77 protein-coding genes and 1 tRNA gene are annotated in these 49,192 nt (G+C 63.4%); 27 read left to right on the top strand and 51 right to left on the bottom strand.

Translation table 11 applies throughout. The annotated features are described in order from the left end of the window. Positions 1-85: 85 nt before the first annotated feature. The 29 genes from AA309_RS20275 to AA309_RS20145 form a co-directional block, all read right to left on the bottom strand. Positions 86-451: a hypothetical protein gene (locus AA309_RS20275; protein ID WP_047190833.1), complete on the bottom strand. Its 366-nt coding sequence runs from the start codon at positions 449-451 to the stop codon at positions 86-88. Positions 452-453: 2 nt separating this feature from the next. Continuing rightward, positions 454-993 (bottom strand): hypothetical protein, encoded by a 540-nt coding sequence (locus tag AA309_RS32285; protein WP_052954878.1) that lies wholly within the window; start codon positions 991-993, stop codon positions 454-456. After that, positions 993-1,679, bottom strand: a complete 687-nt coding sequence (locus AA309_RS20265) for a lysozyme family protein (protein WP_047190832.1) — start codon at positions 1,677-1,679, stop codon at positions 993-995. The genes AA309_RS32285 and AA309_RS20265 overlap by 1 nt, the downstream gene beginning before the upstream one ends. Positions 1,680-1,784: 105 nt before the next feature. Beyond that, positions 1,785-2,603: a hypothetical protein gene (locus AA309_RS20260; protein WP_047190831.1), complete on the bottom strand. Its 819-nt coding sequence runs from the start codon at positions 2,601-2,603 to the stop codon at positions 1,785-1,787. A 67-nt stretch (positions 2,604-2,670) separates the two neighbouring features. Continuing rightward, entirely contained in the window at positions 2,671-2,847 is a 177-nt protein-coding gene (locus AA309_RS35370) for a hypothetical protein (protein WP_160310512.1), read from the bottom strand. A 14-nt stretch (positions 2,848-2,861) separates the two neighbouring features. Beyond that, complete coding sequence (locus tag AA309_RS20255; protein WP_047190830.1) at positions 2,862-4,700, bottom strand: SPRY domain-containing protein; 1,839 nt, start codon at positions 4,698-4,700, stop codon at positions 2,862-2,864. Then, a complete protein-coding gene (locus AA309_RS20250) occupies positions 4,700-5,410 on the bottom strand; it encodes a hypothetical protein (RefSeq protein ID WP_047190829.1) in 711 nt (236 codons plus the stop codon). Before AA309_RS20250 ends, AA309_RS20255 begins: the two co-directional genes overlap by 1 nt. Before the next feature lie 15 nt (positions 5,411-5,425). Then, entirely contained in the window at positions 5,426-6,163 is a 738-nt protein-coding gene (locus tag AA309_RS20245) for a hypothetical protein (RefSeq protein ID WP_047190828.1), read from the bottom strand. Then, entirely contained in the window at positions 6,156-6,665 is a 510-nt protein-coding gene (locus AA309_RS20240; protein WP_047190827.1) for a hypothetical protein, read from the bottom strand. The genes AA309_RS20245 and AA309_RS20240 overlap by 8 nt, the downstream gene beginning before the upstream one ends. Beyond that, entirely contained in the window at positions 6,666-8,321 is a 1,656-nt protein-coding gene (locus AA309_RS20235) for a hypothetical protein (RefSeq protein WP_047190826.1), read from the bottom strand. Next, complete coding sequence (locus AA309_RS20230) at positions 8,321-8,749, bottom strand: hypothetical protein (protein WP_047190825.1); 429 nt, start codon at positions 8,747-8,749, stop codon at positions 8,321-8,323. Before AA309_RS20230 ends, AA309_RS20235 begins: the two co-directional genes overlap by 1 nt. 54 nt (positions 8,750-8,803) lie before the next feature. Next, positions 8,804-11,242, bottom strand: coding sequence for a phage tail tape measure protein (locus tag AA309_RS20225; protein ID WP_047190824.1), 2,439 nt, complete (start codon positions 11,240-11,242; stop codon positions 8,804-8,806). 3 nt (positions 11,243-11,245) lie between these two features. After that, entirely contained in the window at positions 11,246-11,920 is a 675-nt protein-coding gene (locus AA309_RS32280; RefSeq protein ID WP_052954877.1) for a DUF6441 family protein, read from the bottom strand. Next, a complete protein-coding gene (locus AA309_RS35365; protein ID WP_160310511.1) occupies positions 11,917-12,078 on the bottom strand; it encodes a hypothetical protein in 162 nt (53 codons plus the stop codon). The genes AA309_RS32280 and AA309_RS35365 overlap by 4 nt, the downstream gene beginning before the upstream one ends. 23 nt (positions 12,079-12,101) lie before the next feature. After that, a complete protein-coding gene (locus AA309_RS20215; protein WP_047190823.1) occupies positions 12,102-12,530 on the bottom strand; it encodes a phage pre-tape measure protein in 429 nt (142 codons plus the stop codon). Between the two features lie 67 nt (positions 12,531-12,597). Next, on the bottom strand, positions 12,598-13,134 hold the full coding sequence (locus AA309_RS20210) for a phage tail tube protein (RefSeq protein WP_047190822.1): 537 nt from the start codon (positions 13,132-13,134) through the stop codon (positions 12,598-12,600). Between the two features lie 86 nt (positions 13,135-13,220). Beyond that, positions 13,221-13,604, bottom strand: a complete 384-nt coding sequence (locus AA309_RS20205; RefSeq protein WP_047190821.1) for a hypothetical protein — start codon at positions 13,602-13,604, stop codon at positions 13,221-13,223. Positions 13,605-13,701: 97 nt separating this feature from the next. Continuing rightward, positions 13,702-14,178 (bottom strand): hypothetical protein, encoded by a 477-nt coding sequence (locus AA309_RS20200; RefSeq protein WP_047190820.1) that lies wholly within the window; start codon positions 14,176-14,178, stop codon positions 13,702-13,704. 3 nt (positions 14,179-14,181) lie between these two features. Further along, positions 14,182-14,532, bottom strand: coding sequence for a hypothetical protein (locus tag AA309_RS20195; RefSeq protein WP_047190819.1), 351 nt, complete (start codon positions 14,530-14,532; stop codon positions 14,182-14,184). A 4-nt stretch (positions 14,533-14,536) separates the two neighbouring features. Continuing rightward, a complete protein-coding gene (locus tag AA309_RS20190; protein ID WP_047190818.1) occupies positions 14,537-14,851 on the bottom strand; it encodes a hypothetical protein in 315 nt (104 codons plus the stop codon). 77 nt (positions 14,852-14,928) lie between these two features. After that, positions 14,929-15,924 carry a major capsid protein gene (locus AA309_RS20185; protein WP_047190817.1) on the bottom strand — a complete coding sequence of 332 codons (996 nt, stop codon included), beginning with the start codon at positions 15,922-15,924 and terminating at the stop codon, positions 14,929-14,931. A gap of 112 nt (positions 15,925-16,036) precedes the next feature. Beyond that, positions 16,037-16,690: a head decoration protein gene (locus AA309_RS20180; RefSeq protein WP_047190816.1), complete on the bottom strand. Its 654-nt coding sequence runs from the start codon at positions 16,688-16,690 to the stop codon at positions 16,037-16,039. Positions 16,691-16,724: 34 nt separating this feature from the next. Continuing rightward, on the bottom strand, positions 16,725-17,855 hold the full coding sequence (locus tag AA309_RS20175; RefSeq protein ID WP_052954876.1) for a head maturation protease, ClpP-related: 1,131 nt from the start codon (positions 17,853-17,855) through the stop codon (positions 16,725-16,727). A gap of 1 nt (position 17,856) precedes the next feature. Next, positions 17,857-19,398 (bottom strand): phage portal protein, encoded by a 1,542-nt coding sequence (locus AA309_RS20170; protein WP_052954875.1) that lies wholly within the window; start codon positions 19,396-19,398, stop codon positions 17,857-17,859. Then, positions 19,398-19,619, bottom strand: coding sequence for a phage head-tail joining protein (locus tag AA309_RS20165; RefSeq protein WP_047190815.1), 222 nt, complete (start codon positions 19,617-19,619; stop codon positions 19,398-19,400). The genes AA309_RS20170 and AA309_RS20165 overlap by 1 nt, the downstream gene beginning before the upstream one ends. A 16-nt stretch (positions 19,620-19,635) precedes the next feature. Beyond that, a complete protein-coding gene (locus tag AA309_RS20160) occupies positions 19,636-21,678 on the bottom strand; it encodes a phage terminase large subunit family protein (RefSeq protein ID WP_084731442.1) in 2,043 nt (680 codons plus the stop codon). Beyond that, the gene (locus AA309_RS32275) at positions 21,647-22,198 is read right to left on the bottom strand and encodes a terminase small subunit (protein WP_052954873.1); all 552 of its coding nucleotides are present in this window, start codon (positions 22,196-22,198) and stop codon (positions 21,647-21,649) included. The genes AA309_RS20160 and AA309_RS32275 overlap by 32 nt, the downstream gene beginning before the upstream one ends. Positions 22,199-22,702: 504 nt before the next feature. Further along, positions 22,703-22,906, bottom strand: coding sequence for a hypothetical protein (locus tag AA309_RS34495; RefSeq protein WP_150117665.1), 204 nt, complete (start codon positions 22,904-22,906; stop codon positions 22,703-22,705). A gap of 15 nt (positions 22,907-22,921) precedes the next feature. Beyond that, positions 22,922-23,137 (bottom strand): hypothetical protein, encoded by a 216-nt coding sequence (locus AA309_RS20145; RefSeq protein ID WP_047190813.1) that lies wholly within the window; start codon positions 23,135-23,137, stop codon positions 22,922-22,924. A 316-nt stretch (positions 23,138-23,453) separates the two neighbouring features. On the opposite strand from AA309_RS20145, the gene AA309_RS20140 reads away from it, so the two are divergent. The 3 genes from AA309_RS20140 to AA309_RS20130 are packed head-to-tail and all read left to right on the top strand — an operon-like array spanning position 23,454 to position 24,317. Beyond that, complete coding sequence (locus tag AA309_RS20140; protein WP_047190812.1) at positions 23,454-23,726, top strand: BrnT family toxin; 273 nt, start codon at positions 23,454-23,456, stop codon at positions 23,724-23,726. Next, positions 23,686-23,949, top strand: a complete 264-nt coding sequence (locus AA309_RS20135) for a BrnA antitoxin family protein (protein WP_047190811.1) — start codon at positions 23,686-23,688, stop codon at positions 23,947-23,949. The genes AA309_RS20140 and AA309_RS20135 overlap by 41 nt, the downstream gene beginning before the upstream one ends. Before the next feature lie 11 nt (positions 23,950-23,960). Continuing rightward, positions 23,961-24,317 (top strand): GapR family DNA-binding domain-containing protein, encoded by a 357-nt coding sequence (locus AA309_RS20130; RefSeq protein ID WP_047190810.1) that lies wholly within the window; start codon positions 23,961-23,963, stop codon positions 24,315-24,317. Here the strand turns inward: AA309_RS20130 and AA309_RS20125 are convergent. The 20 genes from AA309_RS20125 to AA309_RS20035 form a co-directional block, all read right to left on the bottom strand. Further along, entirely contained in the window at positions 24,311-24,517 is a 207-nt protein-coding gene (locus AA309_RS20125) for a hypothetical protein (RefSeq protein WP_047190809.1), read from the bottom strand. The genes AA309_RS20130 and AA309_RS20125 overlap by 7 nt on opposite strands. Further along, the gene (locus AA309_RS20120; RefSeq protein ID WP_052954872.1) at positions 24,514-24,801 is read right to left on the bottom strand and encodes a hypothetical protein; all 288 of its coding nucleotides are present in this window, start codon (positions 24,799-24,801) and stop codon (positions 24,514-24,516) included. Before AA309_RS20120 ends, AA309_RS20125 begins: the two co-directional genes overlap by 4 nt. 75 nt (positions 24,802-24,876) lie before the next feature. Then, positions 24,877-25,113, bottom strand: coding sequence for a hypothetical protein (locus AA309_RS20115; protein ID WP_052954871.1), 237 nt, complete (start codon positions 25,111-25,113; stop codon positions 24,877-24,879). Between the two features lie 503 nt (positions 25,114-25,616). Beyond that, positions 25,617-25,763, bottom strand: coding sequence for a hypothetical protein (locus tag AA309_RS35360; protein ID WP_160310510.1), 147 nt, complete (start codon positions 25,761-25,763; stop codon positions 25,617-25,619). 199 nt (positions 25,764-25,962) lie between these two features. Then, a complete protein-coding gene (locus tag AA309_RS20105; RefSeq protein WP_047190807.1) occupies positions 25,963-26,166 on the bottom strand; it encodes a hypothetical protein in 204 nt (67 codons plus the stop codon). Between the two features lie 15 nt (positions 26,167-26,181). Next, on the bottom strand, positions 26,182-26,895 hold the full coding sequence (locus AA309_RS20100) for a hypothetical protein (RefSeq protein ID WP_047190806.1): 714 nt from the start codon (positions 26,893-26,895) through the stop codon (positions 26,182-26,184). Next, the gene (locus AA309_RS20095; protein WP_047190805.1) at positions 26,895-27,380 is read right to left on the bottom strand and encodes a sigma-70 family RNA polymerase sigma factor; all 486 of its coding nucleotides are present in this window, start codon (positions 27,378-27,380) and stop codon (positions 26,895-26,897) included. Before AA309_RS20095 ends, AA309_RS20100 begins: the two co-directional genes overlap by 1 nt. Continuing rightward, complete coding sequence (locus tag AA309_RS35355) at positions 27,380-27,541, bottom strand: hypothetical protein (RefSeq protein ID WP_160310509.1); 162 nt, start codon at positions 27,539-27,541, stop codon at positions 27,380-27,382. Before AA309_RS35355 ends, AA309_RS20095 begins: the two co-directional genes overlap by 1 nt. A 1-nt stretch (position 27,542) precedes the next feature. Further along, a complete protein-coding gene (locus AA309_RS20090; protein ID WP_047190804.1) occupies positions 27,543-27,926 on the bottom strand; it encodes a hypothetical protein in 384 nt (127 codons plus the stop codon). A 100-nt stretch (positions 27,927-28,026) separates the two neighbouring features. Then, positions 28,027-28,524, bottom strand: coding sequence for a single-stranded DNA-binding protein (gene ssb, locus AA309_RS20085; RefSeq protein ID WP_047190803.1), 498 nt, complete (start codon positions 28,522-28,524; stop codon positions 28,027-28,029). 23 nt (positions 28,525-28,547) lie between these two features. Beyond that, a complete protein-coding gene (locus AA309_RS32270) occupies positions 28,548-29,540 on the bottom strand; it encodes a hypothetical protein (RefSeq protein WP_052954870.1) in 993 nt (330 codons plus the stop codon). After that, positions 29,537-30,772: a phosphoadenosine phosphosulfate reductase domain-containing protein gene (locus tag AA309_RS20075; RefSeq protein ID WP_047190802.1), complete on the bottom strand. Its 1,236-nt coding sequence runs from the start codon at positions 30,770-30,772 to the stop codon at positions 29,537-29,539. The genes AA309_RS32270 and AA309_RS20075 overlap by 4 nt, the downstream gene beginning before the upstream one ends. Next, positions 30,769-31,593 (bottom strand): hypothetical protein, encoded by an 825-nt coding sequence (locus tag AA309_RS20070; RefSeq protein ID WP_047190801.1) that lies wholly within the window; start codon positions 31,591-31,593, stop codon positions 30,769-30,771. Before AA309_RS20070 ends, AA309_RS20075 begins: the two co-directional genes overlap by 4 nt. Beyond that, positions 31,590-32,204 (bottom strand): MT-A70 family methyltransferase, encoded by a 615-nt coding sequence (locus AA309_RS20065; RefSeq protein WP_047190800.1) that lies wholly within the window; start codon positions 32,202-32,204, stop codon positions 31,590-31,592. Before AA309_RS20065 ends, AA309_RS20070 begins: the two co-directional genes overlap by 4 nt. Next, the gene (locus AA309_RS20060; protein ID WP_047190799.1) at positions 32,201-32,566 is read right to left on the bottom strand and encodes a VRR-NUC domain-containing protein; all 366 of its coding nucleotides are present in this window, start codon (positions 32,564-32,566) and stop codon (positions 32,201-32,203) included. Before AA309_RS20060 ends, AA309_RS20065 begins: the two co-directional genes overlap by 4 nt. Beyond that, positions 32,563-32,814, bottom strand: coding sequence for a LexA family protein (locus tag AA309_RS20055; RefSeq protein WP_047190868.1), 252 nt, complete (start codon positions 32,812-32,814; stop codon positions 32,563-32,565). The genes AA309_RS20060 and AA309_RS20055 overlap by 4 nt, the downstream gene beginning before the upstream one ends. Further along, the gene (locus AA309_RS20050) at positions 32,811-33,638 is read right to left on the bottom strand and encodes a helix-turn-helix domain-containing protein (protein ID WP_047190798.1); all 828 of its coding nucleotides are present in this window, start codon (positions 33,636-33,638) and stop codon (positions 32,811-32,813) included. The genes AA309_RS20055 and AA309_RS20050 overlap by 4 nt, the downstream gene beginning before the upstream one ends. 2 nt (positions 33,639-33,640) lie before the next feature. After that, positions 33,641-34,000: a hypothetical protein gene (locus tag AA309_RS20045; protein ID WP_047190797.1), complete on the bottom strand. Its 360-nt coding sequence runs from the start codon at positions 33,998-34,000 to the stop codon at positions 33,641-33,643. After that, positions 34,000-34,581, bottom strand: a complete 582-nt coding sequence (locus AA309_RS20040) for a GIY-YIG nuclease family protein (protein WP_047190796.1) — start codon at positions 34,579-34,581, stop codon at positions 34,000-34,002. Before AA309_RS20040 ends, AA309_RS20045 begins: the two co-directional genes overlap by 1 nt. Further along, positions 34,578-35,075 (bottom strand): hypothetical protein, encoded by a 498-nt coding sequence (locus tag AA309_RS20035; RefSeq protein ID WP_047190795.1) that lies wholly within the window; start codon positions 35,073-35,075, stop codon positions 34,578-34,580. Before AA309_RS20035 ends, AA309_RS20040 begins: the two co-directional genes overlap by 4 nt. 92 nt (positions 35,076-35,167) lie before the next feature. On the opposite strand from AA309_RS20035, the gene AA309_RS20030 reads away from it, so the two are divergent. Next, positions 35,168-35,350, top strand: coding sequence for a hypothetical protein (locus AA309_RS20030; protein WP_047190794.1), 183 nt, complete (start codon positions 35,168-35,170; stop codon positions 35,348-35,350). A gap of 282 nt (positions 35,351-35,632) precedes the next feature. On the opposite strand, the gene AA309_RS35350 is transcribed toward AA309_RS20030, so the two are convergent. Then, complete coding sequence (locus tag AA309_RS35350) at positions 35,633-35,905, bottom strand: hypothetical protein (protein ID WP_047190793.1); 273 nt, start codon at positions 35,903-35,905, stop codon at positions 35,633-35,635. Between AA309_RS35350 and AA309_RS34490 the strand changes: the two genes are divergently transcribed. Next, positions 35,891-36,715: an XRE family transcriptional regulator gene (locus AA309_RS34490; RefSeq protein WP_160310508.1), complete on the top strand. Its 825-nt coding sequence runs from the start codon at positions 35,891-35,893 to the stop codon at positions 36,713-36,715. The genes AA309_RS35350 and AA309_RS34490 overlap by 15 nt on opposite strands. Here the strand turns inward: AA309_RS34490 and AA309_RS20015 are convergent. Continuing rightward, positions 36,709-36,969, bottom strand: a complete 261-nt coding sequence (locus AA309_RS20015) for a hypothetical protein (RefSeq protein WP_047190791.1) — start codon at positions 36,967-36,969, stop codon at positions 36,709-36,711. The genes AA309_RS34490 and AA309_RS20015 overlap by 7 nt on opposite strands. Before the next feature lie 339 nt (positions 36,970-37,308). On the opposite strand from AA309_RS20015, the gene AA309_RS35345 reads away from it, so the two are divergent. The 22 genes from AA309_RS35345 to AA309_RS19905 all read left to right on the top strand — a co-directional run bounded on the left by AA309_RS35345 (position 37,309) and on the right by AA309_RS19905 (position 49,062). Next, on the top strand, positions 37,309-37,788 hold the full coding sequence (locus tag AA309_RS35345; protein ID WP_047190790.1) for a hypothetical protein: 480 nt from the start codon (positions 37,309-37,311) through the stop codon (positions 37,786-37,788). Beyond that, complete coding sequence (locus AA309_RS20005) at positions 37,772-38,641, top strand: ParB N-terminal domain-containing protein (protein WP_160310507.1); 870 nt, start codon at positions 37,772-37,774, stop codon at positions 38,639-38,641. Before AA309_RS35345 ends, AA309_RS20005 begins: the two co-directional genes overlap by 17 nt. After that, positions 38,641-38,907 (top strand): hypothetical protein, encoded by a 267-nt coding sequence (locus AA309_RS20000; protein ID WP_047190788.1) that lies wholly within the window; start codon positions 38,641-38,643, stop codon positions 38,905-38,907. The genes AA309_RS20005 and AA309_RS20000 overlap by 1 nt, the downstream gene beginning before the upstream one ends. Beyond that, a complete protein-coding gene (locus AA309_RS19995) occupies positions 38,904-39,455 on the top strand; it encodes a phosphohydrolase (RefSeq protein ID WP_047190787.1) in 552 nt (183 codons plus the stop codon). Before AA309_RS20000 ends, AA309_RS19995 begins: the two co-directional genes overlap by 4 nt. Positions 39,456-39,564: 109 nt before the next feature. Continuing rightward, positions 39,565-40,032, top strand: coding sequence for a hypothetical protein (locus AA309_RS19990; protein ID WP_047190786.1), 468 nt, complete (start codon positions 39,565-39,567; stop codon positions 40,030-40,032). Beyond that, on the top strand, positions 40,032-40,205 hold the full coding sequence (locus AA309_RS19985; protein WP_160310506.1) for a hypothetical protein: 174 nt from the start codon (positions 40,032-40,034) through the stop codon (positions 40,203-40,205). Before AA309_RS19990 ends, AA309_RS19985 begins: the two co-directional genes overlap by 1 nt. Before the next feature lie 2 nt (positions 40,206-40,207). Then, positions 40,208-40,618 (top strand): hypothetical protein, encoded by a 411-nt coding sequence (locus AA309_RS19980; protein WP_047190784.1) that lies wholly within the window; start codon positions 40,208-40,210, stop codon positions 40,616-40,618. Positions 40,619-40,626: 8 nt separating this feature from the next. Further along, positions 40,627-41,784, top strand: coding sequence for a DNA polymerase III subunit beta (gene dnaN, locus AA309_RS19975; protein ID WP_047190783.1), 1,158 nt, complete (start codon positions 40,627-40,629; stop codon positions 41,782-41,784). 3 nt (positions 41,785-41,787) lie between these two features. Continuing rightward, positions 41,788-41,952, top strand: coding sequence for a hypothetical protein (locus tag AA309_RS35340; RefSeq protein WP_160310505.1), 165 nt, complete (start codon positions 41,788-41,790; stop codon positions 41,950-41,952). Next, positions 41,952-42,341 (top strand): hypothetical protein, encoded by a 390-nt coding sequence (locus AA309_RS19970; RefSeq protein ID WP_047190782.1) that lies wholly within the window; start codon positions 41,952-41,954, stop codon positions 42,339-42,341. The genes AA309_RS35340 and AA309_RS19970 overlap by 1 nt, the downstream gene beginning before the upstream one ends. Then, the gene (locus AA309_RS19965) at positions 42,338-42,553 is read left to right on the top strand and encodes a hypothetical protein (RefSeq protein ID WP_047190781.1); all 216 of its coding nucleotides are present in this window, start codon (positions 42,338-42,340) and stop codon (positions 42,551-42,553) included. The genes AA309_RS19970 and AA309_RS19965 overlap by 4 nt, the downstream gene beginning before the upstream one ends. Continuing rightward, positions 42,550-43,569 (top strand): hypothetical protein, encoded by a 1,020-nt coding sequence (locus AA309_RS19960; protein ID WP_047190780.1) that lies wholly within the window; start codon positions 42,550-42,552, stop codon positions 43,567-43,569. Before AA309_RS19965 ends, AA309_RS19960 begins: the two co-directional genes overlap by 4 nt. Before the next feature lie 35 nt (positions 43,570-43,604). Then, positions 43,605-44,018 carry a hypothetical protein gene (locus AA309_RS19955; protein ID WP_047190779.1) on the top strand — a complete coding sequence of 138 codons (414 nt, stop codon included), beginning with the start codon at positions 43,605-43,607 and terminating at the stop codon, positions 44,016-44,018. After that, positions 44,015-44,515 (top strand): DUF1643 domain-containing protein, encoded by a 501-nt coding sequence (locus AA309_RS19950; RefSeq protein WP_047190778.1) that lies wholly within the window; start codon positions 44,015-44,017, stop codon positions 44,513-44,515. Before AA309_RS19955 ends, AA309_RS19950 begins: the two co-directional genes overlap by 4 nt. Then, positions 44,508-45,440, top strand: a complete 933-nt coding sequence (locus AA309_RS19945; RefSeq protein WP_047190777.1) for a hypothetical protein — start codon at positions 44,508-44,510, stop codon at positions 45,438-45,440. The genes AA309_RS19950 and AA309_RS19945 overlap by 8 nt, the downstream gene beginning before the upstream one ends. Beyond that, positions 45,437-45,676, top strand: a complete 240-nt coding sequence (locus tag AA309_RS19940) for a hypothetical protein (protein WP_047190776.1) — start codon at positions 45,437-45,439, stop codon at positions 45,674-45,676. The genes AA309_RS19945 and AA309_RS19940 overlap by 4 nt, the downstream gene beginning before the upstream one ends. After that, a complete protein-coding gene (locus tag AA309_RS19935) occupies positions 45,673-46,086 on the top strand; it encodes a hypothetical protein (RefSeq protein WP_047190775.1) in 414 nt (137 codons plus the stop codon). The genes AA309_RS19940 and AA309_RS19935 overlap by 4 nt, the downstream gene beginning before the upstream one ends. Next, the gene (locus AA309_RS19930; protein WP_047190774.1) at positions 46,083-46,397 is read left to right on the top strand and encodes a hypothetical protein; all 315 of its coding nucleotides are present in this window, start codon (positions 46,083-46,085) and stop codon (positions 46,395-46,397) included. Before AA309_RS19935 ends, AA309_RS19930 begins: the two co-directional genes overlap by 4 nt. Then, on the top strand, positions 46,394-47,140 hold the full coding sequence (locus AA309_RS19925) for a hypothetical protein (protein WP_047190773.1): 747 nt from the start codon (positions 46,394-46,396) through the stop codon (positions 47,138-47,140). The genes AA309_RS19930 and AA309_RS19925 overlap by 4 nt, the downstream gene beginning before the upstream one ends. Next, complete coding sequence (locus AA309_RS19920) at positions 47,137-47,370, top strand: hypothetical protein (protein WP_047190772.1); 234 nt, start codon at positions 47,137-47,139, stop codon at positions 47,368-47,370. The genes AA309_RS19925 and AA309_RS19920 overlap by 4 nt, the downstream gene beginning before the upstream one ends. 318 nt (positions 47,371-47,688) lie before the next feature. After that, positions 47,689-48,864 carry a hypothetical protein gene (locus tag AA309_RS19910; RefSeq protein ID WP_047190770.1) on the top strand — a complete coding sequence of 392 codons (1,176 nt, stop codon included), beginning with the start codon at positions 47,689-47,691 and terminating at the stop codon, positions 48,862-48,864. A gap of 124 nt (positions 48,865-48,988) precedes the next feature. Next, positions 48,989-49,062, top strand: a tRNA-Gln gene (locus AA309_RS19905). Positions 49,063-49,192: the final 130 nt, after the last annotated feature.

Here is a 49,192-nt window from a genome sequence, read left to right as displayed (position 1 = left end):
AATCAACAGATAGGTGAGATATAGTTACCCGTTACCGCAATGGCGGGAACCGTGTCCACAAACCTTGGCGGTAACGTGGCAAGGCTTATGACCGCGCCCTCCCCGCCTCAATGATGGTCTTCATGAGAGTCTCGCGGATATCGCTCAACTCTGCCCGCATGCTTTTGAATCCCTCCTCCAGGCGGTCTTCCAGCCGGATCACCGCATCGTTGCTGACGAAGCTCTTCGACGCCTGAACCTTGAACTCGTTCAGGTCCTTCTCGAGCATCTCCACCCTGATCTTCAGGGCAGCATGCTCGATCTTCAGCGGCTCGCAGATGGAGACGGCCTCGGCCCGGATCTTCATGTCAAGCCAGTCCCGGCCCTTGAAGATCGACCAGACGATGCCGGCCACAAGCAGCAGGCCACCGAACGTCAGGGAGGTTTCCTGCAGGGATGGAGTGTCCGCCATGCTTAGGCTCCCTTTCGGGTCGGCAGGACGGTCTCGGCAATTGCTCTGACAGCATCCCCGCTGCGCTTAGAGCCCGCCGACGAGCCGAGCCAGTATTGAACGACCGTGCCAAAGGCCGGGATGAGCGCGCCGAAGAGCACGTTGAGGAGTTGCGCCTGCTGCGGCGGGAGATCGATGGGCTGGACGAAGAGCAGCCCCATCACGACGAAGAAGCCGACCACCACAATGACCGAGACGACCGGAGCGCCCCAGGAGATGGCTGAACCCTGCTTGGCGAGTTCCAGCGTCTGAAGACGAGCGCTCTGAACGTCTTGGATCGCGAGGCGAACTTCCTCGAGCTGGATCTTGGCCTGTTCCACGAAGGCTTGAGCCAGATGCGGGTTTGCCTGGATCTGGACCTGTGCCTTCTGTGGGTCATCGGTGCCGAAGACCACCTTCGCGGCATCTGCCACCCTCCCGGCTGCCGTGCCAGTCTTGTCGCCGGCGAAGAGCCCGATCAGTTCAGGGGCATACTGCAAGAGCAATCCGATGATGGGAGGCATCACGCTTTCCTTCCGAACAGGGCCTCAAGGACGCTCTTGAGGGCGGCATAGAAAAACCCGCCTGAAGAGGCGGGCTGGGGAGCGGGAGCCGGTGTGGGCTCGATATCCGGTGGCGGTAGGATCGGAGCCTCGGCCACGGGAGCGGGTTCGATGTCCTGCTGGGCCCGTGCCATAACGAGAGTCTTCTCCACGTCTTCCGCTGACACGAGAGCCTTGTTCAGCCCGTCACCGGCATAGAAGCTCTGGCCGCGGTTGACCCTCCGGCTGCCGCCCTTGACCGTGAATGGCACCGGGAAACTCGCCCACTCCTTGGCTAGGTTCAGCATGAACTCTGCATCGGAGAGCGTTCCCTTGATCCACCTGTCATAGCCCCGGCGCCTGAGCAGATACAGGCCAAGCCGATCCTGATAGTCAGAGGTGAACTTGTCCTCGGCCTTCAGATCAAGCTCTTCGGCCAAGTCCCGGAGCGTGGCGTCCATGAACTGGTAGCGGCCGCAAGCAGAAGAGCCAAAGGTCTTCGTCCGCCATTTCCCCTGATCCAGGATCTCCTTCATCGTCATGGAGGTCAGGGGCTTGGGCATCCGGTCCATGCGGTTGGCATAGACGGTGTCATAGCCCTTCGGGGCTTCCTTGCTGCCGATGAAGTCAAGCAGCATCGCCGCCGGTTTAGGGACGGTCTTATCCATGGGGACCTCTTGTGGGCTGGGGGCATGAAAAAGGCCCGCCGAGGAGCGGGCCTTACTGCAGGGGATGAGGGCTAGGCGGCAGCTCGAGGGCCGCCGCCGGCGTTGTTAGGTCTTGGTGTATTCGAGGATGATGAAGCCGGAATAGCCCGACCGATCGGCGCCGGTGCGAATATTGATGTTGGTCGCATCCAGCCACAGGCCGATCGAGGCGCCGGCCGCGGAATCGCCCAAGGGAAGGTTGAGGGCGGTGCCATCGGCCGCCTGCGCATGGCCTCGGTGGCTCAGCCACTTGGAAACGCCGGTCACGCCATGCGCCACTGTCTTGGTTGTGGTGTTCGGCAGCGCGCCCACATCGACCACCTTGCGGTAGATGGCCTTTCCATCAATCCACGTCTGGCCGGTCGCCTGCTCGGTGGTCGAATGCCCGCCGCTGACTCCGCCCCCGCCGGTCTGCTGCGCAGCGTCCCAGATCTCGAAGCTGAAGTACAGCGGGTCGTAGGCGACGCCGGCCGCGGTGCTGCCGCCGTTGCCTGACGTGACGTTGATGTCAACATGGGTCGTGGCGAGCCCGTACCCAGCATGACGGTCGATGCCGATGATCGTCGTCCAGTTGTCGTTAAAATCGCCCAGCCTGGCGCTGCCGCTGAAACCATAGTTGATGCTGTCCAGCGGCGTCGCGAACGTGACGCGAAAACGACCCGCTGCGGTGCGGACCACAGACGCGACGTTGAGCCCCGCCGCCACGCTCGGTGTCGTGCCCGAGAGCGTCACAACGGCCGAGGCCTTGATGCGGCCGGCGCTCGAGGGCGCCAGGCCTGAAAGGTCAAACCGGCCGTTGCTGCCATCCGCGCGCTTAACGGGAACGAAGTCGCCGGACGCGAGGGCCGAAACGAGGGCGAGCTGGGAAATCTTGCTGTCAGCCATGAATGCAGATCCTTGAAAAGAAAAGGCCCGCACGAAGCGGGCCGGGAAGGTTCAGGAGGCGAGAGGCTTATTGCTGCTCAAGCAGGATGCGGCCGCCGTCCTCGAGCAGCAGATATCCGCTGCCATCCTCTTTGAGCAGCGCGGAACCGGCCGGTGGATCGCCGCCGCCCTCACGCGCCAGGCGGCGCGCAATCACGCGCGCCGGCGGTTTGACGCGCGGCCGGGGTCGTGGTCTTCGTGCCATTGCAGTTCTCCGGATTAGGCGCCCAGCGCCGTGCGGTAGGTGTTCAGGCGGTTGTAAATCGCCAGGGCTTCGGCAGCTGTGAGCGCCTGGCCATAGTGCGCAGCCACCAGCTCATTGATGCCGTTTGGCGTGATGGCGGCCGCATTGACCGCGCCAATCGTGATCGAGCCCGAGGGACCCGCTGAGGTTCTGGTGATGGTCTTGGCCAGGGCGCCATCACGATAGAGCTCCGCCTGGGACGAGCCGCCGCGCGTCCACACGTTATGGCCGATGAACGAAACATCAGCATAAGTGTCAGCAGCGCCCGCATTGGCACGGGCGATGGTTCCGCCGGCTAGGTTGTTGGCCAGATAGGCATTGCCCGCGCCCAGCTCATGCCGGGTGTTCGTGCCATCGGCCTGCTCGGTTCGGCTGATGAGGCCCAAATGAGCATCATTCTGCGCCAGCTCGGTGCTGGCGGCAGAGCTGGCCGTCAGATAGCCCCCGCCGCCGCCGTTCTTGTAGTAGCGATCGGCCAGCCAGGTGGCATAACCCTCATCGGGAACCGGCGGTGTGGAACTGCTGCCCCACTCGGCGCGCTGCAGCTTCTTCCAATCATAAACGCCATGACCGAAGTCGGCGGCCGCGAGCAGATAGAGGCTCTTGAGCTTCGTCCACACGCCATCAGCCTTGAGCCCGCTGATGAGGTCATCGACAAGGGTCATGCGCGCGGCGCTGGGGGCGGGCCCCATGTGCCAAAGCTGCCAGAGGCGCCGCGCCTCGGCATTGGTGAGCGTTGGCATGGCGCCATTGTTCGCCAGATTGTCCCAGCCATTGAACCCGGTTGGCGCTGCGCGCAGCTGCTCGCCCACGTTGCAGAACAGGCTCAGGGCAAAGTTTGGGGTATCCGATGCGCTCGCCGAGAACAGGGCCGGGTGCATCGCCTTGGGGGTGCCGCTGGCCTTTTGGTTCTGCAGCAGATGGCCGCCCACGGCGGTCGTCGGATCGGCGCTGCCGTTGTTATTCCAGGTCACGCCATCGGCCGTAAACCACACCAGCACCCCGTTGGGGTCAGTGTCGAAATCGGCCGCCATGCCGATCGTTTCGGAATAGCGCCAGTTGGGGCCAACCTTGCTGCTGCTGGTGACCTGGCCTCGGTCATCATAGGTATAGAGCCAGCCATCGCTTTTGAGGCCGAGCTGCCACTGATGGTCGCCGAGCATTCCGGCATTCGCAAAACCGGCATCAATGGCGCTGAGGCCAAATCGGAAATGTGAGCCGGGAGCATCGTGGCTCAGGAACTCGCAATACCACTTGCCGGCCGAGCGGCCCTTGTTGCCGATGCCCTGCCGGGAAACGGCGCCGTTCGTGGTGAAGAAGCGCCGACCGCCATACATCGAGCGGCCCGAGTTGCGGGTCTTGATATAGCTCGTATTGGTCCGGTCGCCGGTGCGGTTGCGATAGTCCCAGATCACCACCGGCTCATCGGCCGGGGCCGCTGGCACATCCAGCAGCGGGGCCTGGGCCTCGGCCGATCCCAGCGCGCCGGCGACCTGAACCCTGAGCTGCACGCTCTTGCCGGCCCAGGCCGACTGAACCACCACCTTCTTGATCGTATAGCCGGGCTTGTTCCGATCGGGGTGGTTCGTATCGGCGACCAGCAGCGGATCGCCATCGGCGAGCGCGACGCCGTCGACATACCAAACCGTCTTCAGGGTGGCGAACAGGCCGCCGCCCCAGGTACCGAGCGAGCCCGCGCGCAGCTCGAGATTGACCTCGGCGGTGTCGAACGCATCGTCATAGGTCGGCGGGGTCACGTTGACCGGCGGCCGCAAGCGCGTGACGGCGGCAGACACCCCGAAGATGATGGCCATTAGACGATCTCCTCCAGCGAGCCGAACAGATCCCACTCGTTCGCGGCGACCTTCTTCAAGGTCGCCACCGAGCCCGGCGCCCGCGTGCGGTTGTTGAAGCCTTCCATGCCATTCAGGGTCACGCCGGTGGCCGGCACGAACCCCACCTGGCCGGCGCCGACTTGGCGGAAGTTGAACTCGGCGCCGATCTCGACCGTCATGTTGGCATCGGCCAGAATATCGAGGTTGAGGTCGGTAGCCGAGTTGTAGCGGATGTAGCGGCCCGCCAACGTCTGCGAGAGCCCGAACGCCGCGGTCTGGTTGACCACCGGGGCGGCCGCCTCGAGCAGATCCGGCATCATCAGCTCAACGCTCGGCGTGACCACAAACGGCGCCGCCGCGGCGGTGTGCTGGGTCTTCACGACATAGACGCCGACACCCGACACCCGGAAGTAATCGTTGACGTTGTAGAGCGTCCCGGCCGCCCACGACCCGCGCCAGGTCAGCCGCGAGGTGGGCAGCGTCACCTGGCGGGTGGTGCTATCCGATAGGTGAAACGTCACCAGCGTGCCGAGCTGGGTGATGTTGGCGATGCCGACGCCGGCCGGCGCATTGGCGGCGATATCCGCGATCTCCTGCACCAGTTCCCAAAAGTTGCCGTCGACCTCAGCGGCGGTCAAATTGCGGCCGAGGCCGGCGCCCCAGGCGCCAGCCGTGCGATAAGCTACCATGTGCGTTGATCCTTGTTAGGGGTCGGGCGTGGCCGGCACCGAGGAGAAAAGCAGCTCGCCGGTTCGGATGTCGGCGCGGAAGGTGACGAGGTCCTGCCCCGGGGTCTGGTCGAAATTGGTCGACTCCGGGGTGCCCCAGGGCGTTTGCAGGCTGCAGGGTTGCTGCGCGAAGGTGTAGGCGACCAAGGGCGCCTCGGTGAACTGCAGGCTGCGGGATGCGGGATTGCCGTCAGACCAGGAAATCGCGCGGCGGGTATAGACCCGGTACTGGACGGTGACGTTGGAGGATCCGGGAATGAAGCCCTCGGGGTTTTCGGGGTCCGGCGGCTGGGCGCCCCATTGCTGCCAATAGCCGCCACAGGTGAAGCCGAGATCGGCCGCGCCGGTGAGCAGCTGGCGGGCCGCGCTCAGGTCCACCAGGCAGGCCTCGTCGGTAAAGCCGGTCAGGTAGTTATCCGGCGCCAGGCCGCGCTCGTAGTACCCGCCGCTGAAGCCGGTGGGATTATCGGACACCCGCATGGCGAACTCGTTCTCGTTCGCCAGGCTGGTACCGATGCGGCCGCCGGCTTCATGACAGAGGGTGCGGCTGTCGAACTGGAATCCGTCATAGCCCGACGCCAGGACCGCGCCCCAATCGATCCAGACAAAGCGGATGAGCAGCCAGCCGGCGCCGCCCCAGCCGACCTCCTTGAAATCGCCCATCCAATCCTGGCGGAACGGATCATCATAGCTGCCTGGCATCGCCTCACCCATTCTTGAACCGCAGCTCCATGAAGCGGAAGCCCACGGCACTGCGAAACTTGATCGCCACAACCCGCTTGGTCACGACGTACTGGCCCTTGTCGTCAGGGTTCTCGACGCGCACCTCTTCGACCTCGCGGCTTTCCTCTTCCCAGATCTGGGTGAGGTCCTCGTCGGGAGGATCGACCAGCTCGAGGCCCTTAATCGCGCTGTCGGTGGTGGAGATGCCGCCGACCGTCACCCGATCGGGATCCACGGCGATCGGGTCGGTGGGCGCGGCCTGCACCCAAGTGGAGGCTTGACCCCAGGCAAGGAACGCCTCGGTATCCTCGCCCGGCAGGGCGGGCCGTTTCGGCCGCTCCGCGCGCGGCGCCGAGTCGATGACCACGAAGGGCCGCACCGCCTGCTCGAGCGATGCCGCACCCGCGCCGCTCGTCCCGCCCCCCGCCTTGCCAATGGAGACAAGCCCGGAGGAGGAGGATGGGATATCCCTTCCAAAGTAGCCGCTCGCCATTTACGCCGCCTCAAGGTTGATCGTGCGAGGCACCGCCAGGAGCGATGTCTCGACCGGAATGGTGGTGGCGAACGGCCCGCCGGTGAGCGGCCGCAGCGCCAGGGCGACCTCGGTATAGTTCTCGTTGAGAACCCCAAGCGCGCCCTGCAGATCTTCCAGCGTCTGGGCGAGCAGCTGCGTCCGCTGCGCGGCGGCCGCGTTCTGGATCACAAGCGACTGCACACAATTGGCGGCACTGATCGCCATCAGATCAATGCCGTCGTCGTGGAGCGTGTAGGTGCCCCAGCTCCAGGTCAGATCGCTCGCCCCGCCGGTGATCGCAAACGACCCCTCGGCCTCGGCATAGCCAGACGCATAGCCGTCGGCATAGGTCTCGGGACCGGTGACCGGCACGATCGAGCCGCCGCGGCCGATGCTGCAGGCGATCGTCACCTCGCCGACCGCCTCGCCGCTGTCGCCGTTCACGGTCAGGCGCAGGCCGGTGACCTTGCCGGTCGCCTGGCCGCCCGGCAGGCGATCGTCAACGATCTGCGCATTGTGGCGCAGGGTGAGCGCGGCCGCCTGATCGAACGAGGTCTGCCAGGACACCGTGACGGCCCGCGCCCGCGCCAGCAGCCGCGCCCGGCACAACAGCACCAGGTGCTCGAGCGACAGGCGCCCGCGATCCGTGGTGAAGTAGCTCTTGCGCCGCAGATCGCCGATCGGCATGAGCCCACCGGCGTCGATCGGCTGATCGATCTCCGCCGAGGTCAACGCCACCTGCAGCAGATCCTCCTCGCCATCGCTGGCGATCGGCTGCACATCTGCCACCACCTCGAAGCTGACGGTCTCCTCGCGGCTGCGTTCGACCGCATAGCCCGCCTTGAAGGTGGGCTGCACGGTCCAGAGCGGCAGGCCATAGTGACTGCCGTCGGCGGTTTTGATCGCGAGCACCTTCGACTCCGCGCCGGCGCCGTCGATACGGGTGGCGGAGGCAGCATGGACGCTCCAGCCGCCCCCGATCCGGGTGCCGGCCTTCGGCCAATCCTCGATCAGGCCCTGCCCGGTATAGCTCTCGATCCGGCCGAGACGGCCCGACAGATCGATGATGCCGGCGGCACTTTCCTGCCATTGCACGGTCGCGGTGCAGACGACACGGCGGGCAGGCTTGGCGCCGAATTTCAGGCTGACGGAATCCGCCAGAACGGAGCCGCCACCGAACACCACCAAGCCGGCCTCGCCGACGTTGATATCGGACACCGTCACCGCATGGGTCACGCGATCGACATGCCAGAGCGCGGGCCGCGCCTCGAGCACCACATCAGGATCCTCGCGCCGATCCCCGCCGTACCAGACCGGATCGTAGAACGGCGCCACCTTGAGGCTGTCGGCCAGGGTGCGCTTGCTGGCGTCGTAGTCATCCGGGCGCGCCACGAACGACAGGCTCACCACATCCTGCGCCAGGCTGTCGGGAAGGGCGAGCAGCCGGCCGTGGAACAGCACGGTGCCATCCTTCGACAGCGCCCCCCAGAGCGGAGCGCTAGGCGCCAGCAAGGGCGCGCGCGGATTGCGGATCTCGATCTGCAGCGTGGCGAACTCGCCCTCGGTTTGCTGCAGATCGAAGGAAAAGACCTCCTCGTCGAGCGTGGTCCCGGTCCAGGTGAACACGAAGGCCATCAGACTTCCTCAAGCTCGAGCTGCCACTTCACGGTCGCGCCCCATTCGTCCTGGGTGGCCGTAAACCCGACCACCATCATCTGCAGGCGCGGGCGGTAGTAGACGAAGCCGCCATCCTCATGGCTTGAGCCCGCCACAACGGTGCGCTGCGGGGTGCCGCCGACGGGATAGGCGAGTTCGGAGATGCAATCGACGGTGACGATCTGGCCCGGCCAGACACCGTCGACCGACGGCGCTCTCTGATCGCCGCCGCTGATCGTGCTGCGATACTTGCGGAACGCCGCCAGCGAGAGATCGACCAGGCCGCCGTTGATGGTCCGCCGCACACTGGTGGCCTGGCCAATCGGCGTCAGCGTCTGGGTCAGGCCGCGCGCCGAATACGGCGCCACGCCCATGCCCGAGAGGGAAAGCACGGTTTCATTCGCCATAGGCGCGCCTCCGAGGGCTGAAAGGGAAGCGGGGCACCGAAGCGCCCCGCCAGGTTAGAACCAGCCCGGCTTCTTGCCGGTGCTGCGGATCTGCTGCCCTTGGGCGAACTGCACCAGGCCGCTCGCCACATCCGCCGGCGCCAGCACGGTGCCGAACTCGCGGCCGCCGATCGAGAGGTTGATCGGCTGCAGGGCAGGCCCGCCGGAGCCCGCCGGAGCGGCCAGGGCGGGTATGGAGCCCATGGACGGCATCAATCCCGCCAAAGCCGCTCCAAGCCCGTCTACAAGGCCGCCAGAGGCAAAAGCCGGCAGGCCGAGCTTGAGGCTCGGGATGCGGACCATTCCCCCCGACGCAAAGCCCGGGAGGGCGCCCTTGGGAAGCCGCAGGCCGTTGATCATCGAGAGCAGCGCGGTCCCGTACTTGCGCACGGCCGCGGCCTTGATGACGAACTCGCCATCACTGAGCCAGGACAGGATCGAGTCCGACGTGCCGGTACCAGGCCCGCGCACATGGCCACCGCCGGCGAAGCCCGGGGCGCCGCCGCCCCCGCTGCTGCTGCCGGCCGAGCTCGCCGCCGACCGCACGCCGCGGATCGCATCCCAAACCGCCTTCAGGGAGTCGATCATGCGATCGGCGGCGCTCCTGACGAAGTCCACCGCGTCATCAAGCGCGCTGCGGATCGAGTCGGTGATGCCGGAGAACACCTCCGCAATCCGATCGCCCGCATTCTTGAACGGCTCGATGATGCTGGCCACGATGCCTTTGGCAAACTCAACCAGCTTCTCCCAGCCGGCACTGATGCCGTCGACTAGGCTATCGAACACCGACACGACGGTGTCGCGGCTGGTCTCGAAGATCGAGACAACCGCGTCCCAGACCGCCTTCGCGCCCTTTTCCACCGCGCTCCAGGCCGATGCGAGGGTCTCCGCACTGAACAGCCCGACGATGAACTCCCACGCCGCCGAGGCCGCCGCCTTGATGTCATCCCAGAAGAGATAGACCGCGGCAAATCCAGCCACGAAGGCCGCGACGACGAGCGCCGGGAAGCTGACGATCCCAGTGACGACCGCCGCAATGGCGGTACCGACGGTGCCAAGGACCGTGCCGATCGAGGCAATGGCCGTCATCGCCGCGCCGCCGGCCGTCACCAGAGCGCCGAACCCGATCACCATCAGGCCGATGCTGGCCACAACAGGGCCTAGCGCCGCGACGACGCCAGCGATGACCGTAGCCCACTTGAGCATCTCAGGATTGGCCTTCGCCAGCTCGTCGACGATCTCCGCAATGGCGCGCACGAAGTCGGTCGCAAATTTCAGCAGGCCGCTGTCGCCGATTGCAATCGCGAGTTCTTCGAAGGCGCCCTTGAGCTGCTCGAGCTGGCCGTTGAAGCCGTCCATGCGGGCGTTGGCGGCGCCGATCGTATCGAACCCACGAATGGCCTTCTGCAGCTTGAACACGCCCTCGGAGCCGAGGTCCATCAGGGCCAAGGCGGTGCGGATCGCATCCGAGCCGAAGAACTTGGTCATCTTCGCGTTGCGGTCCTCGTCGGACATGCGGCTGAACTTGTTGCGCAGCTCATCCGCGATCGATGACAGCGGCTTCATCCGGCCGCTGAGCGTGTAGAAGTTGAGGCCCATCTCCTTCGCCATCTCGATCGTTTCATCGGTCGATGGCTTCAGGCGCTGCAGGAAGGTCTTAAACGACGTGCCGGCATCCGCGCCCGAGGAGAAGCTCGAGCTGGTGCCGGCCAGCGCGATATTCAGATCCTCGAACGACAGGCCGAGTGCACCGGCAACCGCGCCGGACTGCCCGATGGCGTTCTGGTAGTCCTCGAAATCGAGCTTGGACTGATTGACCGCGCCGCTAACGAGCTGAACGACCTTGTCGGTGTCCTTGGCCTTCAGGTTGAACTGGTTGAGGGCGTCAGAAACCAGCTTCGCCGCCGGAGCCAGCTCGGAGCCATTGGCGGTCGCCAGGCGCACCGTGGCATCCGCCGCGCCGTCAAGAATATCGGCGGTGCTGGTGCCGGTCTTGGCGAGTTCGTTCATCGCCTGCGCGGCCTGGGTCGGGCCGAAGATCGTGCTCTTGCCGATCTCGCGCGCCTTGTCGCGCAGCCGCTCGAACTCATCGCCCGCCGCGCCGGTCGACACCTTCAGCTCGGTCATGGCGGACTCGAAATTCGCCGCGACCTTCAGGATCCCCGCACCCGCGCCGGCAACCGGCAGGGTGAGCGCGGCCGACATGGTCTGCCCGACGCCCCGGATCTTGTCGCCCATGCTGCGGAAGGCGGCACCGACCTTTTCGCATTCCTTGGCGATATCGCGCAGGCGGCGGGTCACGGACTCATCCGGTCCCTTGAACTTTTCGGCTTCCTGCTGCAGCTGGCGCCACACCTTCTCGCCGGTGGCGCCGAGCGCCTCGAGTTCGGCCTGGAACTCCTTGCCGCCGTCGAGCGCGATCCTGGTTTTAATCGTATCGCGGCCGCGCGCCATGGCTTACTCCCCAGAGAAGGCGTTGTAGTAGTGCCTTGCGAGCTGGCCAGCGGCGCGCTCGACAATGGCGTAAATGCTGAGACGTTTCTTGACGGTGACGGCGAGCATCCCGACGAAGAGAGGCACGGCCGTGGTGCGCCGGTTCTTGCCGCCGCCGGCGCGCCCGTTCTTGAGTTGCGACAGTGTGAAGCCGACCTTCTTGGTCGGGCCGAACTTGCGCCCGGCCACACTCATGCTGGCGGCGATGATCGGGCGATTGCTCGGGCCTTTGAACACGAACAGTTTGACACCGGCGGCTTTGAGAGCTGCCGGCGTGGTGCGCTTGCCCGCAACACGCTTGGGGGCATTGGGAAGAGGCACCCACATCCGAGGCTTGCCGCGGATCGTGGCGCCCTTCTCAAACACGCCGGCATACGGAATTTTGTGATAGACGAACGCCGCCGCATTGATCGAGTAGGAGCGGCCCTTCGGATAGACATCCACCCGCAGGGCATTCTGCCATTTGGAGCCGAAGCCCGCGGCCGCGATATTGGCCCGGGCCTCGGCCTTGATCTGCGCAGCAGCACTGCGGATCGCGGTCGTGGCGGCCTGGGCGACCGGCACGGCGCGCGAGCGCATGGAGTCGCGGAATTCGCCGACCCCATACACGATCGATGGGCGAACGGGGCGACGGCTCATTCCTTGCTCAACTCCTTGATCTGCTTTTTAACGTCCTCGGGCTTGCCGCGCGCGGCACTGGCCTGAAGCGCCAGGAGAGCTGCGCGCTCGCGCTGAATGCGGCGGCCGGCGTACCAGAGGAAGCCCGCGAGCTGCCGAGGCGTGTACTTCCACACCACGGCCGGCGGGTGCCCGCTGGCGATCAGCGCCTCGGCCGCTTCCGCGAGTTCGTGGCCGGCGCCGAAGCGGCTGATCCGTCGGTGACCGTTACTGAGCCCATGAGCGCCTTCAGCTTTTCCGCGAAGGCGCTGACTCCGTTTGGGAGTGTGAGCTTCAGAATGGGGGCGAGCAGATCGAGCTGCGCCTCGAGCGGCAGGCGCCGGGCCGCATGCTCCTGCTCCTCATCGCCCGGGTAGCCGATGCCCGCGGCAATGATCGCCGCCACCGCTGCGGGGGCCTTGGCGGCCAGGTCGGCCACTGGCACATCGCGGCCGGTGAAGAGGGCGCGCAGCTCGGGGAAGCGATTGAGCAGATCGGCGGCGCCTTCGAGGCTCACACCGTAAACGTGAATTTTGACGCCCTGCACAGTCACGGTCTCGTTGACGGGGGCGATAGCAAGCAATCCTGACATGGTTCTGGTCCTGGTCTCGAAAAACAGAAACGGCGCGCCGCAGATACGGCACGCCGCAATGAGAGGGTTATTCGATCGCGCCCTCCGGCTTGACGACAATCATCTTGCCGACCTTGCCGGGGGCGGTGGGGTGGCTGTCGGGAGCGACCAGCGTCTCGCCCGACAGCTCCATGCCGCCCCACTCTTCCGAGATCAGAGACAGCGAGGCGCCCGGCTTAAACGAGACGTTGTAGAGCGTCATATCAATCTTCGGGCCGACGTCGTTGGTGGACTCGAAGTCGATCTGGCCGGTGATTTCAGTCACGGCGAACACATCAATGGCATCGCCGCCCGAGAGGGTATCCGCCGAGACGGTGCCCATGACCATCATGGCGATGTTCGCCGCGGTGAATTCCTCCATCACGATCCGGATCGTGCCGCCCTTAGCCACGACGACCTCTCGGTCCTTGGTCCGCGATCCGGTGCGGCTGCTATAGTGAGGAAGCGTCTCCAATTCAGGAGTGAACTCCAGTTCCGGCACGTTACCCAGGTCGCGCTTCACGCCGCCGGTGGGGGTCCAGCTGAGCTTGCCCTTGCCAATGTAGTAAAAAAGCGGATCAGCCATTTCAGGGGCTCCTTTCGAGCAAGAAAAAAGCCCCGCCGCAAGGACGAGGCCGGTGGGTTCTCACGCTGAGTGAGAGAGCGGGTCGATCAGACCAGGAAGCCGAGCACCGTCAGCGCGGCGTTGCCGCCGGTGTAGGACAGGTTCAGGAAGTTCGTGGCGTCGATGAACGCCTTGAGCTCGGTCGCCCTGATGATCATCGAGTGCGTCTCGCCATTCGCGATCACGATGTCGCGGTTGGGCCGCGTCCAGGTGCCTGAGCCCTTGCCGGTCAGGGCCATGGTCGTCGGCTGTGCGACCACGGCGACGGTGATGGGGGACGTGTGGCCGTTGTTGAAGATCAGGACAACGTCCTTGTCCTGGCTGGCCACCGGGATCGAGAACTTGTCGCCGGTCGGGGACGTGGCCACGAACTCGGTGTGCTGAGACGGCAGATCGTCGTCAACGGGGGCAGCAAACGTCAGGGTCGCCATGCGGGGCTCCTTCAAAGAAAAGCCCCGCCGCAGGGGCAGGGCCGGAAACACCTCGCTCAAGCCGCCGTGGCCGCGAGGAATCGAATGCGCCAGGCGATCAGAGATCGCTCGGCTTGAGCATGTACGAGAACGTGAACGACACGCCCATCTCGGCCTCCATCGAGCGGCCGCGGGCCAGCGCCGTCGCGCAGCCCTCGTAGCGAATATCGCCGTTGGTCCCGACGATCTCGCGCAGGGAGGCATCGGTCAGAACCGCCTTCACAAACTGCGCGCGCATGCCGTTGATGAGCGGCCCGAGCTTCGCGCTCGAGGACTCGCCCGGCTCCGGCGTGGGGGCCAGCGCCATCAGGTAGATTTCAGGCGTCATGCCGACGCGGCGCGGGGCGAACGGCGGCCGCCCGCGGGGACCGCCAGGATCGGCGTCGTCAGCCGTCTCGTCGGCATCGAGAATGACGATCGCCGGCAAGACCGTCTCGTCGAGTTGGCCCGGATTGCGCTCTACCGTTTTGATCCCGGGAATCGCTTCGGCAATCTCGACCAGGCGCACCAGGATCTGTTCACGTTTGTCCGCCATCTGTTAGCCTCCGCTGAGCAGCAAGAGCAGCTCGCCGTCTGCCTCGCCGTTGGTGGTCGGTTTCGGAATGGCGCTGTCGATGCGCCAGGTTTTGCCATTCAGAACGAGCACTGCGCGGTTCAGGCCTGCGCGGGTGAGGCCCGCGGCGTCGAGATCCGCGACGCGCACCAGGGCCGCCGGCTGCACGGTGCCGAGCCCGCCGGAGAACCGATCCTCAGAATCGCTCATCAGCTCCACGCCGGAGGTGCGGTCGATCGCGGAGATCGGCACCGGAGCGCCATTGACGGGCGTGATTGTCGCCGGGCGGCCATACAGCGTGTAGGCCGGGCCGTGCAGCAAAGCGGCATAGTCCATGGGATCAGTCCTCGACGGCGCTAGCGTGCGCAGCGCGGGTGGCCAGCTCGGCCTCAATGCGCGCGATCGCATCGGCCTTGTTTCTCACCGGCGCATCCTGAGCGGAGAAGCCGGCGGCGAGTGCGCGCAGATCATTCCAGGGAAGAGCGCGCCAATCCTCGGGGATCGGCACCGGCTCGGGGCGCTGCTCGGGTTCGTTCTCAGGCGCACCAGGCGTCGCATCTTCGGCCGGCTGCTGCAGCGCGTCGGTGGGTTCGTCGGCCGGAGCCGAAACGGGAGCGCGCCGCACCAGGCGGCCGTAGCGCGGAATCCATGACATGGGGAAACTCCGGAAAGGGAATGCTCAGCAAGAGCCCGCAGGGACGGCGAACCGCCCCTGCGGAACTACGGCCCGCCTTAAGTACGGCGGGCCGGGATCAGCGCGTTCGGGCGCGAGCAGAAGTTGACCTGGTTGGTCTGGGTGTCGAAATGCACGCCCTTGCCGTTCGGCATTTCGTACTGCTTCGCGTACATCGCCTTGCCGAGTGTGTTGACCGTCTCGAGGTAGTCCGCCGGCGCATAAACCGTGTGGTAAATGTCGGCGATCGGGAAGATGTGCGCCTTGTCGGCATCCACAAAGGAGGTGCCGCCGACAGAGCCGCGGTACTCTTCCCACATGATGCCGCCGAAGGGGAACGCGCCATAGGCATAGCCATGACGCAACTCCTCGGCCTGCACCCAGCCCAGGTAGGTGTCACGCACCTCCGGGTGGGCCACCAAGTCGTCGAAGAATTCCTTCGAGCAGTAGGCATGCACACCGGAGATCACGACGCCGTCGAGGGCCTCGGTGATCTGACGGACAACCGCAGCGCACTTCTTGCGAAGGGCACCCGGGGCCGGGTTGGCGTTGTCGAGATCGAAGTCCACCTCGGTCGGCGCCGTCACCTCAAACAGGTTGAAGAGGTTGAGCTCCGAACCGCCGGCGTACTTCACGACGCCCTTCAATGCGCCGATCCGGGAATACTCGGTCGTCACATTGTGGGAGGACGCGTGAATGTCGAGCCGCTCGGCGACCTTGCCCATGACGGTCTCGAGTTCGGTCTCGGAGCCGAAGGCACGCACACCCTGCACCGACTCCGCCATGATGGCGTCGTTGATTTCAAAGTGGGGCACCGCGATCGAGCGCAGGTTGCGGTCGGTCTTGCCGACCGTCACACCCGGGCCGCCACGCGGGGTGGGAGCGACGAGCGTGAGGACGCCGGACTTTTCCTCGACGGAAATCGCGGTAAGGTGCGTGCTCGACGGCTTGAAGATGCCGAGCGAGCCGACCTGGCCGGGCTTGTGCTTCAGCTTATTGATCGCGAGGGTGAGCGCGACAACGCTGAAGGCGTCGTTCTTGAAGATATCCAACATGTGTGCAGGACCTCATAAAAAAGGCCCGCACTCAGGCGGGCCGGGACGAAGGACAGGAACGCAAAAGGCCCGCACCAGGCGGGCCTTTTTGCACGCGGTTAGAGGGCAGGAATTAGCGGACGATGATGCCGACGCCGGCACCAGCGAGAGCCGTGTGGACCGCGGTCTTTTCAGCATCCGTATCGATATCGGCGCCGTAGGACAGCAGCTTGCCGTTGACCTCGGCGGCGCGCTCGATGACGGAGATCTGCGTATCGGCGCCGGTGGCGTCGGTGGCATAGATCGCGATCGCCGCTGCGTTCTGCGAGCCATCGGTGGCAGCAGCGGTGACGGCCTTGTACTTGCCGGAGCCCGCAGCGACGGTAATCGTGAACTTGTCGCCCACAACGAAGTCGGTCGCGCCGTCCGCGATAACGAACTTGATCTGCTCCGAGAAGGTTGCTCCGACCGCGACCTCACCGATGAACGCGCCAGACGGGTCCTCAACGCGGAACGTGCCGCCGTTGGCTGCCGAAGTGATGCAGGTCGCCGTGTATGCGCCCACCTTTGCGGTCGAGAGGACCGGGGTGGTTGCGTCCATCGTGATCGTGCCGTTGCCAGTGCCGGCGAAGGCAGTCGTCGCAGCGCCAAGCGTGATCTTGCCGAGCACCATGCCGGCCTTCACGATCTGGCCCGAGAGCAAGGTGCCAACACCGCGCGAACGCTGGCCATTGGCCTCGCTCAAAATGAAATCGGCCGCCGCGCGGCCAGAGGTAAACGTCGTCATTCCTGACTACTCCAGTTAGTGCCGCGGGTGCCGATTAGGCAGCGTTGCGGGCGTTGATGTTCTCGACGTGCTTGTCCCAAGCCGCCGCTGCAGGTTGGGTGTCGACGGGCGCGCCCGGCTTCACCTCGGGCGATTGCTTCGCCACGATCAAATCCAGCAAGGCCGCGCGTGCCTGCTCGGAACTCTTGCCCTCGCTGATGAACTTATCGGCCAGCGAGGCCTCAATGGTGGGGTTGACCTTGCGGGCCTGGTCGACCGCCGCGCGGATCGCGCCGGCGTCGGCAATGACGGCCTTGGCTTCGTCCAGGGTCTTACCGCTGGAGATCAGGCCGGATGCCATGGACGCCACGCCAGCGGCCACACAGGCCTCGACAATGGCGGTGGAGCGGGCAACCGCATCAGCGGCCGTTTCCGTCTGCGGGGCGCCCGGCTTGGGCTGGTTTTGCGGCGGGTTGCTCTGCAGCGTCGGCTGGGTGGGCGTCGTCGACATGGTGCTCTCCTTGGGAGGGGTGGAGGCGGTAGGAACCGCCATGGAGGCCCGGGCATTCCAGCCGCGGGTCTGAGCGAGTGCCACAAGCGCCTCGGGCGCCTTGGCATAGAGCCGGTAGTCGAAGGCGGAGGCCTCGGCTGGCTTGTTGTCATTGCTGGCGGTGGCTGCCTTGGTGGCAAAGCCGGCGGCGACAGCGGCCGGTCCGTCGAACCACGATTCCTCCCGCATGATCTGGCGGGCTTCGTCCTTGGTCTTGCCGGAACGCTCGGCATAGACCACCGCATAGGCATCACCGAGGGCGTTGAGAGCTTCAATCGTCTTCTGGTGCGCAGCCGCATCGCCAAAGGTGAAGCCGGCGGGATCGTGGATCATCATGACCGCGCCAGGCGCCATCTCGATCTCATCGCCGGCCATGGCAATCAGCGACGCGGCGCTGGCGGCGATGCCCTCGACGATCACGACAACTTCGCCCTTGTGCCCCTTCACCGAGGCATAAATCGCGGCACCCTCAGTGGCGATGCCGCCGCCGCTGTTGATGCGCAGACGGATATCCGCCTCGGAACCGACCATCGCCAGGGCGTTGATGACGTCACCGGAGGTGAAGCCATCGCGATAGAAGGTCTCGCCGACAAAGCCGGAAAGAATGATCTCGTTACCTTGGACCTTCACGGCCATCTTACTTCTCCTTCTTGCGCCGGCTGCCAGGCGCCGGTTCGTTACCGGGATCGTCGAGAGGCGGGCCGCCGTTGTGCCCGATCTGCTTGTTGGCCTGCGCGCGGCCATCCGAGGTGTGCTTGAGGCCTGCAGCGTCGGCGCGCTTGTTGTCGGCCTCCTGCTCGGCGTCGATCTGCTCCACATCCTCGCCGCGCTCGCTGACGACGCGCGCCCGAGAAGTGAAGCCCGCTTGGACTTCCCTTTCCTGGGTCTGCACGTCCTGCAGCGGGTTGATGTACGGCCACCGCGGCGGGGTCCACGTGACCGGCGCCGACGGATCGATATCGGCCGCGGCCCCAGAGATCAGCGCCAGCTCGGCCCAGCGCCGCGCCACCGGGCGGCAGAACTGGAACACGAAAATCTGGTGCTGCAGCTGCTCCATGCGGCGACGGAAGTCCGTCACGGCCGCGCGCCAAGTGCGGTCGTTGACATCCGAGTAATCGCCCGAGAGCTGCTCATAGAGCAGCCCGACGGCGGTCGCGACGAACCGGATTTGCTGGCGCATGTAGACTTCGTACATGCCGCCGACTTCGGTCGGGTTGGAGAACTCGATCTCCTCACCAGGCAGAAGCACCTGCATGGAGCCGGGCTCAATCCCTGCCAGGGCCGCGCCGCCAGCGTCCTCGGCATCACCATAGAGCTCCTGCAGGTCTTCGAGGGTGAGGCCTTCAGGCAGTTGCCGGCGAATGAACCCGGCGAACATGGTGACGACCTTTTTGCGCACCAGCTCCGCGCTGTCGTAGGACTCGAGATCCTTCACGCGGGCGAGAGCGCGGGTCAGCCACGGCTCGCCGCGGATCTGGCCCGGCCGGCTCGGCACGTAGAGGTGCAGGACCTCCGACGCCGGCACACGCACGGCCTCGTTGACAGACAGGGAGAAACTGCCGTCCTTGGGGTGGCGCGGATACAGCCAGTAGGCGACGCGGCGCGACTTCACATTCTTGTCGAACTCGATCCCTTGCCGGATCTCGCCGCGGCTGTCGGTTTCGGCCTCGTTCTTATCCATGGGACAGAACTCGGCCTCAAGGGCTTCGAGCTGCAGCGGGACGGAGAGGCCGTCCTGCGGCCGGCGGGCGCGCAGGCGGACGAACACCTCGCCGCCACCGATCATGCCGCCGGCCTGCTGGGCCTGGAAGCCGTAGAAGTCGAGCTGCCCGTCAGCGACCGCCTCATCCGTCCACTTGGTCCAGAGCTTCTGATGCTCCTCCTTCTCGAACTTCGGCTTGATGCCGGAGCCGATCAGGTTCGTCACCAGGCGCTCGACAATGGCGCCAGCGAGCGGGTTCTTGCGGATCTGGTCACGCGACTGCGAGCGCAGCGCGTCGGCCGCATAATCGAGCGCCGCATTCGGCCCCACGTTCGGCGGGCGCCAGGCCCGCGAGCGCGGGCCGGAGCCAGCGGTCAGATACGAGGAATCGTTGGCCCGGATATGGGCCGGGACAGCGGCCACAGGGTCGACATAGACCGCCGTGCCTTTGATCCGGAAACGGACATTCCCAGCCATTAGTAGCCGCTCCGATCGTTGAACCGCACCATGCGGTAGGTTTTGGCCGCGCCGCCCTTGGCCCTCCGGATGCGGAGTTCCAGGCCGCGGATCGCCTCGTCCATCTCCTTCAGGGAGCGGAACAACGTGGAGTCCTCGCCCTTGCGGATCTGCAGGACGCCGGTATCGCGGGCGCGCTGAAGCATCTCGAGCTGGGCCTCCAGCTCTGCGAGTGTGGCCATGGCGGCCCTCCTTGTATTAGCGATGGAAGATGGACGAGCGCTTGACTTGCCGTTTGAACAGCGTCTTCGGCGCAGCCTCAGGCCGCGCCTGATTTAGGTTTCTAGGCTTCGCAGGTGTAGTGCTTGGAGCAGCGCGATCAGTACCTGAGATCGGCGTCGTTCCCTCTGAAGAAGGCACCAGCTCATCAGCAGGTTTCGGAGCCTTACCCATTGCCACATACCGACTGTTCATCGCCTGAAGTCCACACACCGCGGCATAGGCATAGACAAAGCAGACGCCGGCCTCATGCGCCGCTTTTGGCTTTACCCATTCAGTGAACCCCTGCTTGCGCACGACGAGACGTTCGCGAGTGAGCTGAGTGAAGAACTCTTCATCAATTGGTCGCGAGCCAGCTGCAGGTTCATCAGGGAAGTGGACGTAACGAGGCCCGTGCTTCTCCACTGCGAGACTGCCATAGGCCCAATCGCGGGCGGCATTGCCGCCGATCATGTGCCAGACATTTCCGAGCTTCGATGACGGTTTACGCGGCCACACCTTGCTGCGCTGTCCCTTCGTCTCGGCACGACCTTTGATCGCCCACACACGACGATGACGACGTTCGTTACAGAACTGGTACGTTTCCGCAGTGTGGTGGCCGCCGGAGTCGATGGCCGCCGCCTGGATGCGGAGCATCTTTCCGTCGGCACGCGCGAACTGTCGTTGCAGTAGGGTGTCGAGCGCTGACCAAACTTCGCCTTGCGCCGGATCTCCAGGCAGAACGAAGTGACCGATAAGCCAGCACTCGAGTCCCTTTCCCCACCCATAGACCGCCGCCTCAATGCGTGGGTTCGCGTGACCGGATTGAACGTCGCCGCCGAGTGTAAGGAACTCAACACCGTTCGGCACCTCGGCCCCATACACTTCCTGTCGACCAAGGAATTGGCCGCTCTTGATCTCCTGGCCGTAGGTCGCCTTGTAGGTTCGACCAAGGCGCAGGTTGAGGAACGGCTGGACGAGGCTTGCTGGGTCGTCCTGAGCCTCAAGCCACTCCTGCACAATCACTGGCCAAGCAGCATTCGGATTCAAGCTCATGCCAGTCCAGAGATGGAAGCCAGCATGCCCGGGTATCTTTGGATCGGCGGTCGGGCGCCAATCGCCGCGCTCATCCATCCAGACCTTACGGTCTTCATCGATGATGCAGCCACAGGTGCCTACGTACCAGACCGACTTCAGTGAGCCGTCCTGCCCAAGGTCCCATTTGATGCCGAACGGGGTATCGCGGTCACCCCATTGCAGATACTGCATCTCACGGCACTGCGGACAGGGCACAAAGTAGCGCCGTTGATCGCTCTGCAGCCAGAGCCGCCAGATCCTCGACGTCTCCTCGAGGAGCGGCGTCGAGCCCCTGATCTGCTTGCGGTTCCAGAAGGTTTCACCGCGCGTCCAGAACAGTTTGAGCTTGTCACCCTGGCTCTTGGCGCCTGGCGTCCAGCCGTCGCCGTCGATTTCGTCGGCCACTTGAAAGCGTGCGGAATACCGCCGGAACGCATCATCAGAGGCCGCACCCACAACGCGCGCCGACGCACCGTTGTTGAGCTGGTAGAACGTCGCCTTGTCTGGCTTCTCGCCTTTTCGGACGGGCCGCAGCAGGCTCTTGAGCACAGGCGTCTCGCGGAGCATCGGCGCAATCTCAGCGCCGCCGAAGTCCTCCGCATCGGGGATCGTCGGCTGCGCAACGGCGCACAGCGTCGGATCCTGATGCAGGTGATAGCCCAGGGCGAGCGTAGCGCATCGGGTATAGCCGACGCGAGCCGCCTTCAGAACGGTGACAAGCGGGATACGCGGATCGCACATGGCATCCAGCAGACCGCGCTGGTAGCCGTAGAGGGTGACGGGGCCACTTTCTGCGCCGGTACCCTTCGGGATCCAGCCGTACTGCTCCGCCCATTCCGATCCCCGCATTCGAGGGCGGAACTTCAAAGCGCTATCGAAGAGCCCTAGAACGGCCTTGCGATAGGCAGCGCGGCCCTGCCGGTAATCACCGGTACTATGGCTGTTCATCCTCTCTGTCGTCGTCATGGGCTCTATCCGACCATTGAGAGACGAGATCGGACTGAGCCGCATTGAACGCGCGGTTCAGCTCTGTCTCGCATAGCTCCTGAATTTCCGGGGCACTCGTAATGAGCGCCGCGCGGGCTGCGATCTTCGCGGCGGCGGTGGTCAGCGCGGTTTTGAGAGCAATGCAGAACGCTGCGGTGTCCGCTTCGGCAGCATTCTTTTCGACCACTGTACCGAGGTCGCGGTCGGCCTGGATTTCGGCCGAGATCGCCGCAGCTACGGCACGGCGCCGATCCGCTTCCTCGCGGGACATCCGCCCGCCCTCATCCTGGACATCGGAAAGGGCATCCTCGACCGCTCGGCTGATGCGCCACTCGGCGACTGCCGCCGTGTCGAACTGCCACTCCTTGCCTTTACTTCCCCGCTTGACGAACGGGCAGCCTTGGCGAACCCAGGCATCAATCGTCGGAAGGCTCGTGCCCCATAGCGCAGCGAGGTCTGCCCGGTTCACGAGCCGGCCTGTCACGCCTGTCCCGGACATAAACAAAAACTCCGATTGGAAATTTTCTCAGAGAGTGGGGAACCGAGCTTCCGCCCGACCCGCTATAGCCCCACGGGGGGTCAGGGGCCCCGCCAGGGAGGTGGGTGTTGCTGTCCTGCAACAATGCGGCTGACTTGCCACGGTCAGGGTCGGGGTCGGCGTTGCCTCTTGCCTTGACCGATGCTGCAGCGCGGTCGGTGCGATCGAGGTGGGCGCTTGACCGTGGCACAGTCCCGGGAGGGGGAGCGCCGTGCATTGCACCCGCATGCTTCCCCCTCCCCCAATGCTGAGCCACAGGAGGTGCAGAACAGCCGGGTCACGATGCGGCTCCGTTGCGACGGGCACGCAGCTCTTCGGTCAGGCTGAACCATTGCGCCAGGATAACGTTGGCAGCGGCCACCAAGTCATCGCGCCTCGCGGCGCTGCGCGCCCGCACCGCGGCCCGCATCAAGGTGTCGTACCGTGACCAGGCTTGGTGCGGCGCCACCATATCCCCCGGGGTCATTACCCCCGCCCCCCTCTTGCAAGGGCGGCTGCGCGACGACGTGCGTGGCGGTTATTGCCCCCATCCTGCGCATAGGGAGGGGGCGGTACTTCAGGAGTGGCGGGGAGGATAGCCGGCGAGAGGCTGGCAGCCTGCGCGGCTAGGGCACAGGCGAGCACCAGGCCGAGGCGCCGGCCGGGGATGACGGTGACGGTTTCATGCATGGGCCTGGTCCTGGCTCAGTGGATGGAAACGGGGTCGATGTCCTCAAGGCAGACGATCGCCACGCGGCCGCGGATCAGCACCGCAACAGAGCAGACATCGGGGTCACCGGGCTCGCATTCGTCATCCTCCCCGTCGAGCCAGCCGACCGGCTCCAGCACCTGCCCATCCTCAAGGACGATCAGGTCGGACACCGGAATGCGCGCGACGGCATAGACCCGCTTGCGAGCCATCGAACCCTCCCCGGAGAAAAGGTTGTGGTGCCTCGCCAGGCACCCTCCCCCATTTGCGGCCAGGGGGCTTACAGCGGCCTACTTTGCCCGGGTACGGCTCGGCGCGGGTTTGGCTGGCCCCGCGCTTCTGCTGGCCCCTTCGTGGCTTCAGGGCAGCACGCCTTCGCATGGTCGGCCTTCGGTAATCCTCCCCCTTGCCACGCGAGCATGGGAGCGCACACGCGCTCCAGAGGGCCTCCGGCCTGCTGAGAACTTATTTCACGTACCCCCAAGAATTGCATTGCTATGCCTCATTCCTGGGGGTACAAGAATAGGCATGAAAGTTGATTACGACCCACCGAAGCGCCAAGTGACCCTCGAAGAACGGGGCCTCGACATGGCTCGCGCGGGCGAGATCTTCGAAGGCGCGACCCTGACGGTCGAGGATGACCGCAAGGATTACGGCGAGCCCCGATACATCACGGTCGGGTATCTCGACGGGCGCATGGTGGTGACGGTTTGGACACCGCGCGGCGCGGTTCGCCGCATCATTTCACTGAGGAAAGCCAATGACCGGGAACAAGCACTCTACGGCCCCCGACTGGACTGACCCGGATGACGCCCCGGATCTCTCCACGCCGGAATGGCAGGCGAAGATGGCACAGGCCAAGGTCGCACGCGGGCGGCCCAAGTCCGACAAGTCGAAGGTGGCCGTTAAGCTGCGCATCGATCCCGACGTGCTCGAGGCCTACAAGGCCACAGGGCCAGGATGGCAGACGCGCATGAGCGAGGCCCTGCGCAAGGGGCTGGGCAAGAAACCCAAGGCCGCGTAGCGGAGCGCCCCATGCAGCAGAACGACGCCGTGAGAGACAGGGCCGCCGCCGCTGACCAGCTCCGGCAATTCATGGAGCGGATCAAGCTGCTCGAGAAAGAGCGCAAGGGGCTCATGGCGGACATCAGGGACGCCCGCCGCCAAGGGCGGGACGTCACCTACCTGCAGAAGGATCTCCAGGCCGCAGGCGACGACCTGAAAGACGTCTATGCCGAGGCGAAGCGCTGTGGTTTCGACAAGGACGCTCTCGCGATCATCACCCGCGAGAGCCTGGAAACGGAAAGCGAGCGCCGCGCGCGCCAGGAATTCGGCATCGTCCTGAACCTTTACCGCGCGGCGATCGGCCTTCCGAAAGGCGACACCTACTGAGAGGCCACGCACTCCGGGGTCACGCGCCGCAGCAGCTCGGGCCGCTTGTGCGTGCAGATCGCTGCCTTCCCGGCCGCCTGGCACCGGGCGGCATAGGCGACCATGACGGTGCAGCCGTCCCCGGTCTCGCTCACCCGATCGAACTCCACCTCGCATCCAGCGAGGGCGAGAGCCAAAGCAACTAAGGCCAGGGCCCTCATGCGCCGCTTCCCTCGCCGATCCGCGGTTTGCCCAGCGGGCCCGGGTCCGGAGCGATCGAGGCAAGAGCCGCCAGGCTCTCCTCTTGGAGGCTCATGGCCACGCGCAAGAGGTCGATAATGCGGTGGTTGTTCCGCAGAACCGCCTTCGCCACCGGGCGGTCATCCCGCGCAATCCTGGCGCACTTGTTGTGAACTTCGTGCTGCAGAGCACCGAGCAACTCCTCCAGCTTCCAGCCGGTCGGGTTCTCGGGGCTCATCAGCACCGGGGGCTTAGAGTTCGGCATAGCTGGTCCTGCGAGGAGAGAAACGACAAGGCGGCCCCAAGGCGGGTTCCCGAGGCCGCCGAATTCAGGCCCGCGTCAGGCGTCGGCTGGGGTGAAGTCGACGTAGTATTCCTTGCCCAACTCGAAGAGTCCGGGTTTCACGACCTGAAGCTCAATCGAGCCGCCCGGCGTGGCCTGAAAGAACGCCTTGTTCTCTTCGGTGTCGCCCGTCACAGGATTGAGGCGTACAACCTGCTGCTCAGGCGTGCTCTTGTGGAACTTCGATGCACCGATATGGCTGCAGTAGAACTTGGCGCGGGTCTTTGTGGACATGGGTTTTCCTACTTGGCGAGAGGGCACCAGGGGCCGATCGAACGGCCTGGCCATGGGAAGAAGTACGTCGCGGGCGGACGCGCCGCCTTTGTGGTCGAGCAACAGAGCCGTAGGGAGGTATCTGCTGCGCCCAACACGCGAGCGGGGCAAGCTGAGCAGAGCAAGCTGAGCGGCCCGGCAGGCGTATCGGCTGCGATTTCAGTGGGTCAGCGTTTTCACATGACCCTCGCGACGATAGCGAGATGGATGCCCGAAACCGGCCCGAATGTCACCACTCCCAAACGCTCGAAATTTCTGGGGGTTTGTCACGCAAGAATCCAGGCGCCGCAACGGGCCCATAGGGCCATGACAAAGGCCTCAGAAAAATAGCCCCCGAGACAGCAAAAAACCGCCTCAAGGTCTGTTTTGCGGCACTGCCGCGAACGGTCAGCCGTTGACGAACGGCTCCCGCTTGGCGAGCTCGTACCAGATCGTAGGCCCGCGCCTGATTGCGAAGTACCACCTCATTCTGGCGTGCCCTCAACGAGCAGGACCGTGAGCAGGGAGGCGACCAGGGCACCAATGCCGAGCCAGGTCAGCCCGCCCTCTTTGAGATCAATCGCGCAGGCGAGAACGGAAGCGCCGAGCAGCGCATACGCAACGCGGGTCATGGCTCTTTCCTCTTGAGGGGGATCTTGGGCCCGGTCGGGCTCACAGGCAGTCCGCACAGATCGCCGTAGTGCTGCGCCAAGCGCAGCTCGCCGCGATCGCGGTAGAAGCGATACCGCGCCGCAAACCAGGCGTAGGAGAGCGCCCGGCCTGGTGGCGTCGGCCGCGGCCCTCGCTGGGGCTGGGGCTGGTAGCCGCGGGTCATCGCCGCACACTCACGACTTGGCCGCTGGCCATCCGGCTGCCGGCGCAATAGGTGAGCTTCACATCGCCATAGCCGCTGGGCAGCGGCAGAAGGCTGGTCTCCTTCGGCGCCAAGTCGTCCCGGGCCACGATCGAGCAGTCCTGGGCCGTGAGCGCCCTGCGCTTGTAGGGGCGGTAGACGTAATTGCCGGTTCTGGCCATGGGCTGGCTCCTTTTTCAGCGGACAGGGACTCGAGCTGCCGCCAGGCGATCGGCGAGCATCTCAAGGGCGGAAGGCAGGTACCGATCGAGAGAGGCCCGCGAGAGAATCCGGCTCGGCATGGCCTGATGGGGCGCGATCTGCACCGGATGCAGATCCGCGATCTCGCGCTCGAAACGGATGTGCGCGTTGTGCTTGATGGCGGCCACACGCTCGGGATCGGTGACACCGACTAGGCGCTCATTCGCCCAAGCCGCCACTTGGCGTGCCAGGGCGGCGCGCAGCTCGGACCGGCGGCCGTTCTCCCCGTCCTGCATGCGCGACGCAATCGCCCGAGCCCGGGCGACCCGGCCGCGCAGGGACTTCGCGATCGAGCGCTTGGTGGCCTTGCAGAACGCCCACACCAGCACGGCATCAGCGCGCATGGGTTCGTCCGTCAGGTGCACGATCGGCCAGGCGAGCGCCTCGTCAGCCATGGAGATGACGGACGCCGGCCAGCGCGGGCGTGGGACATAGTCCTCATCCACCTCACCCGCATACTCGAGCAGCATGGCCGGCCAAGTGGCCCCTCCCCCACTCAAGGGACCAGTGCCACCAGGCAGGTCGCGCATGACCTCAAAGGCCCGGGTCAGGCGAAAGGCAACGTGGCCGGCATCCCAGGTGCTCGGCACTTCTTCAGGCGGTGGCACTCCGTCGAGAGGATGCCAGGCCGGGGTCTCGATCGCGTCCATCAAGTCCTCCTCGAACCGGGATCGAGGGCCTCGCGGGCGCGCGCCAGGCGGCTCTTGATGGTACCGACCGGCACCCCTGCCCGGTCGGCGATTTCGTCGTAGGACACACCGTCTACAGCGAGCAGCAAGGCCTCCCGCTGAAGGAACGGCAGGTGCTCGATCCGCCGCACGACATCGTCCAGGTAGACGACCGCCTCCTGCTCCTGGGGCTGGATCAGCGAAGCCGCGGCGGCGCCGTTAGGATCCTCCACCCAGCGCCGGGCGCGCTTGTGCTGGGCGAAGTAGAGATTCCGCATCACCACGACCAGCCAGCCCCGGAGGTTGCCACCGTGGAACAGGGTGAAGTTGGCAAGAGCCCGCTCGATAGTGTCCTGCACCAGGTCCTCGGCCGCGACCTTGCTGCTGGTGAGCTTCATGGCGGTGCCCATCAGCACTTGGCGGGCTGCCAGGACCTCGGCATCGAAGGAAGCCGGGCGCGCGGTCATCAGCGCCCCCTGATCTGCGCCAGGGCGGCCATGAGAATGCCCCTGCAGGCCGGGTAGAGTGCCCAGCCCAGGACAGCGCCCCAGGCGCCATCACGGCCGTAGAACAGAAAGGCCAAGCCGACGCAGAGGGCCAAGGCGAGCGGAGAACAGAGGGTGCGCATATCAGCCCCTCCGGGTATAGCGGCGCCGGGGCAGCGCATCGCGCCCGAGCTTGCGGGCTGCGACCGCCTGCCCTTCCTCAAGAGTGATCCGCGCCACGCGCACCAGCATGGCGCCAGGGCTGCACCCGGCCTGTGCGGCCAAGGCCTGCAGGACCGCGAAATCGCGGCCGCTGAACTGACCGCTGATCCGCCGCGAGCCACCACGCGGCTGTAGGCGGACACCGTACTGCGCCGCGATCTTCATGACGCGCTGACGACTCATACCGAGGGCTAGGGCGATCTCGCGGGCGCACATGCCCTCCCCGGTCAGCTCTGCAATCCGGTGGGCGAGCTCGCGGCGGGTGGACTTCGGCGCTCCAGCGCCGGCATTCGTGGGAGCGGTCATGGGCGGATCAGGACTTCGATGATGATGGGTGAGCGGAAGTAGTGAACGCTACCGGGATTGGCAGACAGGGCGAAGCTGGGGAGGTTCGACACGCTTGCTCCTAGAACGGGATGTCGTCGTCGAGATCATGATTGCGTGAGACGCCGAGACTGCCGCCGCGCTGGACCGTGCCGCTCTTGGCTGCGCCGTAATCCTGAGAGCGCGTGCGCGTCTCCCCGTAATCGTCCTCACTGGGTGCTCTGCGCTCGGCGCCATCGAGCAACGTGAGCTCACCGCGGAACTGCTCGAGCGCCACCTCGGTCGTGTACCGCTCTGTGCCTGATTGATCTTCCCATTTGCGCGTCTTGAGTTTCCCCTCGACGTAAACCTTCGATCCCTTCTTCAGGTACTGCTCGGCCACGCGCGCCAGGTTCTCGTTGAAGATCACCACCGAGTGCCACTCGGTCTTTTCCTTGCGCTCGCCGGTGGCCTTGTCCTTCCACGTCTCGGAAGTCGCCATACGGAAGCTCACGACCTTCCTGCCGTCGTTGGTGTGGCGTACCTCGGGATCACGTCCCAGATTGCCCACCAGAATTACTTTGTTCACACTGCCTGCCATTACCTCAAACCTTCCTTCGATTGTCACTCAGCCGCCGACGGAAACAGCGTCGGGAAGTAGTTGCCGAAGCCCTTCTCGGCCTTCACCTGCATGGCAACCTTCGGCACCTTGCCCTTGGCCTCGTACCATCCGCGCCAGGCGTCCCAGGCCCGAGTACCTTCCATGACCCAGACCATCGTGCGGCCGCGCTCGACAGCGGCAGAAGCCTTGCGCTCTTCCTCGAGGAAGCCAGCCCAGCCTTTATCGCGCAGCCAGTTCTGCGGAGCCTTCAGCTTGCGCCCTTCACGTCGGCAGAATTCGACATACCGCTTGGCGATCTTGGAGGCGTTCTCCTGGTCCTCGACCGGCATGCGGTAGAAGCCACTCTCGACGCGCTCCCAGTTGATCGTCGGATCTGCTGGCCATGCCTCCCGGAGGCGCTCAAAGCGAGCGCTGGCAGTCTTGGAGGGGATCTCTTCCAAATCGATCGAAGATCCCTCGCCCAAATCCCCCTTGGGGGTATGGGGGTTTTGTTTAATTTCAGTCTTTGTTTCTTCTTTCGAGCCGGATTTACCGGCAGACGGTTTTACCGTGAGACGGTTTTCCCGGCTGACGGTTTCACCGTGAGCCGGGTTTTCAGGCACACGGTGAACGTCGCTTTCGTTCGTCAAATCGGCCGTTTCGATAGCCTCAGCGACAGCATCAGAAGCCACTTCCCCAACGGGCTGAACCGTCTTGATCATGACCGGTTCATCACAGATCACATAGCCGCAGTTGCGGAACGTGCCGGTTGCCTTGTCGTGTTCATACTCGATCCGGGCATAGCCTCGCTCACGCAAGAGACGCATGATCTTCTGGAGCTTGTCGCGGCCAATATCGAAGCGGGAACGCAGATGATCTGGCTGAACCTCCCAGTTGTTCGGGCGACTGAGCAGGTAGGACAGCACGCCCAAAGCCTCAGGAGACAGCTCTTGGTCGTCAAAGACCCCGTTGTCGATCGTGGTGAAGTTGCGGGTGCGGCGACGACGGATAATCATGTCATCATCAGCTGCATAGAGCCGTCCCCATAAACGAGATACTCGAGAGGATCAGCGGCATTCGGCTCATCGCCGTCCCAGCCATTGGGCCAAGTGCCGAGATCAATCAGCTCGCGAATGCGAGCCTCTTCCTCCGCATTCAGGATATCGATGCGCGGCCGGCCGAGCCGGTCTGCCGCTTCATTGCAGGCCGCCTGTATCTCCAGCACACGCGAGAGCCCCATAAGGCGCGCTTCGAAAGTAAGCGGGCCCATTCGCTGAGGGTTCTTAGCGATAGAGCCATTCTTCAGCGTCTCCGCTCCAGCCTTGCGAAGGCGGTGCCGCGGCTCGCGCAATTCACGATAGATCTGCTTGAGACCAAGAAGTGGTGATAGGTACTGCCAGTCCGGATTGAGCAGGATGGTATTGAGGGCCTTCTCCTCGCTCGCGAGCGGGCAGCCGATACACCCGGTGCGGGCGTTGATCTCCTCGGCCTCATTACCTCCATAGGCATCTGCAACCACTCGCGTGGCCCAGCCGCCATACTCCGGCATCGGGGCATAGATCTTCAGCCAATCCCAGACGTTGCAAACCCGCCAGTGCAGGAGTGGAGCAAGGGTCGCAATCCTGCCGCGAATGCCCTTAGCCTCTGGGAGGGTCTTCTGATACCAGCCCTGGCCACATTCCGCTCCATCCTTACCGCAGCTCATCTCAATGCGGCGATCACGGATTGCACTTTCTCCCTGACGCACGCCCGTGATCATGAGCACCTGCTCATTTCCCGGCAGATCGGCCAGGGCTCTCTCGACAGCGGCTGCCATCGGATCGACTTTGATCTGGCGAGTGCACCAGCGCAGCGTGTTGTTGTTCGGAGGCGGGACACCTCGGCCGAGGATGTAAACCAAGAACCGCTTGTCGAGGGGCGCCCTGACGACTTCGGTTCGTATCCAATTCCCGCGGCGCTTCAGCCCCTCCATGACCTCACCAGCTGCAGCAGCCAGCGGTGGCAGCTCCTGGCGAGTGTCCGCATAGAACACTGACAGCGTCTTGGGCTTTGGTAGGCGGCCAACCTCGATCAGGTGAACGAGGAGCGTCAGGGTCGCGGTAGAATCCTTCCCGCCGGACCAAGCCACTGCCCAATGGTCGTGTTGTGGGCCATACGCCTGGAGAGATTGCAGGGTCAGATCGATCGCCTCGTCATAAACGAGCCTCTGCCCACCCTGGAAGAAATTCTGCTGATGAAAAGCGCTCATGCCGCCCTCCCCGCCTTTGGCGCGCGTTCGACTGCGGCACGCAGTTCCTGAAACAGAGGCTGATTGAAGATCTTCGTCAGCGTCTCCTGCGCCCGGCCTAGGGCATCGATCACACCCGGCAGGTCGCTTGGACCAAATCCCTGTACGCTGTGCACGCGCGAAGCTTTCATGAACAGGTACGCCGCAGCGAGAGCCTGATCATCGAATCCCCAACGAAGCAGATCTTCCCCGGTGATGGCCTTCAGCTTCTCGGCGATCTCGAGGGCGCGCTTCTGGTTCGACGACACATCCTGGATACGCCGCTCGACGGCCCGCTCGACCTCCCGTTCAAAGGAGGCCCGCTTCTCTTTCACCTGATCCGCGACGAGGCGAGACACAAGCTCCATATCCACCGCCGAGGCATTGCGCAGTACGGCCATCATGAAGCCTGGCGTCAGAGGCTCAGGATCGAGCCGCTTGGCCTGGACCTTGTTCTTGATCGTCCCATCGTCCCGGTAAATGAGCATGCCCCAGGTCGCCGGTAGCTCGTCGGGCTTCACGAGGCCTTCAGGACACGCCAGGTACCACCTTGTGCAGAAGCGCATGAGGCTCTGCGCCTTCTCAGGCATGGCGAGTTCGCGTTTCCAGTCCCCGCGAGAGACCTTGATCTCGATGCCGATAATCTCATGACCGGTGGAAGGCCAGATCCCCACGGCAACGGCATCAATCCAGCGTCTGGCCTTAGCTCCTGTGTCGTTCGACACCTCGAAGAACACGCGATGCGATGGCGGCGCGTAATGCTTCATGAGGGCATGACAGATATCGGTAGCGGTTATAGTCATGCTGCTGCCTCATCAAACTTGGTGGCCTCGTTGCCCCACGTGGTCCACCCGGCACGAGACTCGCGGGAGAACAGCTCAAGATGAGGACCGTCCGCATATTGCATGGCGCGCCGATAAGCCTCGTCCGGCTTGCGGGAATGCTCTCGAACAGGCGAGAGAATGACTTCGTGGACAGAGGCTGATTTCCGTTTCGGCGAGCCCTTGCGGAAAAGTAAGCAATCCTCCGCGTTCTTGCGGGTCGTGTAGCCCTGTCCCATGAACAGACCGCCCCTGGGGAATACAACCAGAGGATCGCACTCAGCGCGCTCCGTTTTGACCCAGACGAAAGCGCGGCCTGAATACCGGAAGCCCCAAGCCGCAGCGATCTCCTGCGGCGAAAGCTTGGTGCGTGCGCCTTTGGGGCGATAGAGCTTGGGAGAGGTCACCCACAGCAGCAGCCAGCAGCCGTCAGGGTGCGCGAGATCGCCAACGGGAAGTGCGGCAATCTCATGATCCGACATACGCGGGTAGTGTTGTGGGCGGCCCTTCGTTCCTGCGGCAAATCGCGTAGCAGGGTCAGCCATGATGAGCTTGAAGTGCCGCTGTGGCAGATCGGAGAACGGGTATGTCATGCCGCCGCCCTCACCTGCTTACGCACGACACCCCAGCCCTCAAGTACCGTGATCGGCTCATCACGGCCGTAGGTAATGGCGTAGGAGATCCCGTTGATGATCAGGAGCCGGCGGAACTCCTTCTGCTCATCGCTGAGCGTTCCGTCATCCGCCTTGAGCTCGATGAGGCCGATGCCGACATCGCCGCCGAGCACCAACAGATCGAACACGCCCTTGGTGAGGCCAGCCTGCCCGAAGGCATACTGGTTTGGGATCGCAGCCACTAGCGTGTCGGGGAGCCCCAGCTTTCGCCAGTGCTCAACTACGGCAGCTTGGATCTTCGTCTCGCGGATGATGACGCGGCGCTTGCGCTGGCTCTTCATGCGGCACCTGCCTGGCGCAGACGCGCCCTTGCCGCATCCTCGATGATGAGAGCGCGTGCCAGGTTCTTCTCCCGCCGGATCCAACCCCGCTCCTGAAGGCACACCAGGAGTCGGTGCGTGCAGCTCTTGGAGCTGAGGTCCAGGGCCTCTGTCATCTCATCCAGGGATGGCGCAATGCCATGGCGATCCATGTATCCAGCGATGAACCGGAAAAGCTCATTCTGCTTGCGGGTGAGGCCAGTGATCATGCTCTGAACCCCTTCCCATTGCTGGGGCGCCATTCGGCAGCCCAGATGGCATCAGCCCATTCTTGAAGGCCCCAGTGGTCACTAGGCGTGATCGTGGCGGCCATCTTGGCAACGACCCGCGAGCCGTGCAGCACAGTCGTATGATCCCGTCCGCCGAGGTTCCGGCCGATGGAAGGCAGAGACATGAGAGTGAACTGCGTGGCGAGCCACATGGCGATCTGACGGGCCCGAACGTGCGATTGCGTGCGCCGCTCCGTCTTCATGTCGTGGAGGGAGACGCCAGAGGCACGCGAGGCAGCCATGAGGCATTCCGCAAGGGTCGCCGTCCGACGATCCTGGAGGCTGACAACCGCATGGTTCCAGAGCGGAGAGACGCAGGCGAGAGGGTCGTTGATAATCGGCAGAGCCTGCGCGCTCAGAAGTGGGTCGAACTCCTGCAACGCCCGGCTGGCGGCGCCGAAGGTCAGCCCGCAGATCATAGCCGCATGGGTGGGGTCGGATGTGAGGGAGCGGGTGAGGACCACGGCCGCTACCTGACGCGCCAGAGCGGCCGGCTTCGACAGGCTGTTGAGCAGGTCCTCGACTGTGATCTCGGCCCGGGTGGCGACCGCGTCGAGGATTTGCGCCTCGCTCTCGCTCGGGACGGGTCGGGTCGGTTCCGGCCTCTCGTCCGGCTCCTGATCGGGCTCAGGCTCAATCACCTCGTCCGGTTCAGGCAAGAGGTTCTTCACGCGACCGCGCTGAGGGAAAAACACTGCGTCCAGGTGCCGACGGTTGGTCTGCATCTGCTCGCGTGTGACGGGCTCCGGGAAAGGCACGGCCATGATCAGGCTCCCATCCCATAGCGGCGCTGCAGCTCAGTCATGCCCTCAACCACCGGCTTCTCGCGTACGCGCGCCACGCGCTCACGCGCGAGGACGTCGATTGCCTCGAAGTAATCCGACGTCACGGCGTCCTTCTCGTCGACCTTCTCCGGGTCGGCGCGGCGCTTGCGGCGCATGGCGATTGCCGCCTTCAGCGCGGCGATCTCAAGAGACACAGTGGCACGGTCCAGGCCGAGCGACTCAAGCTCCGTCCGGAGATCGGCATAGGTTTCTCTCTTGCCCGCTTGATGAAGCTCGATATCAGCGTCGTAGGCGTCGATACTGTCAGCGATACTACGGGCGCGTTCTGGGGTGATGTGCATCAGGCGGCACTCCCAATCCTTGTGGGCCAAGCTCGTGAAAGAAGGAAATCGGGGATGGTTCGCCCTTTGATCCCGGGCGCGAAGAACCATTCCCCGAGAATGCCGCTGGGCCCGCGGCTACAGTGGTCGGCAAATTCGTCGAGCATGGTTCCAGGAGTTGTCGAAACCAGTTCCAGACGAACCCCATACTCCTGAGAAAGCTTCTCGATGCGGGCCTCTGGGTTGCGCGAGAATCCAACCTTCAGGACGTCTCGGTCATCCCTCAGACGGGCAACGTAGACCCAGCCCAGCAGCCTCCTGTCCAACGACGAAACCCTGAACAGTTCGTCGTGCCCATACACGGACTCGAGGAATGCAGCGGCGCCCCAAAGACCCCGCTCCTCAATCATCATCATACGGGTACGTGTCAGAGCTCGGGCCCAGCCAAGAAGCTTGCTAGCGGCATCTATGATCTTCCCGCCGTGAACTCCGTACTTGCGAATGTCACCGATCCGGTTCGCGCAGTAGGCAATGCGGTTGTATGGTGCCTCAATACTGGCTGAGAGAGTATCCAGCTCCTGCCTGCGTTCGATCTCGATCATCGTGCACCGCCTTTCGCGGCACGGGCCTTCGCAGCTTCGGTGAACTCGTGGATCTCGGCTTCAGCACGCGAGCCGATTGTTGCGAGGCCTTCAGCCTCTCTCGGCGTGATCACGCCATCGCGGGCAGCTTCATGGAAAGCAGAGGCGACCCGGCCAAGTGCCCCGATAGCCTCGACGGCGGCATGGTCGAGAACCGGCATAGGGTTCTCGAGTGCTGCCTTTGGAGCGACGGCAAACCCGAGAGCGTCGGCATAGGCAAAGAGGAACTCGGGACGCCCACCAGCCTCCACAACAGCCTTCTCGATCTCGTACATGATATCGACCGGCGTGAAGGCGCTCTCATGCACCTGGCCATATCGAGACAGGAGCGATGCGCTGCCACGAGTGATGCCTGCCCGTTCGACAGCCGAGACCCCGCCAAGGGTGTCGAGAAGCATCCGCCACGCGGCTTTGAAGCCCGAGAAAGGAAGGGTGCGACCGCGTTCTTGGGTCATGCCAGAGTTCCATTGATGTTCTGGTTACGATTGAAGATGAAATTCCCATCCGACCCGCCGATAACGGTAGGCATGGAGAAGGGGCTGGTACGATGGGTGACGGCAAAGACAGCAAGCGGGGGAGCAAGGGCGCGAAGAACAGAGAGGTGCGCGCCCATGTTCTGAAGGTGCTGAAGCAGCTTTTGCCGAAGGGTGGAAAGAAGAAGAAAGGCGCGGGCGACACTCAGTCCTTTGAAGAGGTCGCCCGCGCAGGTGCCATCGGCAGGGGGCATTAGGCCGATGGGGGAGGAACGTGAAAACAGCAACGGGCTCACTTCGCCCTCCGAACAAGTAGCCATCCATCCTGTGTAAGGAAGTAAAACTCGCCCGATGCGGTCAGGCGGTAACGTACTTTGCGCCGTCTATTCTCACGACGATCGGAGAAAGAACTGTATCTCATCTTCGTAACTCCAAATGGTTACGATAGCTCATAAGAGTAATACGAATTGTAGCAGGAGTGTGCTTTGATAGGAGCAAGGACAACAAAGCCGCATTGGCGCATGGGGACCGGCGCGTCATCATGCAGCTTCCTTCTTCGAGGAGGCTGACTGGCGCTCCAGAGATGCGCCCTCGCCACACGAGGGACGAGCATGTGCATTCACAAGCACTTCGTAGGTGATGCCCTTAATTCCCCGCTTTTTGGCGGCGCTTATGAGACGCGGCCAATGCACAACGGGGATCGATCCGCGGGCCTTCATCACAGTGCCATGGCTCTCACGCTTGAGGCCAAGATCACGGGCCAGTTCGGAAGCGGATGGCCACAAGGCGATAATGTCATGAACTGTCTTCATCCTTCTTTGCTACAGTACGTAGCAGATGAAGTCAACACCCATCGTAGCAGTTCATTTGCTACAAAATGGGAAATGAAAACTCGGGGCGAACGGCTAGCTTGGGCCAGAACACAAGCAGGGTATTCTTCCAAGAGTGCGGCTGCCCGCGCTCTGGGAATACCTGTTAGCACATACAATTCCCATGAGAGAGCCGAGCAACCAGGCGGGCGGGACTTCTCCCCTGACGAGGCCGAAACCTATGCTCGCGCCTTCCGCGTAGCTCATGGATGGCTGATCACTGGAAAAGGCGGTCCGAAGACGGGAGGCGACGAAGTGCCGCCGCAATTAAAGCCCGCGGACTTAGCCTTGGGCGAGTATGTCGTAGCTGGAAAAGTTGCGGCCGGTTCGTTCCGCGAGGTTGATGAGATCTTCGACGATGAGCCGCAAAGGATCACAGGCCCTGCGGATATGAAGTACCCGAACGCGCGCCAGATGGCTTTCGAGATCGAAGGCGACTCCATGAACAAGGCACGGCCTCCAATGTTAGAAGGAGGATTCGTCCTATGTGTCGACTTTGAGGACCTCGAAAATCAGGTGCCGCTCCGGGACGGCATGAAGGTCGTTGTCGAACGCACGAAGTTTGGCGGCCAAATGCGTGAGTGGTCCGTCAAAGAGATTGAACTGTACGAAGACCGCATCGAATTTCATCCCCGGTCGGATAATCCGAAGCACAAGCCAATCGTTGTGCCCCGGGATTTCCAGCCGGACGACGGAAACGAGGTTAGGATCCTCGCTCTTGTGCGCAGCGTCCACTACCCGACTGATCAATAGGGGACGTCGATCCACTCGACCTTCACTCCTGTGATCGTCCCTATCGGACACTCGCATTTTCCGCAGAGGAACGACTGCTTGGCCAGCAGGCCGCTCTCAATCAACTCGTCCTCAGTCGTGATCTCGGGCGGGACAGCCTGCATGTACCGGGACGACGGCCGCTGGCAGTTGTAGCAATTCAGCAATAGCTGGAAGCGTGGGACTTTCGTTCGATAGTCATCACCATAATCATCCTGAACTGCCTGACTGGACATGTTGTCTCTCCTGTTGACTGCGGCAACCTGACTCAGGGAGCCGAACGGAACAAGAACAGAGTTCCCAAACACAGGAATCTATCCACGAGCCGGCTAAGCGAGGTGGAAAGAGGGGATAATCTCCATTTCTCCACTAGACAGCCTATTTGCTACAATTCGTGAAAGTTTCCGTTGACGCATGCTGCTACATGGCGTAGCAATAAGCTCATCCCATCAACGGATGAGCCCCTATGCAACCCCTCTCCACCTTCCTTCTTGAAGTCGCCCGCGATGGCTTTGCTGTCGTGTTCCTGATCGGCGTTGTCGGCCTCTCCTGCGTGGCGCTGGGAGGCTGAGCCGATGACACCGCAGGAAATCAAAGCTCAATGCCGCGCGTTGGCCGATCTGGTCGGTCCGCAAGCTGAACTCACCGTTTGGATTGACGAGGGACGGCACAGGCCTGAGCAGTCGGGCCGCACCATCGGAATGTCGCTCTATCCCAACGGTATCACCGGCAGATCAGAGGGCACCCTCTACGCCTATGCCGACACCTGGGAAGAGGCATTTGCCAACATGCGGATCCAATGGGACGCCCGCGCCGCCTCTTTCCACAAGGCGAAGATCAGGGCGATGGCGCTCAAGATCATCGAAATCACGCAGGATTGGGAAGTATGCAGCGAGGCGCGGCTTCGTGCCTTCTTCGACCCCGGCGAAATCGAACAGCTTGGCCCTCTTGCCTTGGAACAGGCCAACCGCATGGCCGCGAATGGTCCCTTCACCATTGAGCCTAGCCCGGCCGGCAACCGCCGTGATGGCGATACGGATGAGGAAGGTCGCTGAGATGGAGCCGCGCCCGATTTCCACTCTGGGGCTGGAGAACTTCCCGCACCCGACAGACTTCGGCTCTGCAGCGATGCTGCAATGGCTGAAGATCGCCGATCTGGTCGTTGACCCCAGCTACCAGCGCGAAATCACCGGTACCGGGCGGCAGAACATCCGGCGCATCACCGCTGAGTTCTCCTGGTCCAAATTCGCGCCGGTCATCGTCTCCCCGGTGGAGGGTGGCAAGTACGCTATTGTCGACGGACAGCACCGCACCACAGCCGCCGCGATCTGCGGGCTTGAGCAGGTGCCCTGCGCTGTGATCCTGTTGGATCGGACCGGCCAGGCTGCGGCCTTCAAGGCCATCAACGGCGCCACGACCAAGATGAGCGCCATGGCGATGTTTCATGCGGCGGTTCTGTCCGGTGATCCTGATGCGGTCGCAATCAAGGAAGTGTGCGACTGCGCCGGCGTGACGGCGCTACGCTATCCGGTCGCTGCGAACTTCCAGAAGCCAGGCGAGACGATGGCAGTGACTGCCATCGAGCGGATGTTCAAGCGCCATGGTCGGGATACACTCATCACGGCTCTTCAATGCATTACAGAGACCGGCGAAAATACGGGCCTGCTTGTGGCCCCGATCATTACGGCAATCTGCGAGGTTCTCTCGGAGAACCCGGAATGGCGGGATGCAGGATCGAAGCTGCTGGAGGCCTTTGACGAGATCGATCTTGAGGCAGAACTTGCAGCTGCTCGAACAGTCTCGGCTCAAAAGCGGAACATCGGTGTCGCTGTCGTCCTGGCGAACCGCCTTCGCGAGCTGCTGACGCAGCGGCTTGGCGCCCCGGTTGAGACTGCGGAGGCCGCCTAATGCGCCAGCGCACCATGAACAACGTCCTCGCTTTCCCTCGCCGTCGTCGTGTCATGTGCTCCGATGTCAGCGAACAACAGGTGGATGAGGCCCAAGATCGTCTCAACAGCCTGCTCACGAGCGGCCTCATTTTCTGCCCTGCCTGCACGGGCCGTGGAATCTTCCCACACAAGCGCCCGGTCACCGGCTCTATCGCCCTCTCCCCCTGCCCTTGCGGCGGAACGGATGAGGATCGGATCGATGTCGATTTCGGAGGGGCGGCATGAGCAGCACAACACAGCGCCGCGGCGATTGGATCCAGACCTATTCCGGCGCTCAGTTCTGGCCGATGGATCCACGCGCAGGGGACATTCGCCTTCAGGATATCGCGCACGCCTTGTCCATGCTCTGCCGCTACACGGGCCACTGCAAGCGCTTCTACAGTGTCGCAGAGCATTCGGTTCTTCTGTCTGAGGTCGTTGAGCCAAAGCATCGCCTCTGGGCTCTGCTGCACGATGCAAGCGAGGCCTATCTCGTTGACGTGCCGCGGCCGGTGAAGCCGTTCCTAACGGGCTACCGGGAAGCCGAGGGCGAAATCATGCTCTGCGTTGCTGAGCGGTTCGGTCTCTCTGCGACGATGCCGAAGGCGGTCAAGGAAGCCGACAATCGCATCCTCACGGACGAAGCAACCCAGAACATGAGCGCCCCTCCGGTGCCATGGAGCAACATGGGCGAGCCGTTGGGTGTAACACTTCGGTACTGGAGCCCAGAGCGCGCCGAGCGTGAGTTCTTGGAAGCAGTGGAAGCCGCTCTCGTGGAAGCGGAGGCCGCGTGATGTCTTTCACCCGGCCCATCCCTAAGGCTTACAGCCACGCGGCAAACCGGATCGCCTGGTACGCTCTCGTCTGCAGTCTTGTGACAGTCGCCACGCTCCTGGTGCTGTCATGATGAAAGCATGCGTATCGCTGCCGGCCAAGTATGCAAACCCGTTTGGTACTGACCATCCGGCAGCACTGGCCTTGCTGAGAACCAAGAGAACACGCACGGCCTATGCGCCCTTCACCAGGAAGAACCGCCTGTGGGCCGCTCGCGAACTGCACTGCCTATGGATGTATGGGCTTCTTCAGCGCCTGCCGCGCGAGGTGTTGACCTGCCTTCCGCTGCAGCTGCCAGAGCGTCCGACGTTCGATGAGATCAAGACCGACTTGGCGGGCAAGTTTCAGGGCTGCACGTGCATGCCCGAACACATCTGCCACGTCGACACGCTGGCCTACATCGCGAACGCAAAGGGCTTCGCAGCGCATCCGCCCCTGCGCGGCCCGCCTCCCGAACGACGACGCCGGTCATCCGCCGCGGAGCGCGATGAGCTCGCCCGTACCTCTTACAAAAAATCGAACCGATGGGGGATCTGATGGAAGTTCTTTATGTGATCGTGCCGGTAGGGATCCTGCTCATTCCCCTCGCGATCGCGTCAGTGCGCCACGAAATGCGCCGTCTCAAAACAATTCGCGAACAGGCTCGTGTTGCGTCCACGCCAGAACAGCGCGCCCGGGAATCCTACGACGATCTTTCAACGGAGTGGTGAGCATGTACCACCTTTTTGACATCACAGCTATGGGCTCCATCGAGGATGTCTTCGCAAAGGCGCTTCAGCTGCTGCAGGACAACGAGCCGCGCCAGGCGCGCGATGTACTCGACACCTTCCTCTCGACTGACGAATGCGACTTCACCTATTTCGCCGACGAGGATGATGATGAGACGACCGGGCCCAGCGCTGAAGATCACGCTCTTGCGAGCAAGCTGGCCGAGGAAGCCATCAACCTGATCGATACGGGCCTGCTTCTGGATGCTGCTCGGCGCATCGAGTGCTTCTGCAGCCCAAAATACAGCAGCCAGGCGCAGTGCCAGGAGGCCTATGACGAGGCCATGACCGCGCCATTGCTGGTGTTCGTGCCTCCTCCCTCCCCCGCCTTCATCCAGACCACCTTCCAGATCTGAGGCTTACCATGTCCAGCCTGAATATGGCCCTTTCTGTTGAGCGCTCCGCTCTCGATGCTGCCCTGAAGCGGGTGTCCGACACTCTCGCCAAGAAACCAGTTATCCCGGTGACTGGATGCGTATGGATGTGCGCCGATAACGACGAGATCGTATTGCGCACGACTGACCTTGAGCGACAGACGCTCACCACCATTCCAGCGGCTATCGATCGGCCCGGGACGATCTGTCTCTCTGGCGAGGCCCTGCGAGGCATCGTGTCCGGCTTTGCTGCCGGCGCACAGGTCAGGCTCGAGGCAGATGCCACCTCAGGGCGCTGCGTGGTGGCCTCAGGCCGGTCTCGCTACCGCTTGGCAACCGAGCCTGCCGATCTGCATCCGGATCTAGGTGCGGCAGACGGCGCATCGTTCGATATTCCTGGCCGGGTTCTCAAGAACGCGATCAACCGAGTCTCGTTCGCTGCAGCAACAATGCAGGACCGCCCCCATCTCTGGGGAGCGCACCTTCATATCGTCCAACACGAAAGGCGCCCTCACCTAGCTCTCGTCGCGATCGACGGCATCGTCTTCTCGCGCCAGATTATGGACATGCCGGCAGGTCTCACGGATATGCCCGGCGTAACGATCCCGACTGAAGCGCTCGCCACCCTGGCCAGAATGGCTCCAGATGACGGCGACATCCGGCTGACGGTCAGCGAGAACCTCATCGGCGCTATCGTTGGGGAGACCCGCTTCGTATCCAAGCTGGTGCAGGGCACCTTCGTCGACTACCAGCGCTTGCTGCCCCAATTGTCGGGACGGTCTGCTACGGTCGACCGCGGCGCCATGGCAGCAGCACTCAACCGGTTCGGCGCCATCGACGAAAAGGGCGCCGGCATCTCCGTCCAGCCCGGCGACAACGTCCTTGTCCTCTCGGGTGCGCACGCCTCCCTAGGCGATGCTCGCGAGGAGGTGGAGGCGGAGATCAAGCAGTCAGACTTTGGCTTCGGCGTGTCGCGAGCTCGTCTGGCCCCCGTCCTCTCAAAGTTTGCGGGAGAGCACGTCCTGTTCGATCAACAGGATGCCGGAAGCCCGATCAGGGTCCTGGGAGTTTCGGATGCTGATCGAGGGCATGATGCCCTTCTGATGCCGATGCGGATTGGCGTGGGCAACGCGGCGGTCGGAGGCTGATCAATGCCCACAGCATCGCCTGAAGCCGAGATCGAGCACCTGCAGACGCGCATCCAGCGCAAGCGCCAGGCGCACCAAAGTACGCGCGACGATGAGGCCAAGCTCCGGCAGCTGCGCCTAAAGCAGCTCCGCCGCGAGGTACGGGCTATGAAGAGGAAGGCTCGCTAATGGTCTTCCGTATCTGCGAGGACGTGGGCACAACGAAACGCCGACGCATGACGCCGCGGCGTGCTCTGAAGATCTGGGAGATGCACAAGGGCATTTGCGTCCTCTGCCATGAGCCGATCGACGGGGCACGGGAAGACTGGTTCATTGAGCATCTGATCGCTCTAGAGAACGGCGGATCGGACGAGGACAAGAGCGGCAACCTCGGTCCCGCCCACCTCTGGCACAAGGCCGCCAAGGATGCAGTCGACCATAGCGCCGGCGCCCAAGCCAAGAGACGGAAGCGCCATCACATTGGCATCAGGCAACGCAAGGGCCCTCCGATCCCAGGCAGCAAAGACTCGCCTTGGAAGCGGAGGATGGACGGGACGCTTGAGCGGAGGTCGAAATGAACCAACCCATCCGCATCCCGCCTCTCCTTATCCGTAAGACGCTCACCGAGCAGATCGCAGAGCACAACGCACGTGTCGAGCGCATCTGGCTCACCAAGGGCAGCAACTGCCGCCCGTATCAACCATCCCCTACCACTGTGCCGCTGGCTGCTGATCTGTCTCGCGTTGTGGCAGCCGAGCACAGTGGATTCCTCAAGGAAGTCCGCTCATGACTATCACACGCAAAATCGAGTTGCGATCGCACGACACCTCAATCGGGATCTGGCAGGACGATCCCAACGATCCGACTTTCGAGAGGGAGATCTACGGCGGGCTCAACCGGCTCCTGCGCGATCTCGGATGGACCGTCGGACAAGATCCGAAGGTTCACAAGCGTCACCGCATCTTGAGCCCTCAAAACCGCCTCGCGAAGCGCGGCGATCTGCGCGCGAAGATCCGCATCACCGGCCGGGCGATCGAGGTCACGGTTTGGGCCGAGACATGGCCGATCGACAACCCCAACGGCAGGGAATACGACTTCGGCAAGCTCGCCCGCATGACCTACCTCGACCGGCTGCGCTTCCGGCTCCTGCACCGCCGCATCGCGGCTTGGCTCCAAGAGCGCGCGATCGTGGCGATCGCCGCGCCGGGCCGGTCCGAGCTGCCCTCGGTCGGCGGGATCACGGCCGCGGAGTATATCGCGCGAGACTATGCTGCGAGCGTTCACAAAGACAAGGAACTCGGCCGCCCAGTCCCTCGCTACGCCTACAACTGCACCTCTCGCGACGAGAGGACGATCGAGCACGGCTCGAAGGTATGGTTCCTCGACCGGAAGGGCCGGATCTGCCGCGGAACGGCCTTCTATAACATCAACAATATGTGGTGGGTCGTGGTCGGGGCCTACGGCCTGCGCAACCTCGCGACGCATGAGATCCTTGTCGAGAAGCCGGAAGGCCTGCGCGTCAAGCGCAACGAGCGGGCTCGCAGGGAGCGGCTGGAAGCGGAACTCTCGAAGGCCGTGATCGCGATGAACTTCGAGCGCGCCGCGACCCTGCGCCGGGTGCTCTTCGGCGATGCTCCGGTCTTCCTGATCTGGAGCAAAGAGAAGGATGCCTACTATCGCTCCTGCTCGGCCGGGTATACGACCGACGCGAGCCGGGCCGGGCGCTACCTACGCGACGAGGCCGAGCGCATCGTCGCCCCTCACGATTTCCTCACCATCATTGACCCGACCGCAGTGGCCGCATGATCGCAGCCTCGTCCCATGTTCAAGGAAGCCCGTTCATGACCAATGGACAGTATGCGATGGCGCCGAGAGAGCCGACTGAGGAGATGGACCGCTATAACGCGGAACTTCTGTGCGATCTTGCTGGGAAGATCAACGAGAACGCCCTCCTCTCCATCCGCCTCAGGACGGAACAGGCGAAGGTCAAGTGCCTCCAATCCCGCCTGGATGAACTGACGAGAGCGCTCACGGACATCGTGGAGACGAACGACAAATACGTTGAAGAGGATCTTGGGTTCGATCCTGAAGGCCCTCTAATGCAACGCGCCCGCTCCGCTCTCCAATCCACACAGAAGGAGGTGCGGTCACGCACCCGCCTAGCCCCTCGCTGCGACGACTGCCCTACGGACGGACAGCCATGCTCACGGTGCCTGCAAGCCGCTCTCACCCCCAACAAGGAGGCAGGACGATGAGCGCGATCATCTCGCCTTGTGGGCTCTACCGCTACCGCCTTGAGCGTGAATTGTCGCCATGCCGGGGAACGCTCGCCTTCATCATGGTCAATCCGTCAACAGCCGACGCTGAGCAGGATGATGCCACGATCCGGAAGGTAAGGGGCTTTGCCGAGCGGCACAGCTATAGCCGGATCGTGGTTGGCAACCTGTTTGCCTTCAGGGCTACAGACATCAAAGCTCTGCGAGGGCTCGATTATCGTTGTGCCGTTGGGCCAGACAACGATGAGCATCTCCGAGCAATCATGGGCGAGGCCACCGCTATCGTTGCTGCTTGGGGACCGATGGCGAAGCTACCACCCCTTCTACGAGACCGCTACCACGGCATCATCACAATGGCGCAGCAGCTCGGTAAACGATTGCATTGCCTCGGCATCGCAAAGGACGGGCATCCACGCCACCCGCTCATGACCCCTTACTCCATGCCCCTCACTGAATGGAACGCACTCAATGTCTGAGAACACGATCAGAGAGGCGCAAAGGCAGATCACCGATATCGTGCTTAAATACACCGTGTACGGCGGTCCTTGGGATTTGGTGAAAGAGCTTCATGCTGTTCTCGCCGCCCTCGCATCTCATGAGACAAGCGGGCGTGAGGGGGAGCCGGTCGCATGGGGCCTCCTGCCGCTCGTCCAAGGGACAACCCACGCATACCCGACGCGGGAAGCTGCCGAGGCTGCGGTCAAACGCATCTACATCAATAGCACCGTGATCCCACTCTATGCCGCCCTTTCCTCCCAGCAGATCAAGGATCTGACACACGAGCGAGATGAGGCGAACGCCCGAACTGAACGACAGTGGGAAGTCGCTGTTCGGGAAGAGGTGCGGGCAAAGAAAGCAGAAGCCCGCGCCGACGCTGCAGAGCAGAAGGTGAAGAAGCTGGAGGCAAAACTCGCGAACTATGAGCGGCCATTCACGGACGCTTCTGCTACACCAGAGCAACGCCTTCTGAATGCCTTCTGCGGGTTCGATGGGTACGCGCTCACGATGGATCGCGTCAAAGGCATCATTCGCGATGTGCTCCAATCCTCCCAGACCCAATGCGCCTCTCTTCAGCAGAAGGTAGAGGAGGGCGAAGGCGCGATGGAGTTTGCCCAGACCGAGGCCAGGGCGGAAGGCTACAAGCAGGGCTATGAGGATGGCTCTGTCCGCCTCGCCTCTCTCACACAGGCGCTGGAGCCGTTCGTGAAATTGGCAGAATGGGGCGACGAAGAGCAGGTGCATTTCATCTCGCCAGGAGTGACGGGGAAGCATCCTGGCATGTTCTCAACTCGGCCTGACGACTTCCCGATACTCCGCCTTGCACCCGGTTGTCCGGCTCTCACGATTGGTGACATCCGCCGTGCTCGCGCCGCCCTCCAACAGGCAGGAGAGGCGGAATGAGCTGCTACTTCAGCTTCGCGCAGCGCGATACCCATCATTGGGATGTGAGCGATGGTCGGGAGCGGGTCTTCGCCATTCGTGGCGAGCCGGGCCGGATCATCGTCCGAGATGAACGATCGGGCGATCAGCAATACGGCCGGCACCCACGCGCGATCTCATGTTTCGAGACTGTCAACCAGGCGATGGCTTGGTGCGCTCTGCAATTGATCCTCAATCCCAAGGATTCCGCCCCATGAGCAAGCTGTCGGAACTCTTGAAGCGGATCGAGGCGGCAGAGGGGCCGGATCGGGAGTTGGATTATGAAATCTGGGCCGCTCTCCATGGCTGGAAGATCAAGCACAATGGTATGGCCAGATTCTTCCAGACGCCCGACGGCCACGACTCTGTGCGCGCGCTACGCGCCCCGAAACTCACCTCCTCCTTAGACGCCGCTATTGCTCTCTTAGAGAGGATGCTGCCGGGGTGGCATTACGAGATGGCCTGCAAGATGACACGGCCATTCCCGCACTACACAACCATGCTGACCAACCAATGGGCCAGCTACGCGGCTCCGAGGTTCACAGGCCAAAGCGAGTCTAATCAGGCTTTGGCCCTGCTCTCCGCTCTCCTGTCCGCCCTCATAGCCAAGGAGGGGATCAGCAGATGATCCGTCAGGACAAGTACGTCGTCGGCGACAAGGTTCGCTTCGACATCAGCATGGTCATGGAGCATTGCCGATCGTGGGCGCCCGACGTGACCAAGGAATACACCATCACGCGGGTTGACGAGATCGAGAGCCCGCACAGCCAACGAGGAGCTGGGCACACCCAACTTGTCTCGATCAGTGAGAATCCAAGCCCCTTTGGCGGAGAGTTCTCCGGCAAGTGGTTTCTGCCTATCGACAGATCAGCGCAGAAGCCGGTTCGTCGCGCCTATGAGCAGATTCAACGCGACGGCTACTACAGGAGAGCACCATGACTGACCGACCCATCATCTTTTCCGCGCCTATGGTTCGCGCTCTCCTCGATGGCAGGAAGACGCAGACGCGGCGGATCCTGAAGCCGCAGCCGCCGGCCAATGTCACAAGTGCTGGCGTGGTCTCTCGTTCTAGTGAGGGGCAGACAGACGAGTGGTCGTGGCTATCAGGCGATCCGAAGGACTGCGACACATGGAAGTTTGAGGGAGAGTTTCGCACTCGTTTCGTCCCTGGCGACCGTCTCTATGTGCGGGAGAACTGGGCCCCGCTCTCGTACTCCCGTGACCTAGGCGGCTCCCGAGCCTGTAAGATCGGGGAAGCGGACTTCGCGATGATGATCGATGGTCATCATCAGCACAAGAATGGCCGCTCTCAGCCGGGGCTCAAAGAATATGCCCCGGGTGCTTTCGATGGCGTGAAATGGGCACCCTCGATCCACATGCCGCGCTGGGCCTCTCGCCTAACGCTTACCGTGACCGGCGTGAAGGTCGAACGGCTGCAGGACATCAGCGAGGAAGATGCCATCGCAGAAGGCGTATGGCACGGTAATACGTTCGTGCGCTTTGCGGACGACATCGCCGCGACGACGAAACCGGGCAGATGGTTCCCTACCGCTCGCGACTGGTATCGTGACCTTTGGGAGCGGTTGAACGGTCCCGAGTCCTGGGACGCCAACCCCTGGGTCGTTGCCCCGACCTTCATCGTCCACCCCTGCAACATCGACCAGATGCAGGAGGCGGCATGAGCGATCTTCCCCGCATCACCGGCCGCTGGCGCTTTAGCGCCGCGGCGGTTGTCACCGATTGGAATTGGCGAGGCCGCCCAAAGGATTGGGAGGCTGGGCTGATCGTGGAGGTCGAAGAGGTCCGCCGGCCCAGTTACCCGCGGGCTCCCATCGGTGAGGTCACGGTCTGGCGGCGAGCTCGTGGCTTTGAGGCCCGGTACCTGAAGCCTGAGAACGAGGTGCGGCCATGACTGCCCGCAAAGCGGACCTGCGTCTTCCCTCGCGCACACCAGCCTACGTTTCACGCGAAGTCGGCGCCGCTGAGATCGGCGTCTCGCCGGAAACCTGGGATAAATGGGTGGAAAGAGGAGTACTCCCCGCCCCAGCTCCCGGCTTTCCAGAGAGCACGCCCCGCTGGAGATGGGCGGATGTTGACACCCATCTCGCCGGCATTCCCAAAGCGGTCCAATCCGCACCGGTCCTTGCGCTCGGATCGAAAGGGGGCAACATTGTTGACCCGTTCGTTGCAAGTGCCGGAAGGTTCGCAAATGGCTCGAAGGGGAAGCGGCGTGGTTGACCTTCCAAAGGAAGTGCACGTCATCACGAAGAAGGCGACGGGCAAGAAGTACTATTACTGGGTTCCCAACCGCGGAACGAAGAACGAAGGAAAGCGGATCCCACTGCCGAGCGATCCAGCCTCGGCCGCCTTCTGGGCCAAGGTTGAGGCTCTTGGCGGCTCCAATCCAATGGCTCCCGCGGGCTCAGTCGCCAACCTCGTGCGTCGGTACCGGGAGAGCGAAGACTTCAAAAAGAACACCGACTCCACCCGGGAGACCTATGAAGTCCATATGCGTCGGTTCGAGGATCTTGAAGCTTGGGGGCGCTACCCTGCCGAGGATCTCAGCCCATTAGGAGTTCAGACCGCTCGTGATGCCATGCGAGAGACACCTTACATGGCCAACCAGATGCTGGCGGTCGGTAAGACAATCTGGGCCTGGGCCATTCCTCTCGGGTTGCTCGGCAACCGGCCAATCAATCCCTTCGACCATGTGTCCGACCTCGACACTCCAGATCGCGGCCACGTGCCCTGGCCAGAGTGGGCCCAAGCCTTTGTGCTTGAGCATGCGCCGGCGGACCTGGTCAGGTTTGTAAAGCTCGGCGCATGGACCGGACAGCGGGAGAGCGATCTGGTGCTCTTCGGCCCTGAGCATCGGGAGAACAACGGGCTTTGGTGCCGTCCGAAGAAGACGCGCAAGAAGCGCCGAGCGTTCTTCATCCCCTTGGCCGCAGCTGAGGCGCTAGAGCTCGACCGATGGGCAGAGACCCCAATCCGGTTTGAGAACTCCCGCTGGAAGGCGCCGATCGAGCGGTTCAGGGAGGATCTCTACCTCTATACGCCCAGGGCCGAGCCCTACACGCCCGACCGCATCCGAGCCCGCTGGGGCCGATGGCTTGCCTCCAAGCAAGGCAAGGAGCTCTGCCGCCGGTGGAAGGAATGGCTGGTTGTTCAGGTTAAGCGGTACGGCTGGGAGATCGACCCCGAGGACGTCCGCGGCCCTACCCTGCACGGCCTTCGCGGGACCGCCGTGCTGACCCGCCGCCGGGCTGGTTACACGGCCCAGGCGATCGCCAATGACATCGGGATGAGCCTGCCGATGGTCGAACGGTATACCCGGTTCATCGACCAAATGGACGTGGCCGAGGCCAACCGCCGCCGCTTCGAAATTGTCGAAGGTGGCCGCTAACACGGGCTTGACCGAGAACAGAAAAGGACCTATCTGAGCGTCACCGCCGGGGCGAAATTGTAAACTTCGCCCCCGATCTTGGAAACCGAAAGCGAAAAAATCTAGGTTTCTCAGGTGGTTATGGTGGGGGATAGTTTAATGGTAGAACAGCGGACTCTGACTCCGTTAGTCTTGGTTCGAATCCAGGTCCCCCAGCCAACATTTTGAGCTTCCCTAAAAAGAAAATAAATTCAGGATCTTAGCTCTATGAGCTTGGTGGCCGCGTACCCATATGCGTACCCGGCCCGCGCCCCGTTGAACCTGCCAGCCTGACTACTCCCAAGCGATC

Origin of the sequence: Microvirga vignae, from assembly GCF_001017175.1 — a bacterium.
Classification (GTDB): Bacteria; Pseudomonadota; Alphaproteobacteria; order Rhizobiales; family Beijerinckiaceae; genus Microvirga; species Microvirga vignae.
The sequence above is the reverse complement of the archived record's forward strand: the minus strand, read 5'-3'. Positions and strand labels throughout refer to the sequence as shown.

What these genes read in the sequence shown, in the direction of transcription:
- AA309_RS20205 (WP_047190821.1), bottom strand. Translation starts at nt 13,604, where the DNA reads ATGGCGACCCTGACGTTTGCTGCCCCCGTTGACGACGATCTGCCGTCT.
- AA309_RS19950 (WP_047190778.1), top strand. Translation starts at nt 44,015, where the DNA reads ATGAGCGCGATCATCTCGCCTTGTGGGCTCTACCGCTACCGCCTTGAG.
- AA309_RS20275 (WP_047190833.1), bottom strand. Translation starts at nt 451, where the DNA reads ATGGCGGACACTCCATCCCTGCAGGAAACCTCCCTGACGTTCGGTGGC.
- AA309_RS32270 (WP_052954870.1), bottom strand. Translation starts at nt 29,540, where the DNA reads ATGATTATCCGTCGTCGCCGCACCCGCAACTTCACCACGATCGACAAC.
- AA309_RS20200 (WP_047190820.1), bottom strand. Translation starts at nt 14,178, where the DNA reads ATGGCGGACAAACGTGAACAGATCCTGGTGCGCCTGGTCGAGATTGCC.
- AA309_RS19985 (WP_160310506.1), top strand. Translation starts at nt 40,032, where the DNA reads ATGGAAGTTCTTTATGTGATCGTGCCGGTAGGGATCCTGCTCATTCCC.
- AA309_RS20075 (WP_047190802.1), bottom strand. Translation starts at nt 30,772, where the DNA reads ATGAGCGCTTTTCATCAGCAGAATTTCTTCCAGGGTGGGCAGAGGCTC.
- AA309_RS35370 (WP_160310512.1), bottom strand. Translation starts at nt 2,847, where the DNA reads ATGGCACGAAGACCACGACCCCGGCCGCGCGTCAAACCGCCGGCGCGC.
- AA309_RS20030 (WP_047190794.1), top strand. Translation starts at nt 35,168, where the DNA reads ATGGGTGACGGCAAAGACAGCAAGCGGGGGAGCAAGGGCGCGAAGAAC.
- AA309_RS35355 (WP_160310509.1), bottom strand. Translation starts at nt 27,541, where the DNA reads ATGCGCACCCTCTGTTCTCCGCTCGCCTTGGCCCTCTGCGTCGGCTTG.
- AA309_RS20105 (WP_047190807.1), bottom strand. Translation starts at nt 26,166, where the DNA reads ATGGCCAGAACCGGCAATTACGTCTACCGCCCCTACAAGCGCAGGGCG.
- dnaN (WP_047190783.1), top strand. Translation starts at nt 40,627, where the DNA reads ATGTCCAGCCTGAATATGGCCCTTTCTGTTGAGCGCTCCGCTCTCGAT.
- AA309_RS20125 (WP_047190809.1), bottom strand. Translation starts at nt 24,517, where the DNA reads ATGAGGGCCCTGGCCTTAGTTGCTTTGGCTCTCGCCCTCGCTGGATGC.
- ssb (WP_047190803.1), bottom strand. Translation starts at nt 28,524, where the DNA reads ATGGCAGGCAGTGTGAACAAAGTAATTCTGGTGGGCAATCTGGGACGT.
- AA309_RS20165 (WP_047190815.1), bottom strand. Translation starts at nt 19,619, where the DNA reads ATGGCCACACTCGCAGAGCTGGAGGCCCAGCTCGAGATGCTTCAGCGC.
- AA309_RS20090 (WP_047190804.1), bottom strand. Translation starts at nt 27,926, where the DNA reads ATGACCGCTCCCACGAATGCCGGCGCTGGAGCGCCGAAGTCCACCCGC.
- AA309_RS19920 (WP_047190772.1), top strand. Translation starts at nt 47,137, where the DNA reads ATGAGCGATCTTCCCCGCATCACCGGCCGCTGGCGCTTTAGCGCCGCG.
- AA309_RS20230 (WP_047190825.1), bottom strand. Translation starts at nt 8,749, where the DNA reads ATGGCGAATGAAACCGTGCTTTCCCTCTCGGGCATGGGCGTGGCGCCG.
- AA309_RS20195 (WP_047190819.1), bottom strand. Translation starts at nt 14,532, where the DNA reads ATGGACTATGCCGCTTTGCTGCACGGCCCGGCCTACACGCTGTATGGC.
- AA309_RS34490 (WP_160310508.1), top strand. Translation starts at nt 35,891, where the DNA reads ATGAACTGTCTTCATCCTTCTTTGCTACAGTACGTAGCAGATGAAGTC.
- AA309_RS20040 (WP_047190796.1), bottom strand. Translation starts at nt 34,581, where the DNA reads ATGATCGAGATCGAACGCAGGCAGGAGCTGGATACTCTCTCAGCCAGT.
- AA309_RS20235 (WP_047190826.1), bottom strand. Translation starts at nt 8,321, where the DNA reads ATGGCCTTCGTGTTCACCTGGACCGGGACCACGCTCGACGAGGAGGTC.
- AA309_RS20265 (WP_047190832.1), bottom strand. Translation starts at nt 1,679, where the DNA reads ATGGATAAGACCGTCCCTAAACCGGCGGCGATGCTGCTTGACTTCATC.
- AA309_RS32285 (WP_052954878.1), bottom strand. Translation starts at nt 993, where the DNA reads ATGCCTCCCATCATCGGATTGCTCTTGCAGTATGCCCCTGAACTGATC.
- AA309_RS20160 (WP_084731442.1), bottom strand. Translation starts at nt 21,678, where the DNA reads ATGACGACGACAGAGAGGATGAACAGCCATAGTACCGGTGATTACCGG.
- AA309_RS19935 (WP_047190775.1), top strand. Translation starts at nt 45,673, where the DNA reads ATGAGCAAGCTGTCGGAACTCTTGAAGCGGATCGAGGCGGCAGAGGGG.
- AA309_RS20135 (WP_047190811.1), top strand. Translation starts at nt 23,686, where the DNA reads ATGACCGGGAACAAGCACTCTACGGCCCCCGACTGGACTGACCCGGAT.
- AA309_RS20245 (WP_047190828.1), bottom strand. Translation starts at nt 6,163, where the DNA reads ATGGGTGAGGCGATGCCAGGCAGCTATGATGATCCGTTCCGCCAGGAT.
- AA309_RS20115 (WP_052954871.1), bottom strand. Translation starts at nt 25,113, where the DNA reads ATGTCCACAAAGACCCGCGCCAAGTTCTACTGCAGCCATATCGGTGCA.
- AA309_RS20100 (WP_047190806.1), bottom strand. Translation starts at nt 26,895, where the DNA reads ATGGACGCGATCGAGACCCCGGCCTGGCATCCTCTCGACGGAGTGCCA.
- AA309_RS19980 (WP_047190784.1), top strand. Translation starts at nt 40,208, where the DNA reads ATGTACCACCTTTTTGACATCACAGCTATGGGCTCCATCGAGGATGTC.
- AA309_RS20225 (WP_047190824.1), bottom strand. Translation starts at nt 11,242, where the DNA reads ATGGCGCGCGGCCGCGATACGATTAAAACCAGGATCGCGCTCGACGGC.
- AA309_RS20180 (WP_047190816.1), bottom strand. Translation starts at nt 16,690, where the DNA reads ATGACGACGTTTACCTCTGGCCGCGCGGCGGCCGATTTCATTTTGAGC.
- AA309_RS20055 (WP_047190868.1), bottom strand. Translation starts at nt 32,814, where the DNA reads ATGATCACTGGCCTCACCCGCAAGCAGAATGAGCTTTTCCGGTTCATC.
- AA309_RS20175 (WP_052954876.1), bottom strand. Translation starts at nt 17,855, where the DNA reads ATGGCCGTGAAGGTCCAAGGTAACGAGATCATTCTTTCCGGCTTTGTC.
- AA309_RS20185 (WP_047190817.1), bottom strand. Translation starts at nt 15,924, where the DNA reads ATGTTGGATATCTTCAAGAACGACGCCTTCAGCGTTGTCGCGCTCACC.
- AA309_RS20045 (WP_047190797.1), bottom strand. Translation starts at nt 34,000, where the DNA reads ATGCACATCACCCCAGAACGCGCCCGTAGTATCGCTGACAGTATCGAC.
- AA309_RS20145 (WP_047190813.1), bottom strand. Translation starts at nt 23,137, where the DNA reads ATGGCTCGCAAGCGGGTCTATGCCGTCGCGCGCATTCCGGTGTCCGAC.
- AA309_RS32280 (WP_052954877.1), bottom strand. Translation starts at nt 11,920, where the DNA reads ATGAGCCGTCGCCCCGTTCGCCCATCGATCGTGTATGGGGTCGGCGAA.
- AA309_RS20260 (WP_047190831.1), bottom strand. Translation starts at nt 2,603, where the DNA reads ATGGCTGACAGCAAGATTTCCCAGCTCGCCCTCGTTTCGGCCCTCGCG.
- AA309_RS20000 (WP_047190788.1), top strand. Translation starts at nt 38,641, where the DNA reads ATGCGCCAGCGCACCATGAACAACGTCCTCGCTTTCCCTCGCCGTCGT.
- AA309_RS20005 (WP_160310507.1), top strand. Translation starts at nt 37,772, where the DNA reads ATGAGGAAGGTCGCTGAGATGGAGCCGCGCCCGATTTCCACTCTGGGG.
- AA309_RS20255 (WP_047190830.1), bottom strand. Translation starts at nt 4,700, where the DNA reads ATGGCCATCATCTTCGGGGTGTCTGCCGCCGTCACGCGCTTGCGGCCG.
- AA309_RS20240 (WP_047190827.1), bottom strand. Translation starts at nt 6,665, where the DNA reads ATGGCGAGCGGCTACTTTGGAAGGGATATCCCATCCTCCTCCTCCGGG.
- AA309_RS35340 (WP_160310505.1), top strand. Translation starts at nt 41,788, where the DNA reads ATGCCCACAGCATCGCCTGAAGCCGAGATCGAGCACCTGCAGACGCGC.
- AA309_RS19965 (WP_047190781.1), top strand. Translation starts at nt 42,338, where the DNA reads ATGAACCAACCCATCCGCATCCCGCCTCTCCTTATCCGTAAGACGCTC.
- AA309_RS19960 (WP_047190780.1), top strand. Translation starts at nt 42,550, where the DNA reads ATGACTATCACACGCAAAATCGAGTTGCGATCGCACGACACCTCAATC.
- AA309_RS20015 (WP_047190791.1), bottom strand. Translation starts at nt 36,969, where the DNA reads ATGTCCAGTCAGGCAGTTCAGGATGATTATGGTGATGACTATCGAACG.
- AA309_RS20065 (WP_047190800.1), bottom strand. Translation starts at nt 32,204, where the DNA reads ATGACATACCCGTTCTCCGATCTGCCACAGCGGCACTTCAAGCTCATC.
- AA309_RS19995 (WP_047190787.1), top strand. Translation starts at nt 38,904, where the DNA reads ATGAGCAGCACAACACAGCGCCGCGGCGATTGGATCCAGACCTATTCC.
- AA309_RS19945 (WP_047190777.1), top strand. Translation starts at nt 44,508, where the DNA reads ATGTCTGAGAACACGATCAGAGAGGCGCAAAGGCAGATCACCGATATC.
- AA309_RS35360 (WP_160310510.1), bottom strand. Translation starts at nt 25,763, where the DNA reads ATGACCCGCGTTGCGTATGCGCTGCTCGGCGCTTCCGTTCTCGCCTGC.
- AA309_RS20070 (WP_047190801.1), bottom strand. Translation starts at nt 31,593, where the DNA reads ATGACTATAACCGCTACCGATATCTGTCATGCCCTCATGAAGCATTAC.
- AA309_RS20120 (WP_052954872.1), bottom strand. Translation starts at nt 24,801, where the DNA reads ATGCCGAACTCTAAGCCCCCGGTGCTGATGAGCCCCGAGAACCCGACC.
- AA309_RS35345 (WP_047190790.1), top strand. Translation starts at nt 37,309, where the DNA reads ATGACACCGCAGGAAATCAAAGCTCAATGCCGCGCGTTGGCCGATCTG.
- AA309_RS20140 (WP_047190812.1), top strand. Translation starts at nt 23,454, where the DNA reads ATGAAAGTTGATTACGACCCACCGAAGCGCCAAGTGACCCTCGAAGAA.
- AA309_RS20170 (WP_052954875.1), bottom strand. Translation starts at nt 19,398, where the DNA reads ATGGCTGGGAATGTCCGTTTCCGGATCAAAGGCACGGCGGTCTATGTC.
- AA309_RS35350 (WP_047190793.1), bottom strand. Translation starts at nt 35,905, where the DNA reads ATGAAGACAGTTCATGACATTATCGCCTTGTGGCCATCCGCTTCCGAA.
- AA309_RS19970 (WP_047190782.1), top strand. Translation starts at nt 41,952, where the DNA reads ATGGTCTTCCGTATCTGCGAGGACGTGGGCACAACGAAACGCCGACGC.
- AA309_RS20210 (WP_047190822.1), bottom strand. Translation starts at nt 13,134, where the DNA reads ATGGCTGATCCGCTTTTTTACTACATTGGCAAGGGCAAGCTCAGCTGG.
- AA309_RS20130 (WP_047190810.1), top strand. Translation starts at nt 23,961, where the DNA reads ATGCAGCAGAACGACGCCGTGAGAGACAGGGCCGCCGCCGCTGACCAG.
- AA309_RS20050 (WP_047190798.1), bottom strand. Translation starts at nt 33,638, where the DNA reads ATGGCCGTGCCTTTCCCGGAGCCCGTCACACGCGAGCAGATGCAGACC.
- AA309_RS19925 (WP_047190773.1), top strand. Translation starts at nt 46,394, where the DNA reads ATGACTGACCGACCCATCATCTTTTCCGCGCCTATGGTTCGCGCTCTC.
- AA309_RS20095 (WP_047190805.1), bottom strand. Translation starts at nt 27,380, where the DNA reads ATGACCGCGCGCCCGGCTTCCTTCGATGCCGAGGTCCTGGCAGCCCGC.
- AA309_RS34495 (WP_150117665.1), bottom strand. Translation starts at nt 22,906, where the DNA reads ATGCATGAAACCGTCACCGTCATCCCCGGCCGGCGCCTCGGCCTGGTG.
- AA309_RS19940 (WP_047190776.1), top strand. Translation starts at nt 45,437, where the DNA reads ATGAGCTGCTACTTCAGCTTCGCGCAGCGCGATACCCATCATTGGGAT.
- AA309_RS20190 (WP_047190818.1), bottom strand. Translation starts at nt 14,851, where the DNA reads ATGTCATGGATTCCGCGCTACGGCCGCCTGGTGCGGCGCGCTCCCGTT.
- AA309_RS20035 (WP_047190795.1), bottom strand. Translation starts at nt 35,075, where the DNA reads ATGACCCAAGAACGCGGTCGCACCCTTCCTTTCTCGGGCTTCAAAGCC.
- AA309_RS20215 (WP_047190823.1), bottom strand. Translation starts at nt 12,530, where the DNA reads ATGTCAGGATTGCTTGCTATCGCCCCCGTCAACGAGACCGTGACTGTG.
- AA309_RS19930 (WP_047190774.1), top strand. Translation starts at nt 46,083, where the DNA reads ATGATCCGTCAGGACAAGTACGTCGTCGGCGACAAGGTTCGCTTCGAC.
- AA309_RS20060 (WP_047190799.1), bottom strand. Translation starts at nt 32,566, where the DNA reads ATGAAGAGCCAGCGCAAGCGCCGCGTCATCATCCGCGAGACGAAGATC.
- AA309_RS20250 (WP_047190829.1), bottom strand. Translation starts at nt 5,410, where the DNA reads ATGGTAGCTTATCGCACGGCTGGCGCCTGGGGCGCCGGCCTCGGCCGC.
- AA309_RS32275 (WP_052954873.1), bottom strand. Translation starts at nt 22,198, where the DNA reads ATGTCCGGGACAGGCGTGACAGGCCGGCTCGTGAACCGGGCAGACCTC.
- AA309_RS19990 (WP_047190786.1), top strand. Translation starts at nt 39,565, where the DNA reads ATGATGAAAGCATGCGTATCGCTGCCGGCCAAGTATGCAAACCCGTTT.
- AA309_RS19955 (WP_047190779.1), top strand. Translation starts at nt 43,605, where the DNA reads ATGACCAATGGACAGTATGCGATGGCGCCGAGAGAGCCGACTGAGGAG.